This is a genomic window from Arthrobacter sp. AG367, assembly GCF_007828995.1.
Classification (GTDB): Bacteria; Actinomycetota; Actinomycetes; order Actinomycetales; family Micrococcaceae; genus Arthrobacter.
In genome coordinates, this window is the sequence record NZ_VIVE01000001.1 from 1,153,630 (window position 1) to 1,209,719 (window position 56,090).

The window sequence follows — 56,090 nt, forward strand, 5'->3', positions numbered from 1 at the left end:
CCAGGAGCAGGGCAAGACGCTGTCGCTTCAGATTGGCAGCCCGGTGGACTCCCTGGACGCCATCAAGGCACTCCCGCTGGCAGGTGCCAGGAATGGGGCAACAATCGGCTCCGTTGCCGATGTTTCCCTCAAGGATGACGAACGCACCTCCATCACCCGCACCAACGGCGCCGAAACCCTTGCCATCTCCGTGACCAAGAAACCCGAGGGCGACACGGTGGGCATCTCCCATGCGGTGCGGGACTCGCTGAAGGGCCTGGAGGCGGAACTGGGCTCCAACGCCAGGTTCACGCCGGTCTTCGACCAGGCACCCTTCATCGAAAAGTCCATCAAGGACCTCACCACGGAAGGCCTGCTGGGACTGGGCTTCGCCGTCGCCATCATCCTGCTCTTCCTGATGTCCGCCCGCTCCACGCTGGTCACAGCGGTGTCCATTCCGCTGTCCCTGCTGATCACGTTCATCGGCCTGTCGGCCACCGGCTACTCGCTGAACATCCTGACGCTCGGCGCGCTCACCATCGCGATCGGGCGCGTGGTGGACGACTCCATCGTTGTCATCGAAAACATCAAGCGGCACCTCAGCTACGGTGAGGAAAAGTCGACGGCGATCCTCACCGCCATCAGGGAGGTGGCCGGCGCCATCACCGCCTCCACCCTGACCACGGTGGCGGTGTTCCTGCCCATCGCCTTCGTCGGCGAACTGGCCGGCGAACTCTTCCGGCCATTCGCTTTGACCGTGACCATGGCACTGCTGGCGTCGCTGCTGGTGTCGCTGACCATCGTCCCCGTGCTCGCCTACTGGTTCCTAAAAAACCCCAAGGGCGCGGCGGGCAGGGCGCCCGCCGGCTCCCCCGAGGCCCGGCGGATCGCCGAGGAGGCGAAAGCGAAGGCCCACGAAGCCGAACAGCGAAGCCGCCTGCAGCGCGGCTACCTGCCCATCCTCCGGTCCACGCAGAAGCACCCCGTCATCACCCTGGTTGCCGCGGTCCTGGTGCTCGGTGCCACCGGTGCCATGACACCACTGCTTGCCACGAACCTCCTGGGAAACTCGGGACAGAACAGCCTGACCGTACGGCAGGTGCTGCCGGCCGGGACCAGCCTGGCCGACACCAGCGCCGCCGCCATCCGCCTCGAAGAGGTGCTGCGGGGCATTGACGGCATCAAGGACGTCCAGGTGACCTCCGGCAACGCCCAGGCCGGCTTCGCCGCGCTCACCTCGACCGGATCCTCCAACTCCACCTTCACCGTGGTGACGGACGAAAAGGCCAACCAGGAGCGCCTCCAGGAGACAGTTCGCTCAGAGCTTGCGAAGGTGCCCGACTCGGGCAAGGTATCGGTGGGCACCCAGCAGGGCGGCTTCGGCACGTCATCCACCGTGGACATCACGCTGAAGGCTGCCAGCAGCGCCGACCTGCAGGCCGCCAGCGACACCATGGTCGCGGCCATGACGGGCGTGCCCGGCACCAGCGAAGTTGCCAGCAACCTGGCCGCCAGCAACCCTGTGGTGCAGGTCAAGGTGGACAGGGCCAAAGCCGTCGCCGCCGGCCTGAACGAGCAGCAGGTGGCCGGGGTCTTGGCAACGACCATCAGCCCCATCCCTGCGGGCACGGTCCGGATCAATACCAACGATTTCCCCGTCCGCATCGGCCAGGGCACCAAGTTCACCAGCATCGACGCCGTCCGGAACATCCCGCTGCCCGCAGGCGGCCGGCCTGTAACGCTGGGAAGCATCGCGTCCGTGGAGCAGGTGGACGTCCCCGTCTCCATCACCGCCAGCAATGGCGAGCGGACCGCCAAGGTGTCCATCACGCCGTCGGGCTCCAACCTGGGCGCGGTGAACACGGAAGTCCAGAAGCGCCTGGCGGACGTCCAGCTGCCCGCCGGCGTCACCGCGGCGATCGGCGGCGCCACCACCCAGCAGGCAGAATCGTTCCGGCAGCTGGGCCTGGCCCTGCTGGCAGCCATCGCCATTGTCTACGTGATCATGGTGGCCACCTTCAAGTCGCTCGTCCAGCCGCTGATCCTGCTGGTCTCGGTTCCGTTCGCAGCGACCGGCGCGGTGGCCCTGCTGCTGCTCACCGGAGTGCCCCTGGGCCTGCCGTCGCTCATCGGCATGCTGATGCTGGTGGGCATCGTGGTTACCAACGCCATCGTGCTGATCGACCTGATCAACCAGTACCGGCAGCCGCGCGACGGCAGGCCCGGCATGAACGTGGCGGACGCCATCACCAACGGCGCACGCCAGCGCCTCCGCCCCATCCTGATGACGGCACTTGCCACGGTCTTCGCCCTGACGCCGATGGCCCTGGGCATCACGGGCGGCGGCGGGTTCATCTCGCAGCCGCTGGCCGTGGTGGTGATCGGCGGGCTGGTGTCCTCCACCGCACTGACCCTGATCCTGGTCCCGGTGCTGTACCGGCTGGTGGAGGGACGGCGCGAGAAAAAGGCACTCCTGCGCGACCTGCAGGCCCGCCCCGAAATGGGACCGGGTGCCGACCTCGACGCCGAATTCAGGGACTGGACCACCGGCCAGGTCCCCAAGGTCAGCGGCCGGCGAGCCGCTCCCGGCGCAGACTAAACGGCGGAATATTTCCGGCGTGGCTGCGTTGTATCCGGCGATAGATGCAAATGCATCTAAATTGGTTTACACTGGAGCCAAGCCCAGCAAGTCCAGGAACGGAAAGGCACGCCATGCAGATCGGTGTTTTCAGCGTCAGCGACATCACCACGGACCCCACCACGGGCCGCACCCCCACCGAGCACGAACGCATCAAGGCCTCGGTGGCCATCGCCAAAAAGGTCGAGGAAATCGGCATGGATGTCTACGCCCTGGGCGAGCACCACAACCGGCCCTTCTTCTCCTCCTCACCCACCACCACCCTCGCGTACATTGCAGCCCAGACGGAACGGATCATCCTCTCCACGGCCACCACGCTGATCACCACCAATGACCCGGTGAAGATCGCCGAGGACTTCGCCATGCTCCAGCACCTGTCCGACGGGCGCGTGGACCTGGTCCTGGGCCGCGGCAACACCGCCCCGGTGTACCCGTGGTTCGGCAAGAACATCCAGGACGGCGTGGAGCTGGCCATCGAGAACTACAGCCTCCTGCGCAAGCTGTGGGACGAGGACACCGTCAACTGGTCCGGCAAGTTCCGCACCCCGCTGCAGAACTTCACCTCCACGCCCCGGCCGCTCGACGGCGTGGCCCCCTTCGTGTGGCACGGCTCCATCCGTACCCCGCAGATCGCGGAGGTGGCCGCGTACTTCGGCGACGGCTTCTTCGCCAACAACATCTTATGGCCCAAGGAGCACTACCAGCAGCTGATCGGCCTCTACCGCGAGCGGTACGAGCACTACGGACACGGCAAGGCGGACCAGGCGATCGTCGGGCTCGGCGGCCAGTTCTTCATGCGGAAGAACTCCCAGGAGGCGGTAAACGAATTCCGCCCATACTTCGACAACGCCCCCGTGTACGGCCACGGACCGTCCCTGGAGGACTTCACCTCCCAGACCCCGCTGACCGTGGGCAGCCCGCAGGAAGTCATCGAGAAGACCCTGACCTTCCGCGAGCACTTCGGCGACTACCAGCGCCAGCTGTTCCTGATCGACCATGCCGGCCTGCCGCTGAAGACCGTCCTGGAGCAGCTGGACCTGTTCGGCGAGGAAGTCCTGCCCGTGCTCCGCAAGGAGTACGCGGCCCTCAAGCCAGCGCACGTTCCCGAGCCGCCCACCCACGCCGGCCGTGTCGCCGCCCTGCTGGCATCGCAGGACGCCGACAAAGCCACCGCGGAGGCGTGATGGCTGCGGGAGGAACGGAATCTCCGGTGCGGCTGGCAGCCGAAACCTGGGAGTCCCTGTTCCGCGCCCAGGTAGCGGTGATGCGCAAGCTGCAGTCCGGGCGGGCTTTCCGGAAGCTGGCGGTCAACGAATACGACGTCCTGTTCACGCTCTCCCGGTGCCCGTCCGGCTGGCTGCGGCTCAACGAGCTCAACGACAACGTGCTGTTGAGCCAGTCCAGCCTGAGCAGGCTGGTGGAGCGGCTCGAAAAGCGGGGGCTTGTGGCCAGAATGCCGGCCCCCGAGGACGGCCGCGGCATCCTGCTGAAGCTGACCGACGAGGGGCGGGAGCTGCAGAAGGAAATCGGCCGCGAGCACGTCCGGGACATTTCCGCGCTGGTGGGTCCCGCCCTGACGGCCGCGGAGCAGAAGGAACTGAAGCGGCTCACGGACAAGCTGCGAAGTTCGCTGGGTCCCCTTCCGCGGTAGCAGGCGGCTTCCCGGCGGCCGCACGGGCCGGCCGAACAGGACGGCCCGTGCCGGGTGGACAGCCAGGGTGGACAGTCAGCCGAGCGCCACCAGCCGGGAGGGATCCTCGCCGGGCAGGTCCCCGTCAACCACGGCCGTGACGCGCAGCTGGTTCAACACCAGGCTTCCACCCACCGTGGAAAGGAACGCCGTGTCTGATGAGTCGCGGCCGGCGGTAATGCGCAGCATCGACTCCCGCGGCGCGAGCCCCGTGGGGTCGATGACGTGCCAGGCCCCCTCCACGTAGGCTTCCGCCACGGCGTGGAAATCCATCGGGCTCAGGCCCGGTGCGTAGACGGCCGCCAGCCGGGCCGGGATGTCCTTGGAGCGGAGCAGCGCGATGGCCAGGTGCGCAAAGTCCCGGCACACGCCGCGCCTGCTGAGGAGGGTCTCCACGGCACCGTCCGTGCCGCGGGAGGAGCCGCTGATGTACCGCAGTTCACCGTTGACCCAGTCGCGGACGGCGCGCACCAGGTCCGCTCCCTGGACCCCTTCGAACTCGGCATAGGCCGTGGGCAGCAGCCGGTCCGACTCGGCATACCGGCTGGGGCGGACGTAGCGGATCCGCTCGGCCAGGGTGGCGTCTTCCGGAACGGCGCGGCCCGTCACCGTGGCGGAATAGTCCACGCTGACGTCGGTGGGTTGGGCAAACTCCATGTAGTGGAACCGGCCGCCGTGGTGGTCGGAAACTTCCGTGAGTGGAACCTCGGCCCCGCCGGCAGTGACGGAGAGGGACTCCGTGAAGGATGAGTAGCCGCTGTTCCGTGCTACGGCGATGGCCATGGCCACCTTGGTGTTGGCGATGGTCCTGAAGGCCAGGCGTGCGGAAACAGAGCGTTCCATGTCTCTCCGGGGGTGTTGGGGGGAAGGTAAGTCGCACACCCCGCACTTGTGAGTGCCGGCAGCGGGACTAGTTTTTGACCTTCAGCGACATTAGCATCCGCTGCACGTTGGCGAAGTCAGCGCTTTCGTTGACGTACTGGGCGGCCTGGCCAAGGGTGTCGAAGGCCTTCGCCGGTGCCACTTTCTCATCCGGCGCAAAGGCTTTGAGGGTCACCAGGTCGCCGAACGAGTAGTCCCCCTTGCCGGCCGGACCACGAACCACGTTGCGCAGCCCGCACGCCTGCCCGTCTGTTCCGCCCACCAGGTTGGTGATGCCGTAGGAACCGAAGTAGCGGTACCCCTGGATCACCCGGTAGACCATCCGCGGCGGGATGGTTCCCTCCCCGCCCGGGACGGAGAGCTCAAAAGGCACGCTGCTGATCACGGTGTACGGGTGCCGTGCGTTGTCGGGACAGTCAACGTTCGACGGCGGCAGTCCGGTCCGGAGCGCGGCGACGAAGGTTCCGTCGGGCTTCTTCACCTCAATCTTCAGCCCACCGGGAAGCACGCCTTCCTCGGGCGCCACCGACTGCGCGATCCAGTCCGCCGGCAGGTCGAAGCTCACCGTCCTGGCAGGATCCGAGTATGTCTTCCAGGAGGCGGCGGTGGCCGCCCCCTGCGGCTCGCCGGCAGTTGCGGAGGCAGGGGCCGGGACGGTGCCGCCGGCGTCCGGTGACGCCGACGCCGTTCCGGATGTTGGCCCGGGCGCTGCAGATCCGGAGATTGCTGCCCCGGAGGTTGCCGGCTGTGCCGTCCATCCCGGGCCGGCCGGTGATCCGGAGCAACCCGTCAGCAGGACCACGGCGGCCACCAGTGACATCCGGGGAAGAGCGCTCAATACTTCCTTGCCTGTCATGGAAGCCAGCCTAATAGCGGCACGGCTCCTCTCCGGGCCGGCACGGCGGTGTTTCCTGCGCTTGGGAACGGTGTTCCGTGGCCCCCTCTGCCGGGCGCCGGCCATCCGTTCCCCCGGGCACATACCCGGCGTGTCGCCGTCGGACGGCTGCCACGCTGCCCGGGGACTAGGCTGGGGGTTATGGCGGAAGAGCAGCACGGCGCAGCCGAAGACAACCCGGCGGACATCTCCGCCTTGGATATCGCCGACTGGCGGCTGAGGACCTTTGCGCTCTACGACACCGTCCGCCGGCTCTCGGTTGAAAGCCCGTCCGAGGCACACTCGTACTGGCGCCACCAGCGTGACATGATGTTCGCCACCCACCCGGCTTCTGCGCTGACCGCCGCGGGCAAGGCGCGCTTCTCCGGGCTGAAGACCGCCGACTACGATCCCATCTACCGGTTCCACGTGCCCTTGACCAAAGAGGGTGCCGGCCGCGAGATGAGCGTCGACACCGGGACCGACGGCGTGGTGCACTTTGTCCGGCTGGGCACCTTCGATTTGCCCGAAATGGGCCAGCTCGCGGTGTGGAAGCTCCACGGGTACGGCGGCGGGATCTTCGTTCCGTTCCGCGATGCCACGGCAGGCCAGCCCGGCGGCACCTACGGGGCGGGTCGCTACCTGATCGACACCATCAAGGGCGCCTTCCACGGCGTAGCCGGCACCGGCCCGGGCGCCATGTTCGTCCTGGATTTCAATTTCGCCTACAACCCCTCCTGCGCCTACAACGAGGCCTGGGCCTGCCCGCTGCCCGGGCCCTCCAACCGGCTGGCAGTGGAAATTCCCGTGGGCGAGCTGTACTGACGGATGGCGGTTCGTCCTGGGCGCCCTGTGCGCATCTCCTGCTTGCCCCCTGCCCGCGGCGCTGACCGTCCTGCCGGTGCCGCCGGATGAGGGAGGGACTGTCCGCACCAGCAGTACCGGAGACCAGCACCCGGCGCCTGCCTGCCACCAGGCATTACCGGGGAGTCCTGCGCTATCCGGTCATCCGGCAGTTGCTCCGCTTCTCCGGTGTCGGCGTCATCTGCACCGCTGCATCACTGTGCCTCTACGCGCTGCTGCGGCCATGGCTTGGCGCCCAGCTGGCCAACGCGGTGGCGCTGGTCCTCACGTCGCTCTTGAACACTGCCTTGAACCGCCGGCTGACGTTCAAGATTGCAGGCCAGCAGCGCCGCACCCGTGACCACCTCAACGGCCTGGTGGTGATCGCCGTGGCCCTGGTGATCACCGGCAGCAGCCTGGGTGTGCTGCACTGGTTCAATCCGGAGGCCACCGTGGCGGACGAACTGCTGGCCACCACGTTGTCCGGCTTCCTGGCCACGGCGGTGCGCTTCAGCATGCTGCGGCACTGGATTTTCCGCCGCGCGCGGCACCGCTGACCAGGCTGCGACGGTCAGCGGCCTTTGCCCGCGCCCAGGTTCTTGACACTGGCGACGGCGGCCCGCACCGCGTCCGCAGCCACGTCCAGTTCCTCCCGGGTTACCGATGCGTCGAAACTGAACCGGACCGCTGTCTGCGCCACTTCGGCGGAAATTCCCAGCGCGGTAAGCACGGGCGACGGCGCATCCGAGCCGGCAGCGCAGGCCGAACCGCTGGAGCAGACCACGCCGCTCCGTTCCAGCTCCAGCAGCACAGACTCGCCGCTGGTTCCGGGGAAGCAGAATGATGCTACGGACGGCAGCCGTTCGGAGGGGTGGCCGGTCAGGACAGCGTCCGGCACCGCGGCCAGCACGGCGGCGATGAAACGGTCCCGCAAGGCGGCCACCCTTGGCTGCTGGCAGGCCTGCCGGCCGTGGGCGAGCGTGAGGGCCGTGGCCAGCCCCACCGCCCCGGCCACGTTTTCCGTCCCCGAGCGGCGGCCCCTTTCCTGGCCGCCGCCGTGAATGACCGGTTCCAGCCGCGTACGGCTCCGGACGAAGAGCAGGCCGCAGCCTTTGGGCGCCCCCAGCTTGTGCCCGGAGATGCTCATGGCGTCCACGCCCAGGGCCTTGGTGTCCAGCGGCAGCCATCCGGCGGCCTGGACGGCATCCGTATGGAAGGGGATTCCGTGGTGGTGGGCGAGTTCTGCGAGCGCGGCGATGGGCTGGACGGTGCCCACCTCATTGTTGGCGTACATGATGCTGACCAGCGCGGTCTCCGGGCACAGCACCCCGGCCAGCGCATCAGGGGTGACCTGGCCGGTTGCGTCGACCGGCACCACGTCCACCACGAAGCCGTGGAAACGCTCCAGGTAGCGCGCGGATTCCTCCACGGCCGGATGTTCGACGGCGCTGATCACCACCCGGTTCCAATGCGGGTTTGCCGCCTGCCGGGCCAGGGCAATGCCCTTGACGGCCAGGTTGTCCGCTTCCGTTCCCCCGGAAGTGAACACGACCTCGCCCTGCCGGCAGCCAAGGACGCCGGCCACCGCTGCCCGCGCCCCCGCGAGCGCCGCAGCTGCCGCCTCACCAAGGGTGTGGTGGCTGGAGGGGTTCCCGAAGGAGCCGGTGAGGTAAGGCCACATGGCGTCCAGCACTTCGCGGCGGACGGGGGTGGTGGCGGCGGCGTCGAGGAAGATCACGGCGTGCTCACCGGGCGGTCAGTTCGACGTCGAGGCCCAGGTCCAGTGCGCCCACGGTGTGCGTCAGTGCCCCCACGGAGATGACGTCCACCCCTGTGGCGGCAATCGCCGCGACGGTGCCGGGGTTGACGTTGCCGCTTGCTTCCACGCGGGCGCGACCGGCCACGAGGGCCACGCCGGCCTTCAGCTCCTCAACCGTGAAGTTGTCCAGCATGATGGTGTCCACGCCGGCGGCCAGCACGGGCCCGATCTGCTCCATGCTGTCCACTTCCACTTCAAAGTGGGTGGTGTGCCCCAGCTGGGCCTTGGCGGCCAGCAGGAGCCCGGTGAGCTTTGCCGGGTCTCCCCCGGTCATCACGGCCAGGTGGTTGTCCTTGGCCAGCACCGCGTCGGACAGGCTGTACCGGTGGTTTGCGCCGCCGCCGCACCGTACGGCGAACCGTTCCAGGACGCGCAGGCCCGGTGTGGTCTTGCGCGTGTCGGTGATGCGCGCCCGGGTCCCCTCGGCGAGCCGGACGAACGCGGCGGTCTTGGTGGCGATGGCGGACATCCGCTGGACCAGGTTGAGCGCCACGCGTTCTGCCATCAGCACCGAACGGGCGCTGCCGGTGACCCTCGCAAGGTGCGTGCCGGCGTCGAACGCTTCCCCGTCCGCCACGAGCAGCTCCACCTGGGTGGCGGGATCCACCAGCTGCATCGCGTCGCGGAACACTGTTGCGCCGCTGAGGACCCCGGCCACCCGGGCATTGAGGACGGCCGTGGCGCGGGCCGAGGCGGGAATGAGCAGTTGCGAGGTGATGTCACCGGAGGGTGCATCCTCGGCGAAGGCCCGTTCCAGGATCTCCCTGACCGGTGCCGCGGGAAGGGTGAGGTCCAGTGCGGGGCGCAGGGTGGCTGCCTGGTCGATCACGGCGGGTTCAGTCATGGAGCAGGCTCGCTTTCGGGCGCGGGGGGTAAGTGGTTTCAGGGTCTGCGGGATCATCACTGCGGTAGTGCGCCCCGAGGGATTCGCGGCGGCCGAGGGCGCCGTCGACGAGCAACTGGGCGGCCAGCAGCAGGTTCCGGTCCTCAAGCACGGCAGGGCCGGCAGAGGGCGAGTCAGCATGGGGACGGACGACGGCGGCCCACCGGTCAAGAGTGGAAGCAGCCTCAGCCAACAATTCCCCGGACCGCAAAACCCCGGCATTGGCAGTCATCAGTCGACGAAGAGCGTCCCGGGAGAAGTGCTCAGGTGTATCAAAGGGTTCAGGACTCCGGTGCGTTCTCCACACGCTGGGGTTCGGCGGCGTGGCGGTGGATGGGTGGGGCAGCTTCGGAGGTCCCGAAAGCGCCGTTGTTGCGTGAGCGTCCGCACTGGCCGCCGAGCTTGCGAGGCGACCGCCGGTGCGAGGCGCGAGTGCAGGCGCCGAGGGACTTGCGGAGCTGCCCCCCAGGAAACATTCAACAGCGCGGCGGCCGAATACGAGTCCCTCGAGGAGGGAGTTGCTGGCCAGCCGGTTTGCCCCTTGGACGCCGGTGCACGCAACTTCACCGGCTGCGTAGAGCCCGGGGACGGTGGTGCGGGCGTGGAGGTCGGTGGTTACGCCGCCCATCCAGTAGTGGGCGGCGGGTGCGACGGGGACCAGTTCGCGGGTCCAGTCGATACCGGCGTCGAGGGTCTTGCGGGTGAGGGTGGGGAACCGCTGTTGGAGGAACCCGTTGCCCCTGGCCTGTTCGATGGCGCGGGCGTCGAGGTAGACGTGGCCGTTGGGGTCACCGAGTTTGGCGAGGTGGAGGGCGATGCTGCGTGAGACGACATCGCGGGGTGCCAGTTCGGCGTCTGGGTGGTAGGCCTTCATGAAGCGCCGGCCGTTGGAGTCGAGCAGGACGGCGCCTTCGCCGCGGACGGCTTCGGAGATCAGCAGGGGTCCGTCCAGGCGTCCGGGGTGGGCGGTGGCGGAGCTGACCAGGCAGGTGGGGTGGAACTGGAAGAATTCGAGGTCTGCCGTGGCTGCGCCGGCGCGGACGGCGAGCGCCAGGCCGTCGGCGGTGGCCACGGCGGGGTTGGTGGTTTGGGCGAACAACTGGCCGGCTCCTCCGGTGGCGAGCAGGACGGCGTCCACGTCCAGGCTGAGGTTGCGGCCGTCCTGGTGGTATTCGACCCCGCTCACATTCCCGTCGCGGGTGGTGAGGGCTGTGACGTGGGCTTCCGTGAGGAGCGTCAGCTTACCCGCGTCCCGCAGGGACAGGACCGCCTGGATCAGTGCACCGGCGACGCGCGCGCCCGTGGCGTCCCCTCCTGCGTGCAGGATGCGCGGGGCACTGTGTGCTGCCTCGAGCCCAAGGGCCGGGCCGCCGTCGTGCCTTGCGTCACCGTGGCCCGCTTCCGCTGGCCCCGCGTCAAACGCCACCCCGTAGCGCTGGAGGCCGGCGATGTCCTGCCGTGCCTGCGTGCACATCAGCCGGACGGCGTCCTCGTTGCAGTGCCCCGCCCCTGCCCGGAGCGTGTCCGCGATGTGCGCGGCAACGGTGTCCCCCGGCGCAGGTTCGGCGAGCACGGCGGAGATGCCGCCCTGCGCGTACCAGGTGTTGCTGTGCTCCAGTGCGCCTTTGGTCACCAGCACCACGTCGGCGCCGGCATCTGCGGCAAGCAGGGCGGCGTAAAGTCCCGCGATGCCGCTTCCGACGACGGCGAGCCGGCGGGCGGGTGCGTCGGGCCCGCGGCGCATCAGGGCCTCGCAGCGAGCATGCGCTCGAGCGCCGTCCTGGCGTTGGCCTGTACATCGTCAGCCACCGTGATGCGGTTGACGATGCGGCCGGCCACCAGTTCCTCCAGCACCCAGGCAAGGTAACCGGGGTGGATGCGGTACATCGTGGAGCAGGGGCAGATCACCGGGTCCAGGCAGAAGATGGTGCGCTGCGGGTATTCGGCGGCGAGCCGGTTCACCATGTTGATTTCGGTGCCGATGGCGAACGTGGTGGGCTCGGTGGCTGCGGCGATGGCTTTCTTGATGAAGTCGGTGGAGCCGGCGGAATCGGCGGCGTCCACCACTTCCATGGGGCATTCGGGGTGCACGATCACCTGCACGCCGGGGAAATCGGCGCGGGCCTTCTCGATCTGGGCCACGTTGAAGCGCTTGTGCACGGAGCAGAACCCGTGCCAGAGGATCACCCGGGAGTCGAGCAGTGCCTGTTCGTCGTTGCCGCCGAGGTCCTTGCGCGGGTTCCACATGGGCATCTGCCCAAGCGGTACGCCCAGGGCCTTGGCGGTGTTGCGGCCGAGGTGCTGGTCGGGGAAGAACAGCACCCGCTGGCCGCGCTGGAACGCCCACTCCAGGACGGTCCTGGCGTTGGAGGAGGTGCAGACGATGCCGCCGTGCTCGCCGCAGAAAGCCTTCAGGGCTGCGGAGGAATTCATGTAGGTGACGGGGATGACCGGAACCCGGCCGTCGGCGTCGGGCTCGGTGCCGAAGATCTCCGCCAGCTGCTCCCAGCATTCCTCCACGGAGTCCGCGTCCGCCATGTCGGCCATGGAGCAGCCGGCGGCGAGGTTGGGCAGGATGACCGCCTGCTCCGGGGTGGAGAGAATGTCCGCCGTTTCGGCCATGAAATGGACCCCGCAGAAGACGATCGCCTCGGCCTCCGGCCTGGTGAGTGCCGCGTTGGCGAGCTGGAAGGAGTCACCCACGAAGTCGGCGTACTGGATCACCTCGTCGCGCTGGTAGAAGTGGCCCAGGATGACGGCGCGTTCGCCCAGTTCGGCTTTGGCGGCTTTGATCCGTTCGCCGAGTTCGGCGTCGCTGGCCCGCTTGTATTCCTCGGGGAGCTGGCCTTGGCGCGGGGTGGTGGCGGGGGCGGGGTCGGCGCTGGATGCACCCGGGCCGTAGGCGGGGACACCCGCCAGCGCCTCGGCCAGGTCGTAGTCCCAGGGTCCGCTCGCCAGTGCCGGGCTGCAGGTGCTGCGTTCGGCTGCGCCTTTTTCGGCCTGTTCGCGCGTGATCAGCTGGATTGCCGTGTTGACGCTGCTCATGGTGTGCTCCTGTTGTCTGGGTCAAGGCCTGGCCGGCCGGTGTAGCGGTAGAGGCGTGGCGGACGGTGTTTCCCGCCTTGGAGGTATTCCCCGGTTTCTTCGATTTCCGGGGTGGATTTGAGTTGCCGGCGGAAGTTGGCGGGATCCAGTTCGCGGTCCAGGACAGCTTCGTAGACTTCGCGGACCTGGGCCAGGGTGAAGTACTCGCCCAGCAGGTGGTACGCCACTGAGCCGTAGGCCAGCTTGTTGCGCAGTCGCCCGAGGGCGTAGTCAACGATCGCGTTGTGGTCGAAGGCCAGCCCGCCCAGGCGGTCCGCGCGGAACCACCGCACGTTCTCGGATTCGTCGGCGAGCGCAGCCTCCGTGGGCTGGACCAGGGCCCAGTACACGATGGAGACCACGCGCTGCGTGGGTGAGCGGTGCAGGCCGCCGAAGGCGTACAGCTGCTCAAGGTAGCGGGGCGCCAGGCCTGTGGTTTCCCGCAGGTTCCTGGCCGCGGCGTCCTGGAGCGACTCCTCATGGCTGAGGGGGCCGCCCGGCAGTGCCCACAGCCCCTTGAAGGGCTCACGGATGCGCCGCACCAGGGGCAGCCACAGCGTGGGACGGCCCGACGTTTCACTGGGCCGCAGGGCGAAGATCACCGTGGAAATGGCCAGCGACGGCGGCGCGGCCTGCCGCTCAGACACGTTTGCCGAGCTGTAGTACACGTTCCACCGCCTCTCGTCGTGCCCATCTCCGGATGCGGCGGTTCTTCAGAGTTATGGTCAATCTGACCAAAACTAATTCTACGACCAGCGGCGCAGGAAAGGGAAATGTTTCTGCTGCCGCCTGGGGACGCCGGAACGGTCCAGGGTCCAGGGCGCGCCCGCCCTTCTCCCCTGGCGGTTCTTCCTGCCGTTTTTGGGCGGCTCCTCGAAGCCGGTAAATTCAAAAGGTCCCACAAGGACCCCCGGACCATCCGGACCGGACTGTCGAACCAGCCCCAGAAGGTGCACCATCCCAATGACGATGAAGTCTGGCCGGACCATGTCCGCCGCAGCCCCGCCCAAGACGCCGGCAAGCCACAGCATGAAGCCGCGCCAGCTCACCATGATGGGGCTGGGCAGTGCCATCGGCGCAGGCTTGTTCCTGGGATCGGGTGCCGGGGTCCAGGCCGCCGGACCGGCAGTCCTCATCTCCTACCTGGTGGCCGGCACGCTGATCATCCTGGTGATGTGGGCCTTGGGCGAAATGGCGGCCGCCAACCCGAACAGCGGCGCCTTTTCCGTTTACGCCGGGCGGGCCATGGGCCGTACGGCCGGGGCCACCATCGGATGGCTGTGGTGGCTGCAGCTGGTGGTGGTGATCGCAGCCGAGGCACTGGGCGCCGCCGGGCTGCTGTTCTCCGTCTGGCCCATGATCCCGGTCTGGGCGCTGGCGCTGCTGTTCATGGTGGTGTTTACCGGCATCAACCTGGCCGGTGTCCGGAACTTCGGTGAGTTCGAGTTCTGGTTCGCCATCCTCAAGGTGGCCGTCATCGTGCTGTTCCTTGCAGTGGGGGCCGCTTTGCTCCTGGGGCTGCTGCCCGGCGTCGACTCCCCGGGAGCCGGAAACCTTACCGGCAACTTTGCTCCCCAGGGTCTGGGCGGCGTTGCGGCGGCCCTGTTCGTGGTGATCTTCGCATTCGGCGGAACGGAAATCGTCTCGGTGGCCGCGGCCGAAACCGAGGACCCGGAACGCAGCGTGGGCAAGGCCATCCGGACCGTGGTGTGGCGCATCCTGGTGTTCTACATCGGCTCTGTCTTCGTCATCGCCGCCGTCCTCCCCGCCACGTCCAGCAGCCTGGCCTCGCCCTTCGCCGGGGTGCTGGATGCGGCCCGGATCCCCGGTGCGTCCACCGCAATCACCCTGGTGGCCGTCGTCGCACTTCTCTCGGCACTGAACGCCAACCTCTATGGCGCGTCCCGCATGGTGTACTCCCTGGCGCAGCGCGGTGAAGCGCCGCGCATCCTGACCCGCCTCAACGGCGCCGCCGTGCCCCTGGCCGCAGTGGCGGTGTCGGTGGCCTTCGGCTTCATCGCCACCGTCCTGGAGCTGTTGTTCCCGGACCGGATCCTGCCCGCCCTGTTCCAGCTGGTGGGATCGACATGCCTGGTGGTCTGGGGCAGCGCCCTGGTCTCCCAGTTGATCCTGCGCCGCCGGGCAGACCGGGACGGAATCCCGCTTCCGCTGCGGATGAAAGGCTTTCCCGGCCTGACCATCCTGGGCCTGGTCCTCCTTGGGGTGATTTTCGCCGTCGGCCTCAGCGCGGAGAGCAGCCGGGTGCAGCTTTTCAGCACCTTCGCCCTGGTTGCCGGCATCGCGCTGGCGTGTGCTGCCGGGGCCCGCCTCACCGGCAGGGACCAGCCTGCCAACAGGTAGAGTGGTGCGTACCTTTCCAAGGAAGACGCACCGACGCGCCGGGCCCGCCCAGGCGCCGTACCTGATTGGGGAACTGACACCATGAGCGGCAGGCACACCGGACAGCAGCACGCGCACACCGTTGAAGGCACCGACCCCCAGCTGTATGTGGCGGTCCATGAGCCCGCAAACGATGCCGGCCTGCGGCCGGTCCTGCTGCTGCACGGCTTCTCCTCCTCCTCCAAGCTCAATTGGGAGGACACCGGCTGGGTGTCGGCGCTGCTCGAGGCCGGCCGCCGGGTCATCACCGTGGACCTTCCCGGCCACGGCCGCAGCGGCGCGCCGGAGGACCGTGACTCCTACTCCCCCAGCAGGATCAGGGCGGACCTGCTCCAGGCGGCGTTCGACGCCGGCGTCCACCCCCTGCAGGACGGCGACCCTTCCAGCGGGCTGGACGTCGTGGGCTACTCCCTGGGATCCAGGCTCGCCTGGGAGTTCGCCGCAACCCAGCCCGAGCTGGTGCACCGGCTGGTGCTCGGCGGCCCCAACGACTCCGACCCCCTTGCTGCATTCGACCTCATCGCCGCCCAGGACTACCTTGCGGACGGGACACCGATCCAGGACGAATCGACCGCCCAGCTCCTGAAGATGGCATTGCTGCTGCCGAACAACAACATCTTCGCGCTGCTGTCCCTGGTGGAGGCCATCAAGGCCGAGCCCTACGACCCTGCCGAGGCAGTCCCCCATGTTCCCATGCTGCTGGTGGCGGGCGACAAGGACGAACGCGCCGCGATCCTGCCCAGGCTCGCCGAGCTGGCCCGCGGCGCCGGTTCCATGGTCGAACAGCTGGTCCTCCCGGGCCGGAACCACACCAACGCCATCACCAGCAGGGCCTTCAAGCAGGCCGCGATCTCGTTCCTGTCCGTCTAGGCAGGGCCCGGGTCTTGCTGGAAAGCCTGGCCCCGGGCTGAAACCGCCAGGGCATCCAGCAGTACGCTGGGGGCAGGCAGGCCGCAGTTGCCGGGAGGGACAGATGGGTACGCGTTTCGAAGACCGCACTGACGCCGGCCACCGCCTGGCCGCTGCGCTTGGGCAGTTCCGGGAACAGCCGGAGACCGTGGTCCTGGGTCTGGCGCGCGGCGGTATTCCTGTCGCCGCGGCTGCAGCGGCTGCCCTCGGCCTGCCCCTGGGCACCGTCCTGGTGCGGAAGCTGGGTATTCCGGGTCACGAGGAAACCGCCTTTGGGGCGCTGGCCTGGGCGCAAGGGCGCACGGTCCGGTTGATCAACAAGCCGTTGCTGGAACGCGTCCTTGACCACGGCGTGCAGCAGGAATGGCTGGATGACGTTGAGAAGCGCGAACGGGACGAACTGCTCCGCCGGGTGGAGCTGTATCCGGGAACCGGCATCGACGTGGCGGACAGGACCGTCCTCCTGGTGGATGACGGCCTGGCCACGGGCGCCACGATGCGTGCCGCCGTCGAAGCCATGCGGGAGGGCGGCGCGGCTGCCGTGGTGGCGGCAGCTCCCGTGGGATCGATCGACGCCGAAGCCTCGCTTGAGCGGGTGTGCGAAGCCGTGGTGTGCCTGCACCTGCCGGGAAGATTCCGGGCTGTTGGAAGCTATTACCGGTACTTTGGGCAGTTGAGCGACGACGACGCGGTCAGGCTGCTGGCGCACTAGGCCGCCCCGAAGCACAGCAGGCCCGGACCTTGCGGTCCGGGCCTGCTGTCCTGCCCACGTCGTCCGGGGGCGATGGGGATCAGTGGTGGTTGCTGACGCCCAGCGGGCGGCCCTTGGTTTCCTTGGCCAGCACCACGCCGACGGCCGAAATGACGCAGAGGACCATGATGTAGATGCCGATCGAACCGGTCCACTTGGTGGCCTGCAGCAGTGACTCGGCAATGGTGGCCGCGAAGGCGCCGCCCAGGATGGCGCCGAAGGCGTAGCCGATGGAGATGCCGGAGTACCTGACGTTGGCGGGGAACATCTCTGCATACATGGCCGACATGGGACCGTAGGACAGGCCCAGGCCGATGGTCAGGACGAACAGGGCGACGCCGTAGAGCAGGATGTTCTTGGTGTCGATGAGGGCGAACATGGGGATCATCCAGGCAAAGACGATGGCGTAGCCGGTGAGGAAGGTCTTCACGCGGCCGATCCGGTCCGACAGCCAGCCGCCCACCAGGGTGAAGATCAGCCAGCCAAAGGACGCCAGGGTGGTGGCCAGGAGGATCTGCGGGGTGGGCATCTTCAGGGTCTTGGTCGCGTAGGAGATGAAGAACGCGATCAGCAGGTACCCGGCGGCGTTGTTGCCGATGAAGATCAGGGTGGAGTATAGGACGGGCAGTTTGTGGTTCCGGATCAGCTCGCCCAGCGGCGCCTTGCTTTCCTTCTTCCGCAGGGCCATCTCCTGGAAGACGGGGCTCTCGGCGACTGCGCGGCGGATCAGGTAGCCCACCACGATCAGGACGATGGAGAGCAGGAACGGCACGCGCCAGCCCCATGCCGCGAAGTCTTCCTTGGACATGCCGGTGTTGAGGAAGTAGAGCAGGCCGGTGGCCAGGATCATGCCTACGGGTACGCCGATCTGCGGGTAGGCTCCGAACAGGCCGCGGCGGCTGATGGGTGCATGCTCAACAGCCATCAGGGCGGCGCCGCCCCATTCCCCGCCGGCCGAGAAGCCCTGGATGACGCGCAGCAGGATCAGCAGGATGGGAGCCCAGGCACCGATCTGCGCATACGTGGGGAGCATGCCGATCAGAGCCGTCGCGGCGCCCATCATGACCAGGGTGAAGACCAGCATCGCCTTACGCCCCAGGCGGTCGCCCAGGTGTCCGGCGACAACAGCGCCGAGCGGGCGGAACAGGAAGCTGATGCCGATGAGGGCAAACGAGAGGATCTGCGCCAGTCCCGGGTTGGACTCGTTCAGCGGTGCCAGGAACAGCGGCGACAGCAGCGTTGCGGTCAGCTGGGCAAAGATGAAGAAGTCGTACCACTCGATGGTGGTGCCGACGAGGGTGCCGGCGAGGACCTTGCGTTCCTCCCGCCGGCTGCTGGGACCGGCGGGGGTATCCACCTTGGAAGGTGTGGTCATTGAAACTCCATTGTTTATTGGGCAGCAGTGCCACCCGGACGCCTTCAGAATTACCGACAGAACGGTCAGTTAGTTAGTAGGGTACTACGGAATTGTGATGCGGGACACGGGGTGCGGATTTTTTTCAAAGGGATGTGCCCGACATTGAGTTCTATATTCGAACTGCGAGTTCGTATAGAGGACAATACCCGGTGCGCCCGGATGAGACAAGGGTCACGGCAGGCCGCGCGTTCGCCCCTAGGATGGATTTCATGACACCTCCAGCAGCCGCAGCCCGGACGGCGGAGCCGCAGGCTTCGCCGTCCCAGACCCTTTCGCGCGGCATCCGCGCCCTTGAGATCCTGGCAGCTGCCCCGGGCCCGCTGACCATCGCCGAACTGGCCGACGCCATGGGTGTCCACCGTTCGGTGGCCTACCGGATCCTGCGTACCCTGGAAGACCATTCCCTCCTGGTGCGTGACGATGCCGGACGGGTCCAGCCCGGCCCCGGCCTGGCAGTCCTGGCCCGGGGAGTATCGCGCAACCTGCAGAGCGCCGCCCTTCCCGAGCTCACCCAGTTGGCGAACTCGCTGGATATGACGGCGTTCGTGGCGGTGTGGGACCACCATGACTGCATCACGCTCGTCACGGTTGAGCCGCGGCATTCGGGCGCTACCGTGGCCCAGCACCCTGGTACGCGCCACCCCATCAACGCAGGCGCGCCGGGTATCGCCATCCAGTCGGCCCTTTCCGAAGCCGAGTGGGACCGCTTGGATACGGGTATCCCCTACCGTCCGGAGGCGTCGGAAGCGCGGAGGAGGGGTTACTCAGCCAGCCATGACGAGGTCATTGCCGGGGTTTCCTCGCTGGCAGCCCCTGTCCGGGTGCCCGGCGGGCGCCCGGCCGCCCTCGCCGTCGTCTACATCCGTTCCGCCCATGATCCGGAAACGGTGGGGGCGGCCATCGCCGCAAGCGCGGCCAGGATCGAGGGCCAACTGGCGTAGCGGCGGGAGGGTGGCAGGCTGGCATGGAGGCCCTGTCAGGCCCTCCGGCGGAGCACGACGGCGGCCCCGGCCCCAAGCAGCGCCAGCGCTGCGGCCGCGCAGACCGGGACAAGGAACGCGGCCGCCGGGCCGTGGAGTTGGGCCAGCTGTCCCCCAATCGAGGACCCGATGGCCGTTCCGGCGACAATACCGCTGGCCAGGGCGGTCATGACCGTGCCAAGCCGGCCGGCGGGAGCCACTTGTCCGCCCACGGCGAAGACCGTGACCATGACCGGACCCACCGGGAGTCCAAGGACCAGCAGGACCGCCGCCATCATGGGCAGCGATGCCGGCACCAGCAGCAGGACCGCCAGCCCCGCCATCAGGGCTGCGCACAGCACCCAGCGCAGTGCCAGGCCGGCGCGCCGCGGCCAGTAGGCAACCGAGAATGCCGCCACTGCAGAGCTTAGGCCCATCACGGCGTACAGCAGGCCCGCAATTTCCGTGCCTGCGAGCCCCGCAGAGAAGGCGCTGAGGGCGGCCTGGGTGGAACCGAAAAAGGTCCCCATGCAGACCATGGCCAGAACCGGCAAGGCAACGACCCAGGGCAGCTTCACGGGTTGTGCCCTGCCCGTGCCCTTCCTGCGGACGGGACGACCGGTGGCAGGTACGGCGCCATGGGTAGGGTGCACCGCGAAGGCAGGGACAAGGGTGATGGTCATGGCCGCTGCCAGCGCCAGGGGAAGCCAGGGCGCCACGAGGCTGGCCAGGATTCCCACCAGGGCCGGCCCCAGGACAAACGTCAGTTCATCGGCCGTGCTCTCGTAGGAGAGCGCGGTGTCCAGCTCACGGGCAGCGCCACCGGACGGCGCCGACGGACCTGCGGCATTGGCTGTCAGCGCCATCCACCTGACCCGGGCCAGGGGTCCCACCTGGGGGCAGGTGGCGCCGGCGGCGAAGGCGGCCACCAGGACGGCGGGCGGGAAATCCCCCGCCTCGGATGTGGTGTTGGCGATGAAGACCAGGGCCAGCACCGCCACGGTGTTGAGCAGAGCGGACAGGAGCAGGACGGGCCGTTGTCCCCGCCTGTCCGCCAGGGCTCCAAGCACCGGAGCTCCGAGCGCGGAGCCGATGCCCACCGCGCCGGCAGCGGCCCCGCCGGCGGCGAAGGAACCCGTGACCGAGGTGACCAGGGTCAGCGTGCCCATGGCCAGCATGGCCAGGGGAAGCCGCGCAAAAAGTCCCAAGGGAATGAAGCTTCTGCCGGCGAGCTGCGGCAGCCGGGAAAAACGCCCCCTCGCTGCCCGTTCCATGGAGTCCGGGCTGGAGGTTTCCTGCTCTGCGGCGGTGCGGGCAGGAGTGTCGGGGGTGGTTGAAGGAGTAGTTTGTGGTGTCAATTCCGGGCTCGTTCAATAGGTGCGCATCGTCCCTCCTCCCGATGCGCGCAACCCGGTAACGCGCTCCAGTATATCGGCCGGGTCAGGCGAGGGCGTCCACAGTCTCGGAGATCCGCAGCGTGGAGCCGTTCCGGCTCTTGATCACTTGCAGCTGGGTCCCGATGCGCTGTTTCATCTCGGCAACATGGCTGACCAGTCCCACCACCCTGCCGCCGTCGCGGAGCCCCTCAATGGCATCCATGACCTGTTCCAAGGACTGTTCGTCCAGGCTTCCGAAGCCCTCATCCACGAACAGGGTCTCGATTTCCACCCCTCCGGCCTCCTGCTGGACGACGTCCGCCAGCCCGAGTGCCAGCGAGAGCGACGCCATGAAGGACTCGCCCCCGGACAGGGTGGAGGTGTCCCGCCGGAAGCCCGTCCACTGGTCCACCACTTCAAGTCCCAGCCCTGATTTTGCGCCACGCGCTGCCTTGGCGTCGGTGTGCTGGAGCAGGTAGCGGCCATCACTCATGGCCACCAGGCGTTCGGACGCGGCGAGGGCCACCTGCTCCAGCCGCGCCGCCAGGACGTAGCTGTTCAGGCTCATCCGGTACGTGTTCTCACCCCGGCCGGCTGCGGCGTCAGCCAGCCCGGCAAGCATCTGTGCCCGCTCCGCCGGTTCCCGGGATGCGCGGACCAGCTCCTGGTAGTCGGCGGCGATCGTTTTCAGGGATTCCAGGCAACGCGAGGCGAGACCGGCGGCAAGATCGGCTTCCCGCGCGTCATTCTGGGCAGTGGCCGCCTCCAGGCGAAGCGCTGCCAGCCGCTCCTCGTCTGCCCGGAAGCCGTCCGCGGCTTCTGCCAGGGCCAGCACAATGTCCTCGGATTCGAACAACCCGGCAACGCGCGCGGCTTCGTCCTGGGCTGCACGGCCGGCGGCTTCCAGGGCTGCCGCTTCGGCGGCGCCAAGGAGCTGGCTGCGGACGTCGTCTGCCGTGGCGAAACCCGCACCCGGCAGGGCCAGTTCCAACTGCTCCTGCGCTTCGGCGGACTGCAGCCGCGCCGCGTCCAGCCGCGTCTGCGCCTCGACGGCCTTGTCCAGGACTGCTGCGGCGTCCTCGAGTGCCCGCAGCCGGCGGGTCAGGCTGGGGTGGGGGCCGCGCAGGGCGGCGAGCGCCTTGTCCAGTGCTGCAGCCTGTTCGGCCGCCTCGGCAAGGGACACGGCAGTCCGGGACAGCTCTGCCTCTGTTTCGGACAGCGCGGCACGCGCCTGCCCCAGGCCGGCATCCAGCGCTTCCAGCCGTTGCCGCCTGTCCTGCAGCTCCTCTGCGGCCTTCTCTGCGTCCGCGGCGGCAGCGAGGGCGGCCTCGGCACCGGCGCGTGCCTCTTCAACAGGGGTGGTCCCGCCCTGGCCGGCGAGGACTGCCACGGCCTGCTCCGCTTCTGCAAGGTCAGCGGCAACCAGGGCATGGGCTGCCTCTGCGGCCTCGTATAAGCGGTGGGCTTCCTCTTCATCCTGGGCCAAGCCCGGGCCGGTAGTGCCGCCATCCGCGGGGCGGGGATGCTGCCCGCTTCCGCAGACGGGACAGGGCTCGCCGGCAACCAGCTTGGCTGCCAGCTCGGATGCGGCGTTGGCGAGCCTGACCTCCCGCAGGTCCAGCCAATGGCGTTTTGCCTCCAGGAGGTCCTCCCGCGAATCGTCATGGCGGATCCTGGCCAGGTCCCTCCGCTGGGCAGCCCGCCCGTGCCGCCGGACGATGTCCAGCAGTTCCGCGGCCGCAGCGGCTTCCTTGCGGCGGAGTGCCGCCTCGATGGAGCGCGCTTCCAGCTGGTCCATACCGTCGGCCAGTACCGCCCGATCGTCCTGCAAATGGGCTGCGCGATTCCCCAGCGTCTCCACGGTGAGCCGGAGCTCTTCCTGCCGGCCGGCCAGGCTCCGGTGCCGCTTCCGCAGGTCCTGGAGCCTGTCCTCGTCCGGCAGCCGGGCCTCGACGACGGCCAGCAGCGAACGCAGCCGGCCCAGTTCGTCCGCTGCCCCGGGGACGCTGCCTCCGGCGGCGAATGGTTCCAAACCCTGTGTTTCGGAGCCCGGTGATTTGGAGCCCAGTGTTTTGGAGCCCAGGGTTTCCAGACCCAGCCGGGCCAGTTCGCCGTCGTCCGTGGCAGCCATCCGCAGCAACGTCAGGGCAGATTCTGCAGCGGCTTCCGCGTTGTGGACCTTGGCTGCCGCAGCGTCCACGGCCTGCAGCTGCCCCTGGAGGACCTCGGCCTGGCGGTGCCGGGCCAGACGGGAGGAGAGCTCATCGCGATGCGCGGCCCCGTCCTCCACGGACTTCCGCCGGGCGGTGGCCGCCTGGAGTTTCCGGTGCCGCTCATGCCGCGCGGCTTCGCTGTCCACCTCACTTCGGCGGTCCTGGCTGAGCGCCGCCGCGGCTGCGGCGTGCTCCGTGAGTTCCGCCAGCCGGCCGGCAACGGAAGCCTGCAGCCAGTCAAGGCGGCCGGGGACGTCGTCCGTCGGCGGAGCTCCGGCATCAGGAAGCTGGAGCGGAGCGGCCTCGGTTTCGGCACGCGAGGCAAGGAGGCCGAGTTGGCCGGACAGGGCGGCGACGTCCTCCCGGGCGGCGGCAGCCTGACGCGAGAGTTCCTGTTCCAGGGCCTCGAAGCGCTGGGTGCCGAAGAGCTTTTGCAGCAGGTCCAGGCGGTCGGCGGCCTTGGAGCGGAGGAAGGCAGCGAAATCACCCTGCGGCAGCATGACCACCCGGGTGAACTGCTCACGGTCCATGCCCAGCAGCGCCATGATCTCCGCGCCTGCTTCGTCGTTGCGGGCGGACTTTTCCACACACGCACCATCGATCCGTTCGCGGAGCAGCGTCTTTGCCTGCTGGACCGTGAAGCCATTCTTGCCCCGCGCGCTGGGCTTGTCCCACGCCGGCGAGCGGGTCACTTCGAAGCGGCGGCCCTGCGAGGAGAACTCGCAGGTCACGGAAGGTTCCTGACCAGGTTCCGCGTGGTCGCTGCGCAGCCGCTTGCCGTCCTGCCGGGCACCGGGGACAGATCCGTACAGGGCAAAGCAGATGGCATCCAGCACGCTGGTCTTGCCGGCACCGGTGGGCCCGTTCAGCAGGAACAGGCCATGGGCGCTGAGGCGGTCAAAGTCGATGTCCTCGGTTCCGGCGAAAGGGCCGAACCCGGAGATGCGCAGATGGTGGATCCTCACCGTGACGCCTCCAGCAGCCTGACGTTTTCCAGCGCGGCGGCGAGCGCGTTCTTCTCCGCCGGGTCTGCAGCCCGTCCCCGCACATGCTCCAGGAAACCGCAGCACAGGGCGAGGTCATCCGGTGCGCCCGCGAGCCTGCTGCTGTAGCTGGCCTGGGGGGCGGCAGCCCCGCCCTGCGGATCGAAGGACAGGACCAGGGTGTCCGGGAACCTGGCGCGGAGCCGTTCCATGGCACGGGCGGGACGCTGGGCATCCGTCAGGGTGATCTGGCAGTAGGCGGTCTCAGCCCAGGCGTGGCCCGGGTCCGCCAGGAGATCTTCCAGGGTTCCGCGCAGTACGGCGAGGGACCGCGGGGCCTCCCACAGGACCTCTGCCACGGATGTGACTCCCGCCGGACCGATGTCCACCAGCCAGGCACCCTTCCGGTGGGCGGCCTCGGAGAAGGAATAGGCCAGCGGCGACCCGGAATACCTGACGGAGCCGGACAGCTGTTGACGCCCGTGCAGGTGGCCCAGGGCGGTGTAGCTAAAGCCGTCGAAGAGGTCCAGCGGCACCGCGCCCACTCCGCCGATGCTGAGGTCCCGTTCGCTGTCCGAACTGATGCCGCCGCTGGCGAATGTGTGGGCCAGGATTACGGAGTGGACGGTGGCGGTAGCCGCACGCCGGGCGATGTCCTCCCGGATCAGGCCGGTGGCCGCCCGGGTTACCTCGAAATGGCTTGGCGTTTCAGCCCCCAGCTGTTCGGCGACAAGCCTGGGCTCAAGCCATGGGATGCCGTACAGCGCGAGGACGGCGTCCTTTCCGGCAGCATCCGCGCCCAGCGGCAGCAGGAGCGGGTGGGCGAGGTCCTCCACCCTGGTGCGCAGGTGCACTCCCCCGCGTTCCAGCAGGCGGGAGGCAAAACCCAGGCGGATGGCGGAGTCGTGGTTCCCGCTGGTAAGCACCACTTTTGCACCCGTGGCAGTCAGGCGGACCAATGCGTCATCAAGCAGGTGGACCACGTCCACGCCCGGCAGCGCCCGGTCATAGACGTCGCCGGCGATCAGGACAACGTCCACGCTGTCCCGCTGGACCGCTGCCACCAGCTGGTCAACGAAGGCGCGCTGGGCGTCCAGCATGCCGACGCCGTGGAAGGAACGGCCCAGATGCCAGTCCGAGGTGTGAAGTAACCGCATATCCCTAAGCTATCGGCAACCACTGACACTCAAGGAAAACGCCGCGGCCAGCGGCGGTCAGGACCGTTTTCCTTCGAAAAACTCCTGCGCCTCGTTGACGCCGCCTGCGTCCTGCCGGGCGGCCGCTGCGGGCACAGCCCTGTCCGTGCCGGCACTTTCCATGGCGTCGTCGTCGGCCTCCCCGGCGTCGTCGTCGGCCTCCCCGGCGTCGTCGTCGGCCTCGGCGGCGCCCTCGTCGTCATGGAGGTCCGCGCCGTCCTCAACGGATGCAGCGGACTCAGCCACTCCGGTAATGCGGAACGCCAGCCCCGCGATGGCAGCGCCGGCCAGCGGCGCGACCAGGAAGACCCACAGCTGCTCCACGGCCCAGCCGGAACTGAAGACGGCGGAGGCGACGGCGCGGGCGGGGTTGTACGGCAGGTTCCCCACCGACTGGCCCACCTGCAGCAGGGCCGCAAAGGACAGGCCGACGGCAACCGGCGCCGCGCTGCGGCTGCCGGTGGAGCGGCCGGCGGCAAGGAAGACAGCCACGATGATCGCGGCCCCCAGCAGTTCCAGGAGCACGACGGCGGCGAGCGGGGCCTGAATGATGGAATGCTCGCCGAAGCCCGCGGTCACGGTGTCGAAGGCAGTACGGCTGTCAGGGATGCTGGGAAGGGTGCGGAGGATGCCGAACAGGGCAAGGGCGCCCACCAGGGCTCCCACCACCTGGGCGGCGGCGTATGCGGCGGCGGCGCCGGCACGGATCCGTCCCGCCAGGAGGTGACCCAGGGTAACGGCGGGATTGAAATGGCCGCCGGAGATGTGTCCGAAGGCGAGCATTGCCGCCGTGATGGCCAGGCCGGCGGCAAGGGCCGCCGGCACCGGGCTGGACTGCGGAATGCTGAACAGCGGCACGCCCAGCCCGGCCACGGCCAGGAAGAGGCTGCCGAAGGCCTCGGCCACCAGGCGGGGCATCAGAGCGCTGGGCGCGGTGGCCGGGCCGGGCTGCAGTGCGTCGCGGGCGGGGACAGGGGTGCTCATGATGGGACCTTCGCTTCTTGGGGCCTGGGCTTTGCGTTGCAAGCGGCAGCTGCTGCCGGTTCCGGGGCTTCCACCAGCTTGCAGGGCGGCGCCGGGCAACCCGTGCAGTATTCCAGCCCAGGCTGTGCGTTTGCTGGACACCAGCCGTGCGCAATGGCCGGCGGGACGGATGGGACCAGGCGGCGGGACCGGTTTTCGGACGGTAAATTTACTTCATGAGCATCGACCGCGGAACCCCTGTGCCCACCCTCAAGTCCCGGATCCATGGTGCGCTGCTGGGCGGGGCGCTGGGGGATGCACTGGGGTATGCGGTGGAGGCTGATTCCATCGGCGCCATCCGCCGGCGCTTCGGAGCCCGGGGCCTGACCGGGTTTGACGCTCTGTCCGGTTCCTGGCCTTTTTCCGACGACACGCAGCTGACCCTGTATACCGTGGACGGGCTGGTGGAGGCGTTGGAGTGGGCCAACGACGGGGTGGGTGCGGATGTGAACGCCTGCCTCTGGCTGGCGTACCTGCGCTGGCTGGCCAACCAGGGCGAAGACGCCGGGGCTTCAGCGCCCGCACCCCAGCCCCGCTGGATCGACGGCAACGAGGTGCTGCGGCAGCGCCGGCATCCGGAGCAGGACTGCATCACCGGGCTGGCCTCCGGCGAGATGGGCACGTCGGTCCGCCCCGTCAACCCCGAGGCCAAAGGCGCCGGCACGGTGATGCGTTCGGCGCCGTTCGGGCTTATTCCACATATTGCGCCCGACGCCGTCTACAAGCTCAGTTCCGATGCCGCCTCCCTCACGCACGGGCACCCTTCCGCCCGCCAGAGCGCCGGAATCTTCAGTCTCCTGATCCATAAGCTCGTGTCCGGCGAGGCGCTGCGGGACGCCGCTGCCGCGGTGGCGGCGCACGCGGCCACCCTCCCGGACGTGGCGCCGGAGCTCCCGGAGAGGCTTGAGGCCGCCCTTCGTCTCGCCGACAAGGCAATCGTTGCCCCGGAGGAACTGGTCCACGTGCTTGGCGGGGGCCGGATGGCGGAGGAGGCACTCGCCGTCGCACTGTACGCAGTCCTGGCCACGTTGCCCGCTGACGACGCGGACGCCGGGCCGGGCCGGCATTTCCGGGACGCTGTTGTTCTGGCCGTGAACCATGACGGCCCCAGCAGTACCACGGGCTCGCTGGCAGGGAACATCCTGGGCGCCTTCTATGGGGAAGACTGCCTGCCGGCGCAGTGGCTCGGGGCCCTGGAAGCGCCCGGGGTGGTCCGCGGCATGGCCAATCAGTTGGTGAAGGTCACAACCGGCGAAGGCTGATGTTGTTGCAGGCCTCGCAGACGTCTTCGGGGACCAGCCCGCGGCGCTGCAGGAACCCGAAGATGGCGCACCCCAGGCAGAACCCGGCGAAGGCCTCCAGGGAGGCTGCCACCACCAGGATCCCCAGGAGGGTCCAGGCTGCGGCTGCTGCACCTGCGGCGAACAGGAGCAGCGCCGCGGTGGATACGGCAGCACCTATCCCCTGGGCAAAGCGCTTGGGCGGCCCCGGCACAAGTCTTACCTTTCCCAGCCGCGGAGTGATGACCTTGACTGAGAGCAGCGCCAGGGGTGAAATCCGCGGGCCGAAGAGCAGACGCAGCCAGAACCCGATGGAGATGGCCAGCAGCCCCCACCCGGAGCCCGCCAAGGCGGTGACGACGGCGAGCAGCACCACGAGCGCTGCCGTGACACGGGCGGCGTACTCGTTGACGGGATTGGGAAAAGCGAACAGGGACGCCATATGGCAAGGCTAGGAGCCTGTGGCAGGGCTGCCAAGCTGTGTTGCGCCGCATGAAGCGGGCGCGCCTTTGAGTGCCGGCCGCGTCAGGCGCTGACGGCAGTCGCGCGGGCGCCGTCCCAGGTTTCCCCGGGGTCGGCGTGCAGGGCGTCCCCGTTGCCCACCATCTGGAGGAACTCACCCTCGGACAGCACTTCGATGGCTTGTCCCCTCTCATGGAGCTCCAGGACGCGGCGCGCCTTGCCGGTGAGCCTGCCGGAGCGCAGGTCTGAGGCAACGAAGCCATCCCCCACCACCAGCACGGTGGTACGGCCGGTGACCCGGCTTTCCGTCCGGGCACCGCACCTGGCCGAGCGCAGCTTCGCTTCCGGACGGGCAATGGAGAGCTGCCCGGTGAATACCACCGTCTGCGCGTACAACGGATGGCCTGGCTCGGCGTCCAGGTTGGGTTCCGGGTTCAGCCCTTCCTCGGGCCAGCCGGACTGGAACCGGCGCACCAGTGCGGCACCGTTGCCGGACGCAGCAGCCATGGCCGCCACGCTTGGCTTCGACAGGTCGCCCGAGGCGGGATCGAAGGCCTGCTGGTGCGGCATGGCCAGCCCCAGGGAGAGGAAGAGTTCGGCGATGCTGTTGGCACCGTTGCGCGCGGCGATGTCGACGAGGATCCCGGCGCAGGCGCGGGCGTCCTCGGCGGCGTCGTGGTGGTTGACCAGCGGTACGCCCGCTTCCTCGGCGGCGAAGGGAAGCGAGTTGGAGACGAGCGAGTAGCAGCGCCGGGACAGCATGACGGTGCAGACGTAGTCGTAGGCGGGACCGGGCAGGCCCGATACCTCCAGCGCCGAGCGGATCACGCCCAGGTCAAAGGCGGCATTGTGGGCTGCAAGCACGTCGTCGCCGATGAACGCGCCAATCTCCGGGAACAACTCCCCAAAACGGGGCCTTCCGGCAACATCCGCAGCCGTGATGCCGTGGATCCGGACGTTGTGATGGTCAAAGTGGTCATAACCGGCCGGGGGGCGCATCAGCCAGGAGGCCTCTGCGACGATTTCCCCGCCCCTTACCTTCGTCAGTCCCACAGAGCACGGGGAGCCGCGGAAGCCGTTGGCCGTTTCGAAGTCGATCGCCGTAAAGTCCAAACCCACGGCCCCTACCTTACCGCCGCAGGCCTCCCAGACCGGTCAAGTACCCTTGAGAGGTGAACTTTCCTGTGATGAATGACCTCGCTGTGTCCATGCTGGTGGGTGCGGGACCGGTCCAGCCAAGAATGGCTTCCTTCCTGCCCGATTGGCTGAACCCCCAGGTCTTCCTGGCCGATCCCGCGCTCGCCCCCTGGGTGGTCCTGCTGGTGTGCGGCATCGTCTTCGCCGAAACCGGGCTGCTGGTGGGGTTCTTCCTCCCCGGAGACTCCATGCTGTTCACCGCCGGCCTGCTGGTGGCCACGGACACCATCAAGTTCAACATCTGGCTTTTGGCCCTCCTGATCGTGGTCTCGGCCATCATCGGCAACCAGACCGGCTACCTCATCGGTTCAAAGGCCGGTCCCGCCATCTTCAACAAGCCAAACTCCAAGCTCTTCAAGCGCGAGAATGTCGAAAATGCGCACGCCTTCTTTGAAAAGCACGGCGGCAAAGCACTGATCCTGGCCCGCTTCGTCCCCATCATCCGGACCTTTGTTCCTGTGATCGTCGGCGTGGCGCAAATGAGCAGGAGGAAATTCTTCCTCTACAACGTCATCGGAGCGGCACTGTGGGGCGGCGGTGTGACGCTGCTCGGTTACCTGCTGGGCGACAAAGTTCCGTGGGTCCGGGACAACCTGGACATCATCTTCATCGCCATTGTGCTGGTCTCGGTGATTCCCATCGGCATCGAGGTCCTGCGCGGCCTGTCCGCCAAGCGCCAGGCACAGGCCTACGGCACGGACGCGGTGGACGAGTTCATCGAGGAACACGAACCGGACGAGGAGCGGAAGACTCCCCGCAACAGCCACCGCGGCCGGCCGGAGTAGCAGCCTTCCCCGGCCAGACTGTAAAAGCCGGCCAGGCTGCAAAAGAAGGTGCGCATCCCGCCGGGATGCGCACCTTCTTTTGTTGGCTGGCCGTTTTGAAGTTGGCTGGCCTGTGGGCAGGAAGGTTCCCTAGCGGGCCGCCTCCAGGGCCGCCACAATGGACGGCAGGAGGGCCCGGAAGGCCTTGCCGCGGTGGCTGATGGCGTTCTTTTCCTCGGCGGACAGTTCGGCACAGCTGCGGTCCTCGCCCGCCGGCTGCAGGACGGGGTCGTAGCCGAACCCGCCGCTACCCCGGGGTTCGCGCAGCAGGATCCCCTCAAGCTGCCCGTACTCCACCACTTCGCGCCCGGGTCCGCCTCCGTCAGCGGGCACGGCCAGCGCGGCGGCGCACACGAATGCGGCGCCACGGTGTTCGTCCGGGACGTCGGAGAGCTGGTTCAGCAGCAGTTCCAGGTTGGCGGCGTCGTCGCCGTGGCGTCCTGCCCAGCGGGCGGAGAAGATGCCCGGAGCCCCGCCCATGACGTCCACGGCCAGCCCGGAGTCGTCGGCGATGGCCACCAGGCCGGTGGCGCCGGCGACGGCGCGGGCCTTCAGCAGCGAGTTTTCGGCGAACGTCACGCCGGTTTCGGCAACGTCCGGCGCACCCGCCGCCGCCGCGTCCACCACCTGGGTGTCGACGTCGAGCCCTGGCACCTGCCCGCGCAGCAGCTCACGGAGTTCGCGGAGCTTGCCCTTGTTGTGCGTGGCGAGCACCAGCCGGGGAGCCGGGCTGCTCACAGGGATTCCGCCAGGGTCTCGCGCTGGATGGCAGCGAGTTGGGCGGTTCCCAGCAGGGCCAGGTCAAGGAGCTGGTCCAGTTCCGCCCGGTCGAAGGGAGCGCCCTCGGCCGTGCCCTGCACCTCCACGAACTTGCCGGAGCCGGTCACCACCACGTTCATGTCGGTTTCAGCGCGGACATCCTCGACATAGGGCAGGTCCAGCATGGGAACCCCGTCGATGATGCCCACGGACACCGCCGCGATGGTGTCGATGATGGGCTGGGCGTTCCTGCCGATGAGCTGATTGTCGCGGGCGAACCGGATGGAGTCCGCCAGTGCCACGTAGGCACCGGTGATGGCCGCCGTGCGGGTGCCGCCGTCGGCCTGCAGGACGTCGCAGTCCAGCACGATCGTGTTCTCGCCCAGGGCCTTGGTGTCGATGATGGAGCGCAGCGAGCGCCCGATCAGGCGCGAGATCTCGTGGGTGCGGCCGCCGATCTTTCCTTTGACGGATTCGCGGTCGGACCTGGTGTTGGTGGCGCGCGGGAGCATGGCGTATTCCGCCGTGACCCAGCCGCGGCCCTCGCCCTTAAGCCAGCGCGGGACGCCTGGGGTCAGCGACGCCGTGCACAGGACCCTGGTGTTGCCGAACTCGATCAGTGCCGATCCCTCAGCCTGGTTGGACCATCCGCGGGTGATGCTGATGGGCCGGAGCTGGTCCGGGGCACGGCCGTCGGCGCGCACAATGGGCACTGCAGTTGCTTCAGATGTCATGCCCCTAGCTTATCGAGTGCCGGTGCATGGCTTGTCGGGGCGCCGGCGCGGCTAGATGGTGTAGTGCACGCCCGCTACGGCAACGGCCACGTCCCCGGGGAACACCGGGCGCGCTTCGGCCATGACAGTGGTCTGGGACGTCCATACCGGGATGTGGGTCAGCAGGAGCCGCCGGGCACCGGCCGCCGCTGCAGCCTCCCCCGCCCGCTTGCCGGTCAAGTGGACATCCTTGATGCCGGCGTCACGGCCCTCTTCGAAGGCTGCCTCGCACAGGAACAGGTCCGCGTCCTTGGCGGCTTCCTCAAGCCCCGCGCAGGAGTCCGTGTCGCCGGAATAGGTCAGGACCCGGGACACCGACGTGCCGTCCTTGCCGGGCTCCACCACCTCCACCCGGAGGGCGTAGGCCTCCTCAATGGGGTGGTTGACCGCGAAGGGCGTCACGGTGAAGGGGCCCACGGTGACGGATTCGCGTTCGGTCCAGTTGGTGAAGTCGAACTCCTCATGCATGCCGGGGTCCAGGTCAAGCCCATAGGCCGTGGCCATCCTGTCCGCCGTGGCGGCGGGGCCCCACACGGGAATGCGGCCGCGCCCCCACCCGCCGGGCTTCCAGCGGATGGCAACGTGCAGCCCGCACAGGTCCATGCAGTGGTCCGGGTGCAGGTGGGTGAGGAAGATCGCGTCGATGTCCTCCAGGTCCGTGTAGCGCTGGATGGCCCCCAGCGCGCCGCTGCCAAGGTCCATCACCACCTTCCACGACCGCTCACCGTCGGTGGCGGTCAGGAGGTAGCACGACGCCGGCGAGCCGGGCCCGGGGAACGAGCCCGTGCATCCCACGATGGTCAGCTTCACAGGGCGGGTCCTCCGGAGCGGCGAGCGTCGGCCAGTCCGCCGCCCACGAAGTTGGAGATCCTGGGGCGTTCGCGCGCGCCCTGCGCGGCGGCGATCATCTCAGGGGTGATCCGCGCCAGGCTGCCCGTAGGATACTGGGCGGCCACATGGTCCACGTGGCGGACGGACAGCACCTCGGGGCCCAGGAACCGCCGGGCCAGCGCCTCGAACTGCCCGGCGTCGCCGGTGGCCACAAAGTGGTGCTCGGGCGGGGTGGGGGACGTGCGCTGCAGGTTGTGCGTGGCAAGGGCGCGGTACACGTCCTTGGCGGTTTCCTCGGCGCTGGAGACCAGGGTGACATCCGCGCCCATGACGTAGGAAATCACGCCCGTCAGCAGCGGGTAGTGGGTGCAGCCCAGGACCACGGTGTCCACCCCGGCCGCCTTCAACGGGGCAAGGTACTCTTCCGCGACGGCGAGCAGGGCCGGGCCGGTGGTGATCCCGGCCTCCACGTAGCTGACGAACTCCGGGCAGGCGACAGAGGTGATGTCCAGGTCGGGCGCCGCGGCGAAGGTGTCCTCATACGCGCGCGAGCCCACGGTGGCCGACGTGCCGATCACGCCCACCCTTCCGCTGCGGGTGGCGGCAACGGCGCGCCGCACCGCGGGCTGGATGACTTCGATGACCGGGATGCCGTACTTGGCGGTGTACCGCTCCCGGGCGTCCCGGAGGACAGCGGCCGACGCCGAGTTGCAGGCGATGGTCAGCAGCTTGACGCCGGAGTCCACGAGTTCGTCCATCACGCCCAGGGCGTTGGCCCGCACCTCCGCGATGGGGAGCGGCCCGTACGGCCCGTGCGCGGTGTCCCCCACGTAGAGGATCGACTCGTTGGGAAGCTGGTCAATGATGGAGCGGGCCACGGTGAGGCCGCCGACACCGGAATCGAAGACGCCGATGGGACGGGTTTCCGGGGCGACGGCGGGGAACCCGCTGTCGGCGTCCGTGGGCTGTGTTTCCGCCGGTGGTTCCATGCTCGGGGCTGTAGTCATGATTATTCGAGGATAGGTGTTCCCGGAAGCGTCAGCCATCATCTTGTGTCCCGCGACTCATGTCTGCTGCGTCACAGCGGACGGCCTCCCCCTGGCCGCCGTGGCTCACCGGCGGGATTCCATGGACTGCAGCAGGGCCTGGACCAGGGACTCCTGGAGCCAGGTGGTGAAGTTGTAGACCAGAGCCAGATAGCTTTCCACGTCCTCGGCCTGGGACCAGTCCTGCATGCGGTGCACATGCTCGGCGTCGGCCTCGTCCCGGATGTCCAGCCGTTCGGCCAGGACCAGGCGCACATCGTTCAGCGCCATGGACCAGTGCTGCGCCCCCTCGGGGGTCAGCACGATCTCGTCCTTGTCCAGGTCCAAAGCCGCGGCGCGCAGGGCCCCGATCTTTGTCTCCCGCAGTGAACGCTCGGTGAGCTGGCGGAACTCAAGGGACGCGTCGCCGTCGTCCTTGACAACGTTGGGCAACAGCCGCTTGACGGCCCGGTCCGTGGGTTCTGCCACCTCCATGTCCAGGCCGATCAGTGCCGCCAGCGGGTCCTGCCCGGTGCGGTCCTCGGGCTGGAGCATGGAAATGACGTCGTCGATCAGGCTGCGCAGCAGCTCCCGTTCAGCCGGTTCCAGGTAGCCGGTGATGCCCTTGAGCCCGTATTTGAATGCCTTAGCCACGTTTTCCCTTACCCTGGCCCGGACCGCCGGACTTGCCTGATTTGCCGCCCGGACCGCCGCTGGCCTTTTCCACCGTGGCCCAGAGTCCGAAGCCGTGCATGGCCACGGCGTGGCGCTCCACCTGTTCCTTGCTGCCAGAGGCGACGATGGACCGGCCCTTCCGGTGGACTTCCATCATGAGCTTGTTGGCTTTGGTTTCCGAGTAGCCAAAGTAGCTTTGGAACACGTAGCTGACGTAGCTCATGAGATTGACGGGATCGTTCCAGATCACCAGGTTCCAGGGAATGTCCGGCGCGGTCAGGGAGTCGGTGGACTCTGCTGTGCCGGTCCGGATGCCCTCCTGTGTATCAGGGCCGGGCGCAACGCTTATGGTCATCTGTCCATTCTATGGGGAGGGTGGGCCCACGCCGGCGAGGGCCCCGCGGCGAAGCGAAGCGAGACGCGGGAGCCGGTGGGTGGGCCCACACCGGCGAGGGCCCCGCGGCGAAGCGAAGCGAGACGCGGGAGCCGGTGGGGACTAGAGTGACTTTCGTGAGCACCTCAGCCGGCTGGGACCATCCCCGCACGTCCTTTTACACCGACCATTATGAGCTGACCATGCTGCAGGCGTCGCTGCATTCAGGGGCTGCGCACCGCAGGTCGGTGTTCGAGGCGTTCGCGCGGCGGCTGCCCGACGGCCGGCGCTACGGCATTGTCGCCGGGACCGGACGCCTGCTGGAGGGCATTGCGCAGTTCCGTTTCGGCGACGCTGAACTGGAGTTCCTGGAGCGTACCCGCGTGGTGAACCGGGAGACGCTGGAGTACCTGGCCAACTATAAATTTTCGGGCGACATCTGGGGCTACGCCGAGGGCGACGCATACTTCCCCAACTCCCCCATCCTGATCGTCGAGGCCTCCTTCGCCGAAGCCTGCATTCTGGAGACCTACCTGCTGTCCGTCCTGAACCACGACACCGCCATCGCTTCAGCGGCTTCCCGGATGGTCAGCGCCGCCGGTGGCAGGCCCTGCATCGAGATGGGATCGCGGCGCACCCACGAGGAGGCCGCCACAGCGTCAGCCCGGGCGGCCATCATTGCCGGCTTTGACAGTACTTCCAACCTTGAGGCCGGCATCCGCTACGGCGTGAAGACCGTGGGCACCGCCGCGCACTCGTTCACGCTGTTGCACGACACTGAACGGGAGGCCTTCGAGGCCCAGATTGCCTCGCTGGGCGAGGGGACGTCCCTGCTGGTGGATACGTACGACGTCGAAAAGGCCGTCCGCACGGCCGTTGACCTGGCAGGGCCCCGCCTGGGCGCCGTCCGCCTGGACTCCGGCGACCTGGTGGCCCAGGCGCAGTGGGTCCGGCGGCTGCTGGACGACCTCGGCAACGACCACACCAAGATCGTGGTGACGTCCGACCTGGACGAGTACGCCATCGCTGCCCTGCAGTCGGCGCCCGTGGACTCCTACGGCGTGGGAACGTCGCTGGTGACCGGCTCCGGCGCGCCCACCGCCAGCATGGTCTACAAACTGGTCAGCCGCACCGACGACGACGGCAACTTCGTGTCCGTGGCCAAGGCGGCCAAGAACAAGGCAAGCGTGGGCGGGCGCAAGTACGCGCTGCGCAAGCTGGACGAACGTGGCACCGCCACCGCAGAGGTGGTGGGCGTGGGCCACCGGCCGGAGGACGACGGCAACGACCGTCCGCTGCTGCAGCAGTTCATGAAGAACGGCGAGGTAATCCCGGGCTGGACCGGACACGAGGGCGTGCTGCGGGCCCGGCAGCGCCACGCCGACTCCATGGCCGAGCTGCCGTCCGTGGTCAACCGCCTGCAGCGCGGCGAGGCCGCCATCCCCACTCTCTACGAGGAAAACTAAGGAGCACCAATGTCCCGCGCTTTGATCATCGTGGACGTGCAGAACGATTTCTGCGAGGGCGGATCGCTCCCCGTTCCCGGCGGCGCGGCCGTGGCAGGCGCCATCAGCGAGTACCTGGACGCCCACAACAGCGAATACGACTATGTGGTTGCCACCCAGGACTGGCACGTGGACCCCGGCAGCCACTTCTCGGACACACCCGACTTCAAGGAGAGCTGGCCGCCGCACTGCGTGGCGGGCACCCGCGGAGCGGACCTTCATCCGGACCTGGACACCGAGTACATCGATGCCTACTTCCGGAAGGGGCAGTTCGCCGCCGCCTACTCAGGTTTCGAGGGGCTGCTGGCCCCGGAGGATGCCGTTCCCACCGGGGAACGGAACGCCGGCGGCCTGCCCGCCGCCAGGGAGGCCCTCGAGCCCGATGAGGACGCCATCGGCCTCGATGACTGGCTGCAGAGCCACGACGTGGAGGACGTGGTGGTGGTTGGCATTGCCACCGACTACTGCGTGAAGGCCACCGCGCTTGACGCCGTCCAGGCCGGCTACGGTGTCACGGTGCTGCGGTCGCTGACCGCCGGCATCGCCGAGGACCTGGAAGACGCCGTTGCGGAAATGGAACTCGGCGGGGCGGACATCGCCTGATTCCTGGGAGTGCCGCTACTTGCGGCCCACGAACCAGTCCTGGAGCTTGCGCAGCCGCGACTTCAGCTGCTCCTCGTTGGCCTGCGCCACGGGAGGGCCGCCGCAAACCGTGCGGAGTTTAGTGTGCACCACGCCGTGGGGCGTCCCGGTCCGGGCAGCCCAGGCGGCCACGTTCTTGGCCAGTTCGTTGCGCAGGTCCATCAGCATCCGGTGGTCGGGAACGGCCGGGGCCTGGCTTTCGGCGGCGGCCGGTGCCTTCCGGTTCTTCCGGTTCAGCTGCTCGTGCTGGCGCTGGCGCAGCAGCGTACCCACCTGCTCGGCGTCCAGCAGGCCGGGGATCCCCAGGAAGTCCAGTTCGTCGTCGGACCCTACCTCGCCGCCGGTGCCGAACTCGCCGCCGTCGAACAGGACCCGGTCAAAGGAGGCCTGGGAGTCCAGTGCCTCGAACTTGCCCTTGGTGAGGCTGTCGGAGGCCTTTTCTTCCCGGTTGGCCTCCTCCATCAGTGAGTCTTCGGGGTTGAAAAGCCCGTCGCCGTCCTCTTTTTCGGGGCGGTCCAGGGCGTGGTCGCGCTCCATCTCCATGGAATTGGCCAGTGCCATCAGCTGGGGAACGGACGGCAGGAAGACCGACGCCGTTTCGCCCCTCTTGCGGGCACGCACGAAGCGCCCCACGGCCTGGGCGAAGAACAGCGGCGTGGACGTCGAGGTGGCGTATACGCCGACCGACAGCCGGGGCACGTCAACGCCTTCGGAGACCATGCGCACGGCCACCATCCAGCGCTTTTCGCCGGCGGAGAATTCCTCGATCTTGCTGGAGGCCTTGGCGTCGTCGGACAGGATGACGGTGGGCGACTCGCCGGTGATCTTCTTCAGCTGGCCGGCGTAGGCCCGGGCGTCCTCGTGGTCGGTGGCGATGACCAGGCCGCCGGCGTCCGGGACGGTGCGCCGGACTTCGCTGAGCCTTTTGTCCGCGCCGGCCAGGACCGCTGGGATCCACTCCCCCGCGGGATTGAGCGCGGTCCGCCAGGCGTGGCTGGTGATGTCCTTGGTCACCGCTGCCTCGCCGAGGGACGCCGCCATTTCCTCGCCCGCGCTGGTGCGCCAGCGCATCTGGCCGGAGTAGGCCATGAACATCACGGGCCGGACCACGTGGTCCCGGAGCGCGTTGCCGTAGCCGTAGGTGTAGTCGGCCTTGGAGCGCCGGATCCCGTCCCGGTCCTCGGCGTACTCCACGAACGGGATGGGCGAGGTGTCGGAGCGGAACGGCGTACCGGTCAGCGACAGGCGGCGCACGGCGGGATCGAATGCCTCGCGCAGGCCGTCGCCCCAGGACAGGGCTTCGCCGCCGTGGTGGATCTCGTCCAGGATCACCAGGGTCCGGGCAGCTTCAGTCTTGGCCCGGTGCAGCAGCGGTTTGCTGGCCACCTGGGCATAGGTGACGGCGACGCCGATGAAGCCGCGGCCGTGCTGGCCGTCGGAGTTCTTGAAGTTGGGGTCGATGGCGATCCCCACCTTGGCGGCAGCATCCGCCCACTGGCGCTTCAGGTGGTCCGTGGGCGCAACGATGGTCACCCGGTTAACGGCGCCGGAATCGATGAGCGTGGAGGCGATGCGCAGCGCGAAGGTGGTTTTACCGGCGCCCGGGGTTGCCACCGCAAGGAAGTCGCGGGGACTGTTCTTCAGGTAAAGGTCAAGGGCTTCCTGCTGCCAGGCACGGAGTTTCGGGGCGGTTCCCCAGGCTGCGCGTTCCGGATACGCCGGAGGCAGGGTGGGACCGCCAAAGAGCGTCTCCGTCACTACTTGTTGCTGCCCGAGTCCCCTCCGGGACCCTTGCCGCCGTCATTGCCCGGCCGGAGGCCCTCGTAGACCTCCTTGCACATGGGGCAGACCGGGAACTTCTGCGGATCCCGTCCCGGCGTCCAGACCTTGCCGCACAGGGCGATGACGGGCTCCCCGGTCAGCGCGGACTCCATGATCTTTTCCTTCCGCACATAGTGCGAAAAGCGCTCCCGGTCCCCGGGTTCCACTTCCTGGCGCAGTTCCTCGCGCTCAATGGTGGCCGTGGACGATCCAGCCCCGGAAAGCTCGCGCATCGGGTCGTTGTCGAGAGGGTCCGTCATGCTAGTCATGGCATCCATCTTAGCCGCTCCCCCGGCCCGGCGTTCGACGGCGGCACGCCCGCGCGGAGGCCCCGCACCGGCCGCCGTCGTACTTTTTCATCGCCGGCGGCAACGCGCGTAAGGCGGCTAGAGTCCCTGCCACGAAGGCTTGTTTTCATAGGTGTGGCGGTAGAAATCTGCCAGTTTGAGGCCGGAAGCGGCGGCCTCGTCCAGCAGGACGGTGGCGTGTGGATGGAACTGCAGGACGGATGCGGGGCAAATGGCAGCCACAGGTCCCTCCACGAAGTCGCGGACGGCCCGGGCCTTTTGCGCCCCCGTGGCCACCAGGATCACATGTTTGGCCTCCATGATGGTGCCCAGTCCCTGGGTGATGACATGGTGCGGTACCTCCGCAAGGTTGTTGAAGAACCTGGCGTTGTCGCGGCGGGTCTGTTCGATCAGGCTCTTGATCCTGGTCCGGGAGGCAAAGGAGGAGCCCGGTTCGTTAAAACCGATATGTCCGTCGGTGCCCACGCCCAGCAGCTGCAGGTCCACGCCGCCCGCCGCGGTGATGGCTTGCTCGTAAGCGTCGCAGGCGGCGGGGATGTCGGATGCAGTTCCATCGGGGCCGTGGACGTTCCCGGGCGCAATGTTCACGCGGCTGGTGAATTCCCGCCGGACCACCTCGCGGTAGGACTCGGGGTGGCCCGCGGGCAGGCCCACGTATTCATCCAGGGCAAAGCCGGAGGCGCGGCTGAAGTCCAGGCCCTGTCCATGCCGGGCCGCCAGTTCGTCATAGACAGGCAAGGGAGAGGACCCCGTGGCCAGGCCAAGGACTGCGCCGGGCTTGCGCCTGATCAGTTTCTCTATGGCGTCCGCCGCGAGTTTGGCGATCTGCCGGCTGCCGCCAAGGATCACGATTTCCATGTTGTTCCTTTCCGGGAACTGTCAGCGGTTGACGGTAACCTGCGCCAGGAGCTCCGGCCCCCGCGCCTCGAGCCACTTGCCGCCCAGCCGCATACCGGCCAGGAAAAGGACCATGCCCAAAACGGTCCCCACGGCGAGGGTGAGCCAACCGAACAGGACGTTGCCGGTGACAGCCTGTGCCACCAGCAGCGCTGCCTCGGGCAGGACCAGGACCATCAGGACCAGCATTCCAACGAACTGAACGGCAAGGGTTTGGCCCACGTTGCCCGGTGGCTTCTTGAACGGACTGTCGCCCGGAAGCGGCACGGTCACCGTGTAGCGGGCCGACACCACCGAGGACAGCCCCAGGCCGGTGAAGAGGATCCCCAGGCTGAACCCCAGCTGGCCGGGCAGCGCGGCCCAGTTGCGGGTGAATGCCGCGTAGCCCACCGAGAACACCAGCACCACGGGCAGGGCGAAGGTCAGGCAGGCCAGGGCCCGGCCCAGCCGGTCAGCCACCCCGCGGACCCCGGTGGCCAGGTGCAGCGCAAACGCCGTGTTGTCGTACGAGACGTCCGCGGAGATGGACCAGGCCAGGATGAAGGCCGACACCGGGGCAAGGAAGGCAAGGCTGCCATAGCTGCCGGTCTGGGCCCCCTGGACACCCAGCACCACCGGAAGCAGCGGGATCACCACCAACGATCCCGAATACCGCGGGTCCCGGATCCAGTAGGTGAGCGACCTGGCCATCACCGCGCCCGCCGGGGTGGCCGGCAGCACGCCGAACAGGCCCAGCCGGCCGCCCTTGCGCTTCCCGGCACCGGCGTACGGCGGGGTGACCAGCGCCCGCTCGAGCAGGAGCTTCCAGCACCAGGCCAGGGCGCCGAGGACCGCCACCGAAACCAGCAGTTTCACCGCCGCCTGCCCGGGCCGGCCTGATGCGATGTCGCCACCGAGGGACCACGGTGCCCCGAGCGGCGTCCAGGACAACGTCCCGGCGAACCCGGGCAGGAATCCGGTGGAAGCGGAGATGCCACGGCCAACCCCTGCCACGATGGGGCCCAGCAGGACAAGCGGCACCATGAAGGCGATGGCGCTGATGTCCTTGAAGCGCCGCGAGGCAGCCAGGCTTGCCGTGGCGGTGGTGACCACCTTGGCCAGCACCACGCAGGTCATGACACCCAGGCATGCGCCAAGGAGGGCGGCAAGCGCGGGGAGCACGCCGCGGGACCAGGTCACCACCGTGGACAGGGCCACGAGCGTGGTGGCCAACCCCGGGATGCCGATCAGTCCGCCAAGGGCGAGGCCGGTGAGCATCTGCTTCATGGGAATGGCAAAGGTGGTGAAGCGCGCCGGATCGAGCGTCATGTCCGTGGCGGATGCCACCACCGGAATGATGCCCCAGCCAAGCACGGCGGCGGAGCCGCCAAGGACGATTGTGGTGTGCGCGGCGGCGGGGCCGGCGTTGCGCAGGAGGACAAGGGCGATGATCAGTGTTGCCACAACCCCCAGCGCGTAGAGCCCCGCAATGGCCATGCCCACCAGCTGCCAGGGGCTGCGGCGCAGTCCGTTGCGCAGCAGCGTGAGCTTGAGCCTCAGAAGGTGCGCAACCATTCCAGCCCTTCCGTGTGGCTGTGGCCTCCGACCAACTGCACGAAACGGTCCTCCAGCGAGGCGCCGGCCCGCACCTCGTCCACGGTTCCTGCGGCCAGCAGCCTGCCCCGGGCCACCACGGCGACGTGGTCGCACATGCGCTGGACCAGGTCCATCACATGGCTGGAGACGATGACCGTTCCACCGGAGGCGACGTACCGGTCCAGGATGGACCGGATGTTCGCCGCCGACACCGGGTCAACGGCTTCGAAGGGCTCGTCCAGGACCAGCAGCCTCGGGGCGTGGATCAAGGCCGAGGCCAGGGCGATCTTCTTTGTCATGCCGGCGGAATAGTCCACCACCAGCGTCCCGGCGTCCTGGGCCAGGTCCATTGCCGCCAGCAGCTCCCCTACCCGGGCGGCCACCACGGCTTTGTCCATGCCGCGCAGCAGCCCGGCGTACGTGATCAGCTGCTCCCCGGTGAGCCGGTCGAAGAGCCGGACGCCGTCGGGCAGGATCCCCATCAGCCGCTTGGCTTCCAGCGGGTGCCGCCACACATCCACCCCGTGCACCACCGCCGTGCCGAAATCGGGACGCAGGAGGCCGGTGGCCATGGACAGCGTGGTGGTCTTGCCCGCACCGTTGGGCCCCACGATCCCGAAAAACGAACCCGCCGGGACCTCCAGGCTGATGCCGTCCACCGCGATCTTCCCGCCGAACCTTTTGGCCAGCCCGCGGATGGACAGGGCCGCCACGGGCCCCGTATTCGGCGCCGGGGACGGTATCGGAGCAGTCATGCTGCCAGCCTAGTCCGCGGACCGGGGCTTCGGGGGTGCGAAACTAGCCCCATGGGTATTGCGTTGGGCCTGCTGGTGATCGTTGCTGTGGTGTGCGCCGGCAGCGCCGTGGGCCGCAGGTTCAATATCCCGGTTCCGCTGCTGCTGGTCCTGGCCGGGGTGGCGGGATCGTTCCTGCCATTCATTCCGCCCGTCGAGCTGAACCCCGAACTGGTGTTGGTCGGCCTGCTGCCGCCGCTGCTGTACGCGGCCGCGTTCCGCACGTCGCTGTTCGACTTCAAGAGCAACCGCCGCTCCATCGGATTGCTGTCCGTTGGCTACGTCATCTTCGGCACCGTGGGAGTCGGGTTGGTGGTGTGGTGGCTGTTCCCGGAAATCCCGCTGGCCGCAGCCATTGCGCTTGGCGCGGTGGTGGCGCCGCCTGACGCGGTGGCGGCTACGGCCATTGCACGGAAGGTGGGGATGCCCCGCCGGATCGTGAACATCCTGGAAGGCGAGTCACTGGTCAACGACGCCACGGCACTGGTGTGCCTGCGTGCTGCGGTGGCGGCCATCGCGGGCTCCGTCTCCGCCCTGGATGTGGCGGGTGGATTTGTGGTGGCGGCCGGCGGCGGCCTGGCGGTGGGACTGGCCGCAGCGTACCTCCTCACCGAAGTCAGGAAGCGGATCAGCAACGTTGCCATCAACACCTCAACATCTCTGATGGCACCCTTCGTTGCGTTCCTCCCCGCCGAGGCGATCCACGCGTCCGGGGTGCTCGCCGTCGTCGTAACCGGCCTGGTGATGGGCACCAAGGCGCCGTCCATGCCCAACGGCGCCGCGCGGCAAAGCGCCCGGAGCAACTGGGACACCGTCCAGTTCCTGCTGGAGAACGCCGTGTTCCTCCTGATCGGCCTGCAGGTGCGGAGCATCATCGACAGCGTCCAGGACGATTCGCTGGGTGCCGGCCGGGTGTGGCTTGGCTGTGCCGTGATCCTGCTGGCGGTGCTGGTGCTGCGGCCCGTCTGGGTTTTTCCGGCCACGTACCTGCCCCGGCTGATCCCTTCCGTGCAGCGGAAAGACCCCGCGCCGCCCTGGCAGTTCCCGGCCATTGTGTCCTGGGCAGGCATGCGCGGCGTGGTTACCCTTGCCGCCGTCCTGACGCTGCCGGACGACCTGGAGCACCGCAACGTACTGGTCCTGGCGGCCATGGTGGTGGTGGCAGGCACCCTGGTGCTGCAGGGATTCACGCTGCCGGCCCTGGTCCGGGTCCTGGGGCTGCCGGGACCGGACAGGCGCGAGGACGCGCTGAACCAGGCCGCGCTGATGCAGCTGGCCACCGCGGCGGGAATGGAGCGGCTGGAGCAGCTGCGGCGCGAGAACGACCCGCCCGAGGTCATGGATATGCTCCGGCGCCGGACCCAGGAGCGGGGACTCGCGGCCTGGGAGCGCCTGGGCAGGCCGGCCGCGGAGTCGGCCACCCCCAGCCAGCGTTACGCCCAATTGCGGATGGCCATGCTGGAGGCTGAGCGGGACAAGGTGCTGGAGCTTCGGCGTGGCGGGGACTTCGCGCATGAAGTCCTCAGTGAGGTCCTGGAACGGCTGGATGTGGAGGAGTCCATGCTTGATGCCTCCCTCAACGAACCCGACGCCGCCACAGAGGGCGGCGGCGAAGGACTTGCCCAGCCGGGCGGCGTGTGCGACCACCTGACCGCCGCCATGCCGTCGCCGGTTCCGGCGAACCCCACCTGTGCCGGGTGCGAACGGGAAGGGACCACACCGGTACACCTGCGAATGTGCCTGGCCTGCGGAAACATTGGCTGCTGCGATTCCTCGGCGGGACGGCACGCCAGCCGCCATTTCAAGGAAGCCGGCCACCCGGTCATGCGCAGCATTGAACCCGGTGAGGACTGGCGCTGGTGCTACGTGGATGACCTGCTCGGCTGAAGCAGGCCGGGTACTTAGTTCGGGGGCACTTTCCGGATCCTGATCGGACCCCTGGCCGTACCCGGATCAACGACGGAACCGCCTTGGGTGATGTGGACCTGCCCTGCGTCCACCAGGCGGCGTGCGGCGGCCCGGGCGGGTTCCATGAGCCGGCGCCAGTCATCTCCGCCCACGGCCCTGGCAGCATCAGAGGGGCAGATGGTGGCCGTGTCCGCACGGGATGCCAACAGTTCCAGGATCTTCGCTTCCAGCTGCCGGTCAACCTTGGTTTGCGGCCCCGTTCCGCCAGGATGCGCCATGCCGGACGCCACGGTCAGAAGGCACGCCGCGGGATGGCCCGCTCGTACTGGGGCGGCCAGGCAATGTCGTAACCCAGTTCGAAGGCGGCCCGCAGCCACCAGTGGGGGTCGCGCAGCGCCGCGCGCGCAATGAAGACGCCGTCGGCCTGGCCGGTGGCAACGGCGTGCTCCGCCTGCCCGGGCGTGGTCACCAGCCCCACCGTGCCGGTGGCGACTCCTGCCTCCTCGCGGATGGCTGCGGAGAATCCGGTTTGATAGCCCAGGCCCGGCTTGATCTGCTGGTGCGCCACGGCCCCGCCGCTGGAGACATCCACCAGGTCCACGCCGCGGGCGGCCGCCTCGCGGGCCAGCCGCACCGACGCCGCCTGGTCCACGCCGCCCGGCGCCCAGTCTGTGGCAGAGATCCGGAGCAGCAGGGGCATGGAATCGGGAATGACAGCGCGGACGGCGTCCACCACGGCCAGCATGAGCCGGTTCCGACCGGTTTCGTCCCCGCCCCAGTCGTCGTCACGCTGGTTGATCAGCGGGCTCTGGAACTGGTGCAGGAGGTAGCCGTGCGCCCCGTGGATCTCCATCGTGTCAAAGCCGGCGTCCACCGCACGCACGGCGGCAGCGGCAAAATCGGCAATGACGCCGTGGATCTGTTCCACGGTCATGGCGGCAGGCGCCGCATAGCCCTCGAATGCGGTGGTGGACGGGCCCACGGTGTCCCAGCCGCCGTCGGACGCCGGAACGCTCCCGTGCTTGCCCGAAAACGGCCAGTACGTTGACGCCTTGCGGCCGGCGTGGGCCAGCTGCACGCCGATCCTGGTGCCGGCGGTACCGTGCCGGTGGACAAAGGAGATAATCCGCTGCCAGGCCGCCGCCTGGTCGTCGTTGTAGAGGCCTGCGTCGCGGGGACTGATCCGGCCGGCGGCGTTTACTGCCGCGGCCTCCGTGAGGATCATCGCGGCGCCGCCCGTGGCAAACCCGCCAAGGTGCACCAGGTGCCAGTCGTTCGGAACGCCCGGGGCGTCGTCGGGATCGCAGCTGTACTGGCACATGGGCGATACCCAGCCACGGTGCTGCAGCTCCATGGACCGAAGCGTCAGCGGCTGGAACAGGGCCGGCACTAGAACAGCACCCGGGCAAGCGCCTGCCGCGACTTTGCTACCCGCTCATCACCTGCGCCCACGATGTCGAACAGCTCCAGCAGCCGTACCCGTGCGGTCTCCCGCTCCGGGCCGAAGTTCCTGCCGATGAACGCCACCAGCCGGTTCAGTGCATCCTCGACGTGGCCGCCGGCCACGTCGAGGTCCGCCACGCCGAGCTGTGCCGCCAGGTTGTCCGGCTCATCCGCGGCCTGCGCACGCAGCGCCTCGCCGTCCTGGGCCGACAACGACTGCAGCCGGTCCATCAGTTCCACCTGCGCCAGGCCGGCCTTGGCCTCATGGTCGGCCGGCATCTCCTTGAGCGCCTGGCGGTAGGCCGCAGCTGCGGCGGCGTAGTCGCCGGCCTCAATGGCGTCAAAGGCGGCCTGGTGCAGCGGCGGCAGCGGCGCGGGCTCCTGTTCCCCGCCCGCTTCCCCGCCAAGGCTTCCGGTGACCCCGTTCGCTGCAGCCACCTTGAGGAGTTCGTCGAAGAGGCTGCGCACCTGCTCTTCTTCCGCGCTGCCCTGGAAGAGCGGCACCGGCTGCCCCTTCAAGACGGCGACGGCGGTGGGAACGGCCTGCACCTGGAAGGCCTGGGCCAGCTGCGGGAAGGCCTCGATATCTGCTGCGCCAAGGACCAGGCGTCCACCGTACGAGGCAACCACGCGCTCAAGGGTCTCGAGCATCCTGCCGGATTCGGGCGAGTACGGCGCCCACAGGGCGAACACCACGGGGACCTGGGCGGACAGTTCCACTAGCTGCTGGAAGTTTGCCTCGGTGACGTTGACCTTGAGTTCGGGGCCGCCGGCGGGTGCCTCCGGCTGGGCGCCCCGGGGCGCTGTTGCAGGGCCGGACGGGGCGGAGGGGCCGGACGGGGCGGCGGGGCCGGACGGGGCGGCGGGGCGCTTCAGCGAGGAAAGGTCGACGGCGCCGCGCAGGTTAACCGGGTTGGCAGCGGCAGGAGGGACTGGGCGGGAAGCTGGCGAACTCATGTTTCCCACTCTAGCCACTCCGGCCGCTGCCGGTGGTAATACAGCCAGGCCCTACTTGAAGGTGGCTCCGACCAGGCCGCGGGTTGCGGCGACGAGCTTCATCGGGTCCGTGGATCCTGCCGGCGGCACATAGACCGCCATGGATTCCGCGAAGCTCAGCACCATGCCGGTGGTGGTTTCCTTGCCGCCGGCCAGGGCTGCCGCATCGTCGCCGATGCTCAGCTTGTCACCGGCCGCCTTGGGGGTGCCCTCGAAGCCAAAGTTGATCCGGCCCAGGACCAGGGCCCCGCCGTCCGAGGTGCGGAACACCACGGTGCTTTCGGGGACCACCTTGTGCGTGAAGGAGAAGTTGCCGTTTTCGCCTGCCTTCGCCACCTCAGCCTGGTAGGACAGGGTGTCGGCGATATACGGCGAGGACTGGCCCTCGACCAGCTTGTCCTTGAACGGCGAGTCCGCCGATGTGAGCCTGTCGGCCAGGCCGGACATTGCTTCCTCGCCGCTGTAGAGCAGCCCGCTCTTGTCCGCTGCGGAAAGCGTCTCGGTACCGCCGCGGTTGATGTTCGGGAAGGTGGTGCCCGGCTGCAGCGGCGTGGTTTCCATGAGCTTGTAGTTCTCGCGCGGCGACTGCTGGACCAGGGTCAGGATCTGCGGAACGACGTTGCCTTCGCCCTGGGTCACGGCCAGCACCGAGCGGGGCCAGTCACGATCGCTGGTGACGACGGTGGTCAGCAGCTTGGTGGAACGTACGGGCATGCGCGGCTCGTAAGTGCCCACCTGGGAGCGGATCTTGTAGTTCTGGGTACGGACTTCCAGTTCCGGTCCACCCACGCGGTCCGCCAGCTTGGCCGCATCCTTGGCGGCGTCGCCGGCGTCGGTGGCGCTGGAGACCTGCTCCAGGATCCGGCGGAACTGGGCGTCCAGCAGGACCGGCGATCCCGCGGCTTGCTTCGCCGTGGATGAGGCGCTGCCGGAAGGCAGCGGGCTTGGACTGGCGGCCTGGGCGGCAGTGGCGGATCCGGCCAGCAGGGCGGCAACCACGCCGGCCGCCACCATGGTGGCCTTGGAAGAGGAGGACGACGACGGGGCCTGGCCCTGCGTTTCGGCGTTCCGTGCACGGGCGCGGCGGGCGTAGCCGCTGTCACCGCCCTCGCCGTCCTTCCGGCGGGCTGAAAGCAGTCCCAGGACAATTCCGCCCACGATCAGCAGGCTGCCCAGGACCATCAGCGGGACCGCCCAGGGGGTGGACGTGTCGTTGGGGAAGGTCATGGAGACAGAAGCCGGGGCGGCCTTGGTGCCGTCGGAAGCGAGGAGCAGGCTCCAGTCACCGTCGGCGGGCGGGGTCCAGGTGTATTCAAGCTCGCCGCTGGCATTCTCATTGGAAACCCAGAGGTCGGAACCGGCCGGGTTGGGGGCGGTCCCTTCGCCGTCGGCGTGCTCAACCACGAGTGACTTTTCGTCTTCGGTGACGCCGGTGATGGTGTTGTGGGCCGTCTGGCCCACCCAGGCGCTCACGTCATCGGGCCGTCCCGTGGCCAGCATGAAGTTGCCGTCGCCCTGGACGGTGATCTTGACGGTTCCGTCATGCAGGGTGCGCAGCTTCTGGTCGATGACCGTCAACGGCGCGGCGGCGGCATCCGCCGGCACGGACGCTGTGAACGTCTCGGATGGAGCCCAGATGGTTCTCTGGCCGATGCCGGCCAAAAGTGTCAGGAGGCCGAGCAGCACAAGTGCGGCTGCAGTCTTTAAACGCAAGGGAAACACCTATCATCAGCGGGGGTTTGCCTTCAATAGTAACCTTTTTGTTACCAGGAGCCCCTTTTTGCCCGTTCCGGCCCCTCTTCCGAAGACCTCCGGGCGGTGGCTTCGGCTCCCGGTGACAAGCCTGCTGATAGTGTTTGCGATGATCATCACATTGGCCCGCGCACGCGGAGCCACGCACGGAACAGGCCCCCAAAACCAGTGACTGACAAGACGGACCCATCCTCGGCGGCAACCGGAAATCCCGGGGATTCCAGGGGCCCTGTCCCTGCGACGGTGCCTCCCCTGGGAATGGCAGCGGCAGCCCACCGCAGGGGCAAGGCAGCGGCTGCACTCGGCCAGGTGGTCCGCAGGCTCCGCCAGCCCTTGCCCGGAGCACAGCCCAGGCTTCGGTTCGAAATGCCCCCGGAATACACCGGGCAGGTTCCCCAGACGGACCACGGCGGTGACGAGGAACCCCAGTTCGGCCACCCCGGGCCGCGCATGTCCCCCCAGCATCCCCTGTACATGGGCTTCATGGGGACAGTGGGCGTGGGACTGGCGCTGCTGGTCTACTGGATCGGTTCCCACACCACGCAGCTGCTGCTGTGGATCGTGGCGGCGCTGTTCATCGCCCTGGGACTTGAACCCGTGGTGGGCTGGCTCGAAAACAGGAAGATCCCCCGGCCCGCCGGCATCCTTGTCTCCGTGGCTGTCCTCATGGGCGCCGTCGTCGGGTTTTTCGCCACTCTTATCCCCACCATTGTTGAACAGGTGTCGGAGATCGTGCGGCAGGCGCCGGACTGGGTGCGCAGCTTCATGGACTCGGACTTCTTCCGCAGCCTCGATGACCAGTTCGGCGTGCGGGACCGCATCACCGAGGAACTGGACAAGTTCGTCAATGACCCGGCGGCCATGGGCGGCATTTTCGGCGGCGTGGTGGGATTCGGATCCACCGTGGCCAACGGGCTCTTCGGCACCCTCATTGTCCTGGTGCTGAGCCTGTACTTCCTGGCAGCGCTGCCGGCGATGAAGAAGTGGGGCTACAGGCTGGCCCCCCGCTCCCGCCGCAAACGGGTGGCCGCCCTCTCCGAGGAGATCACCCGGTCAGTGGGAAACTACGTCATCGGCCAGGCATGCGTGGCCCTCCTCAACGCCACTTTCGCCTTCGTGGTGATGTCCATCGTGGGCATCCCCTTTGCCCTGCTGCTGGCGTTCGTGGTGGTCCTGCTCGCTTTCATCCCGCTGGTGGGCGGCATGATCGCAGGCATTGTGGTGATCCTTGTATCCCTCACCCAGGGCTGGCAGGCGGCCGCCATCTACGCCATCTGCTATTTCGCGTACCTGCAGTTCGAGGCCTACTTCATCTCGCCGCGCATCATGCAGAAGGCAGTTGCCGTGCCCGGTGCCGTGGCGGTGATCTCCGTGATTGCCGGCGGAAGCCTGCTGGGCGTGCTCGGTGCGCTGATCGCCATCCCCACTGCCGCAGCGGTCCTGCTGCTGCTCCGGGAAATCTATATCGTCCGGCAGGACCAGCACTGACCCGCTGTCCCCCGCACGTCGTTCCCTGCGGGGCCGCTTAGGCGCCGGCCGTCGCCGCCGGCCCTTCCCATTCCTGCGGCAGCGGTGCTGCGGCGGCATCTGGACTGACAAGCGCCACGATGTCGTTCAGGACCCGTGCGGCGTACTTCTCCCCCACCCACAGATGCTTGGCCCCGGCCACGCCCACCACGCGGGCCTGCGGCACCAGGCTGAACCTTGCGGTTGCCTCGGCAGGCTGGAGGAAGTCGTCGTGCTCCGGCACCAGGACGGTGAGGGGCTTGCCGGATTCGGCCCACAGCTGCAGGTGCTTGTCCGTGGCGCGGTGCAGCGGAGGCGACAGCAGCACCGCCCCCTCGATCTGTGGGGCCACCGGCTCCACGGCGCCGTACATCAGCGCCAGTTCGGTCCCGAACGACCAGCCCACCAGCCAGCGGTTGGGCAGGCCCCGCTCAACGGCGAAGCGCACGGCTGCCTCGACGTCGTGCCGCTCCCCTATCCCTTCCTCGAACGCGCCGCTGCTGGCACCCCGGGGGGAGGCCGTACCCCGGGTATTGAAGCGCAGCACCGCGATGCCCGCCAGCGCCGGCAGCCGGTAGGAGGCCTTGCGGTACACATGGGAATCCATGAAGCCACCGTGCGTCGGCAGCGGGTGGAGCGTGATCAGCGTTGCCTTGACGGGGCCGGATTCCGGCAGTGCCAGCTCGCCCACCAGCGTGTGGCCGTCCTCCGTCTGCAGCTCGATGTTCTCGCGACGGGCGGGCAGGACGGTGGAGGCACGGATGGGGACAGGGCCCCCGGCCTGGGTGAAGTGGTACGACGCCGGATCAAAAGTCATGACTGCCAGCTTAGCGACAGCGGGCGGCGTCAGCGGTACCGGTAGCTGCGCGTCATCCAGCAGTTGGTGTGCCAGTGCCGCCGCTCGGCCAGCCCGGCGGCGGCACCAAAGAGGTGGTCGTCCTTCCAGACCACCAGGTGTGCGACGCCGGGCAGCACGGCGGTGGAGCATTCCGGGCAGATGTAGGTCTTCTCAGCATTCCTGGCGGTCATGGTCCGTACCATCCACTCGCCGTCCGGGGCGCTCTCGCGGCGGGCGATACCGGCCCGTGCCCGTTCCAGGTCCAGTTCGGGAATGTCCCCGCTCCTCTTTCCTCCTGCGCCCCTGCCGGAAGCGGAACCCTTGCCGGAAACAGGACGGCGGGGACGGTTGGAACGCGGCATGTATCCATTCTGCCCCAGGCCGCCCACTCCCCTGTCCCGCTCCTTGCCGCCGCTTCCGATGCACCCGGCGCCCCGCCGTCGGACATGGCCTGCGGAGCCCACGCGATAGTCTGTACGGCGTGCGACTTGTCATAGCCCATTGCTCCGTTGATTACGTTGGCCGGCTCAAAGCCCATCTCCCCCTCGCCACCCGGCTCCTGCTGGTCAAGGCGGACGGCTCCGTGCTGGTCCATTCCGACGGCGGTTCCTACAAGCCGCTGAACTGGATGAGCCCGCCTGCCACGCTGCGGGTTTCTTCCCCCGACGAAGTGGACCTCGAACTTGGCGTGGTGGAGCAGTGGACGGTGCAGTCGGCCAAGACCGATGACCGGCTCATCATCAATATCCACGAGAAGATCAGCGAGTCCTCCCACGACCTGGGCGTGGATCCCGGACTGATCAAGGACGGGGTGGAGGCTGACCTGCAGCGGCTGCTCGCCGAGCAGATCGAGACGCTTGGACGGGGCTACTCCCTCATCAGGCGCGAGTACTTCACCGCCATTGGGCCCGTGGACATCCTGGCGCGCGACGCGGACGGCGCCACCGTGGCGATTGAGCTCAAGCGCCGGGGCGACATTGACGGCGTGGAGCAACTGACCCGGTACCTGGAGCTGCTCAACCGCGACCCTTTGCTGGCACCGGTCCGGGGAATCTTTGCTGCCCAGCAGATCAAGCCGCAGGCCAAGGTGCTGGCAAACGACCGCGGGATCGACTGCATAACGCTGGACTACGACGCCATGCGCGGAGTGGACGACAGCGAATCCCGCCTCTTCTAGTTTTTGCCTTTGTTGCTTTAGGCACTTAATTGTCCGGCATTCGGTGCAGGCTTCAGCGACATCTGTTTTTTACCTAAATTTTGTCCTTTTTGTCCTCCGGCCCGTTGACCTGCGGGAACGGGCATGAAATTCTTATCTCAGTCTTTGTGTAGGTGTTTTTCATGCTCGCAAGACATGTTGCGAGCGCGAAGCTCCTGCAGCGCCGGATCTCCCATCGGGGAAAGGCAATCAGGATTCTTCTCGCGGAGTGACCAAGGTCGGCACGAGGTGTGCCGGTCTTAAAAAGTTCCACAATGAGGAGAAATAAATGGCACAGGGAACCGTCAAGTGGTTCAACGCTGAAAAGGGCTTCGGCTTCATCACCCCGGATGACTCCGATGGCGATGTCTTCGTTCACTACTCCGAAATCCAGACCGGCGGCTTCAAAACCCTCGACGAGAACCAGCGCGTTCAGTTCGAAATCGGCCAGGGTGCCAAGGGTCCCCAGGCTACCGGCGTAACGCTGGTCTAGTACCGCCCGGCCGCTTCCCGCGGCTGTCAGCGAATCAAATGGTCCCCGGCAGGATTGCCGGGGACCATTTTTTATGCCGGCGTTGCTGCCGCCTCAGGTCACCAGCTTGCGCACCAGCCGGGCGCCCTGCGCCAGGGAAAGACCGGGGAGGTAGGCGCGGGTCAGCGCCCTGCCGATGGCGGGCAGGTGCAACGGATCCTGGTAGTACAGGTAAAGCGCCCGGTACTCCGGCTTGAACCGGGACTTGAAGGCCGCCAGGGAGCGGAAGCCGTAGACCGGCTCAAGCGCGTGGCCCACCAGGTCCAGGATCCTGACCAGGTTCTGCGCGCCCTCATCGGGGGCGCCCTCCTGTTGCCCTGCGTCCTCGCCCCCGCCGGGCCCCCCGGCGCCTGTTCCCTCAGCACCCGTTCCCCCAGCGCCCGTTCCCTCCGCGCCTGTTCCTGTTCCCCGCTCCGGCTGGGCATCGGGACGGCTGGCCAGCGGCGAACCCGACAGGGAGATCACGTCCACGGAATCCCGCAACTCCAGTACGGCGGAGGCAATCAGGAATTCCATCACCCCCGGAAATCCTTCACTGCCGCGGCGCATGACATCCAGGGTCCTGCTTACCAGCCGCCCGCCGTCGTACACGGGCAACCAGCTGGTCACGCCGTGGACCACGCCGTGGCCGTCCACGGCCAGGCAGCACAGGACCTCCTCGTCGTCGAGCTCGTCCACTCCCCCCAGCGTGAAGCCCATTTCCGGAACGGACTTGCCGGCCGCCCATTCCTCGGACACTTCGTTCAGCCTTAGCCGGAGCGTTGCGGGCAGCGAATGGTAGGAGCCCCAGACGGCATGGACGCCCAGCTTCGCGGCGCGGTTCAGGGCGGTCCTGACGTTCTGCCATTCCTTGCCTTTGAACTCAAGCTCGTTCAGCGCCAGCCGGGTCTCCTGGGCCACGGCCACGCGGGAGAAGCCGCGTTCCCTCAGTACCGGCCACATGGTGTCGTCGCAGGAATACAGCGCCGGTATCAGGGCCTGGCTGCGGCAGTAGTCCAGGAAGCCTTCGGTGACCCGCTGCTCGGCCTTGCGGTCACCGAATGCACCGCCCAGGGTCAGGGCCACGGTCCCATGCTGCTGGAAGGCCATGCCGCCTGCGCCGTCCGGGCTGAACCAGTACGTGTTGGGCTCCCACAGTGCCATCCAGGACAAGGGTCCGCCACCCTGGTGGAGCAGCTCCCGGGCGCGGCTGCGGTCCTGCCGTCCGAAGTGGAGGCCGTGGTGCCGGCCCACCAGCACCCACAACACCGCCGCCAGGCCCACGAGCCAGAACACCGGTCCCGAGTAGGCGAACAGCAGTGCTTCGGCACTGTCGCGTTCCGGGAAGACCCGGCGGAAATTCTGCGGAATGGGCACCGGGACGTACTGCCGGGCCAACTCGGCGAAAAGGCCCAGCAAGCCGCCGTCACGGGACAGTCCGCCGGACCAGAACCAGGCCACGGTATATGAGCTGGCCAGCACCAGCCAGGTTCCGCAGACCACCGCAGCGAGCGTCCGCCGGGCGCCCGGACGCGTCTGCACGCGGAACTGCCGCCGGTTCAGCCACAGGACCACTGCCAGCAGCAGCGGAACCACCACGAGCGGCAGCACATGTGCGAAGGCCGAGGACAGCGGCGTTGCATGCGTGCCCTGCAGGCGTGAGGGAACAAGGGCGAACAGTGCCAGGTAGACCGCGGCGAGGGCGGTGACAGCCAACTGGATGGCCAGCGCGATGTTCAGGGCCAGCCGGCGACCCCGGCGCATGCCGTCCGCGCAGATCAGCAGCAGGAGGACCGGCACCACGGCCAGCGCCAGGCCGAACGGGCCGGCAAACCCTGCCCTGCCCGTTTCCAGGCAAGTGGCGTCAACGGTGGCGCCGCAGTTGAAGATCAGTTGGTTCAGCGTGGGCATCGGGCTCAGGACGACGTCCCGGAGCAAAGCCAGCGGGCCGGTTGGCGCACGCGTGATTCCGGTCAGGATGGGACCCACCGCGAACACGGCAACGGTCAGGGCCAGGAGGTTCCTGGTTTCCCGGCCCGTCGACCGGTGACGGTGAAGCCGCCCCTGGTCCCCCTGGATCCACCAGCCTGCAAGGAGGCCAAGAAGGGCGCCGATGAGGCCAATGACGGTTTCGGCGTGCCCCACGTACAGGACCAGCAGCAGGGAAATGGACAGCACCACGGTGCGGAGCCGGCGCTGCCACAGCAGCGTGATCCGGGCACTGGCCGCAAGCCCGGCAATAAGCACCGGGGCATACGGACCGATGAGCCTGTCATCCACCATCCGGTCCAGCCAGCCGTCGCCCACATACACGGCCAGCTGGGTTACCAGGAGGAACACCGTGACGGCCGCGAATTGCCCGCCAAAGAACAGTCCGACGGCGGCCCGCCGGCCAAGCTTGCGCTCCGCCAGGCCCAGCAGCAGCACGATCATCAGCGACGCGGCGAGGTAGGCGAGCGGGTTGGTGGCGAAGAAGGCGCTGGTGAACAGCGTCCACCACTGCCCGCTGCGCAGCCCGGGGCCGCTGACCGAGGCCAGGCCAAGGAGCTGCTCCGGCGGGCCGTCAAGGAAGCTTCCGGTCAGGGCAGCGGCCGCAAGGAAGGCAACCAGCACGCCCAGGGTGAAGGGCATGGATTTCAGCGTGAGCAGCGCCTGCTGGACTGCCGGACGTCCGACGGCGGCCCACATCAGGGCGGCCGTGCGTTCCGGTTTCCTGGTGCTCACCACTGCAGCCCCCACTGGGTGCCAAGGAACTGCAGCGCATCCGCGAACCGCTTGGAGGACGTATCCCAGGAGTGGCCCGTGTGCTCCACCTCGTGTGCCTGCACGGTGAAGCCGGCGGCCTCTGCCGCAGCCGCCAGCGTGTGGAGGTTCCCCACGAACTCGGGATCGTTCTGGCCTGCAGTAAGGTACATGCCGCTGGACTCAAACCGTTGGTGTTTCATGATCTCCAGTGGAGTCTGCTTGGTGAATTCATCTGGGTTTCCGGGAAATGCTGCGTCTATGGTCTTCTGCCGCTCCTTGGCAATGGCAGGTTCGGCCTCGCTGGAGAAGGCGAGCACGTCGGCGTAGACGTCGGGATGCCGGGTTCCCATCTGCACGGCACACGTGCCGCCGAAGGAGAAGCCACCCACAGCCCAGTGGCTGTGGTTGGTATCCACCGCCAGGGTGGAACTGATCCACTGAGGTACATCCTGCGAGAGATAGGTGTCCGCGTTGGCAATGCGGCTGTCCATGCACATGGTGTTGGCGGACTGCGACCCGTTGGGATCCGGAATGACCACCACCGGGGACACTCCGCCGTGTGCCGCGGCAAAGGAATCCATGTGACCGCGGATTGCGCCGCCGGTGAGCCAGTCCGCCGGCCCGCCCGGCTGTCCGGCCACCAGAACCAGTACCGGCAATGCGGGCCGGTTCGCCGCAAAGTAGGTCGGCGGAAGGTAGATGTAGGCCTCACGCGTGTTCATCCCGGACTGCGTTCCAGGGATCGCGGACTTCCGCAGGACGCCCCCGTCCGGCAGCTCCCCTTCCGGCTTCCACCCCAGGAGGGGTACGCCGTCGGACGCGCCCGGACGGCGCATAAGGTCCTGTTCAAGGGCCGGTATCCGGGCCAGGGCCGTACCCAGCAGATCGCTCACGGTCCTGTTGAGGCCAAAGTACGCGTTGACTTGGATCGCCGAGAGCAGCACCACCAGCAGTGCGGCGAGGATCCCTCCCCCGCGTCCGCCCCAGCTGCTCCGGGGCAGCCGGAGCAGGCCCAGGAGAAGAGCCGCAACACCGGGCACAATCCACAGCAGGACGGGGTCCGGCAGGTCCTCGGGGAAGGTGGAGAAGATGTTGATGAGCGCCCAGTGCACCGTACCCACCAGCGCAAAGGCGGCTGCCGCGGCGGTGACGATGCGGACCGCCCACGCCCGGGCGCGGTGCCCCGGCGTCATGGAGGCGCGCCAGGGTGGCACCAGGAGATAGGCGGCGCCGCCCATTCCCAATACCAGGACGGTCCCATACAGTGGACCGTCCGTGAGCCGGATGTCTGAAAGCCAATCCACGTCGGCTAGCGCCAGGTCCCCACGCCTATCACCGGACCTGCCTCAAGCCAGGATGAAAGACCCGTATATGCGTCGAACTTCATGGCAAGGTGCAGGTCCTGCCCCTCATACCGGAGCTCAACGATCACAACGTCCGGTTGGACCTTGACGGCTTCCGCCTCCGTGGGTTTCCGGCGGCCCAGCAGCTCCAGCGAACTGCGCTTGAATGTGTATTTGGGACGCACGCTCAAGG

Annotated in this window: 51 protein-coding genes (2 of these 51 only partly in view); 17 read left to right on the forward strand and 34 right to left on the reverse strand. The window is 68.1% G+C overall.

From position 1 onward, the window contains the following. From FB478_RS05380 to FB478_RS05390, 3 genes are all read left to right on the forward strand, one after another. On the forward strand, window positions 1-2,578 hold the 3' portion of the coding sequence (locus tag FB478_RS05380; protein ID WP_144599850.1) for an efflux RND transporter permease subunit. Its footprint begins 653 nt before the window's first position; 2,578 of the gene's 3,231 nt are visible here — the last part of the coding sequence; its start codon lies off the left edge, out of view; it ends in the stop codon at window positions 2,576-2,578. Window positions 2,579-2,691: 113 nt separating this feature from the next. Next, complete coding sequence (locus FB478_RS05385; RefSeq protein WP_144599851.1) at window positions 2,692-3,801, forward strand: LLM class flavin-dependent oxidoreductase; 1,110 nt, start codon at window positions 2,692-2,694, stop codon at window positions 3,799-3,801. After that, window positions 3,801-4,268: a MarR family winged helix-turn-helix transcriptional regulator gene (locus FB478_RS05390; protein ID WP_018768351.1), complete on the forward strand. Its 468-nt coding sequence runs from the start codon at window positions 3,801-3,803 to the stop codon at window positions 4,266-4,268. The genes FB478_RS05385 and FB478_RS05390 overlap by 1 nt, the downstream gene beginning before the upstream one ends. Window positions 4,269-4,343: 75 nt before the next feature. Here FB478_RS05390 and FB478_RS05395 read toward each other — a convergent pair whose 3' ends face one another. Together FB478_RS05395 and FB478_RS05400 are read right to left on the reverse strand one after the other, a co-directional pair. Beyond that, the gene (locus FB478_RS05395) at window positions 4,344-5,150 is read right to left on the reverse strand and encodes a transglutaminase family protein (protein ID WP_134163864.1); all 807 of its coding nucleotides are present in this window, start codon (window positions 5,148-5,150) and stop codon (window positions 4,344-4,346) included. A gap of 67 nt (window positions 5,151-5,217) precedes the next feature. Continuing rightward, a complete protein-coding gene (locus tag FB478_RS05400) occupies window positions 5,218-6,045 on the reverse strand; it encodes a hypothetical protein (RefSeq protein WP_261377348.1) in 828 nt (275 codons plus the stop codon). 180 nt (window positions 6,046-6,225) lie between these two features. Between FB478_RS05400 and FB478_RS05405 the strand changes: the two genes are divergently transcribed. Together FB478_RS05405 and FB478_RS05410 are read left to right on the forward strand one after the other, a co-directional pair. Then, window positions 6,226-6,888: a DUF1684 domain-containing protein gene (locus FB478_RS05405; protein ID WP_018768354.1), complete on the forward strand. Its 663-nt coding sequence runs from the start codon at window positions 6,226-6,228 to the stop codon at window positions 6,886-6,888. 86 nt (window positions 6,889-6,974) lie between these two features. Further along, on the forward strand, window positions 6,975-7,463 hold the full coding sequence (locus tag FB478_RS05410) for a GtrA family protein (RefSeq protein ID WP_144599852.1): 489 nt from the start codon (window positions 6,975-6,977) through the stop codon (window positions 7,461-7,463). Between the two features lie 14 nt (window positions 7,464-7,477). Here the strand turns inward: FB478_RS05410 and FB478_RS05415 are convergent, their stop codons facing one another. From FB478_RS05415 to FB478_RS05435, 5 genes are read right to left on the reverse strand one after another with little or no spacing between them, the layout of a single operon-like run. Then, window positions 7,478-8,644, reverse strand: a complete 1,167-nt coding sequence (locus tag FB478_RS05415; protein ID WP_144599853.1) for a cysteine desulfurase family protein — start codon at window positions 8,642-8,644, stop codon at window positions 7,478-7,480. Between the two features lie 7 nt (window positions 8,645-8,651). After that, window positions 8,652-9,569, reverse strand: a complete 918-nt coding sequence (nadC, locus tag FB478_RS05420) for a carboxylating nicotinate-nucleotide diphosphorylase (RefSeq protein WP_144599854.1) — start codon at window positions 9,567-9,569, stop codon at window positions 8,652-8,654. Beyond that, on the reverse strand, window positions 9,562-11,352 hold the full coding sequence (locus tag FB478_RS05425; RefSeq protein ID WP_144599855.1) for an L-aspartate oxidase: 1,791 nt from the start codon (window positions 11,350-11,352) through the stop codon (window positions 9,562-9,564). The genes nadC and FB478_RS05425 overlap by 8 nt, the downstream gene beginning before the upstream one ends. After that, window positions 11,352-12,653, reverse strand: coding sequence for a quinolinate synthase NadA (gene nadA, locus FB478_RS05430; RefSeq protein ID WP_144599856.1), 1,302 nt, complete (start codon window positions 12,651-12,653; stop codon window positions 11,352-11,354). The genes FB478_RS05425 and nadA overlap by 1 nt, the downstream gene beginning before the upstream one ends. Beyond that, a complete protein-coding gene (locus FB478_RS05435) occupies window positions 12,650-13,360 on the reverse strand; it encodes an NrtR DNA-binding winged helix domain-containing protein (RefSeq protein WP_018768360.1) in 711 nt (236 codons plus the stop codon). The genes nadA and FB478_RS05435 overlap by 4 nt, the downstream gene beginning before the upstream one ends. 301 nt (window positions 13,361-13,661) lie before the next feature. Here FB478_RS05435 and FB478_RS05440 point away from each other — a divergent pair, with 301 nt between their 5' ends. The 3 genes from FB478_RS05440 to FB478_RS05450 all read left to right on the forward strand — a co-directional run bounded on the left by FB478_RS05440 (window position 13,662) and on the right by FB478_RS05450 (window position 16,713). Continuing rightward, on the forward strand, window positions 13,662-15,053 hold the full coding sequence (locus FB478_RS05440; protein WP_395858339.1) for an amino acid permease: 1,392 nt from the start codon (window positions 13,662-13,664) through the stop codon (window positions 15,051-15,053). Between the two features lie 81 nt (window positions 15,054-15,134). Beyond that, window positions 15,135-15,962: an alpha/beta fold hydrolase gene (locus FB478_RS05445; protein ID WP_018768363.1), complete on the forward strand. Its 828-nt coding sequence runs from the start codon at window positions 15,135-15,137 to the stop codon at window positions 15,960-15,962. Between the two features lie 103 nt (window positions 15,963-16,065). Next, a complete protein-coding gene (locus tag FB478_RS05450; RefSeq protein WP_134163861.1) occupies window positions 16,066-16,713 on the forward strand; it encodes a phosphoribosyltransferase in 648 nt (215 codons plus the stop codon). A 79-nt stretch (window positions 16,714-16,792) separates the two neighbouring features. On the opposite strand, the gene FB478_RS05455 is transcribed toward FB478_RS05450, so the two are convergent. Next, window positions 16,793-18,127: an MFS transporter gene (locus tag FB478_RS05455; RefSeq protein ID WP_018768365.1), complete on the reverse strand. Its 1,335-nt coding sequence runs from the start codon at window positions 18,125-18,127 to the stop codon at window positions 16,793-16,795. 251 nt (window positions 18,128-18,378) lie between these two features. Between FB478_RS05455 and FB478_RS05460 the strand changes: the two genes are divergently transcribed. Next, the gene (locus tag FB478_RS05460) at window positions 18,379-19,110 is read left to right on the forward strand and encodes an IclR family transcriptional regulator (RefSeq protein ID WP_018768366.1); all 732 of its coding nucleotides are present in this window, start codon (window positions 18,379-18,381) and stop codon (window positions 19,108-19,110) included. Between the two features lie 35 nt (window positions 19,111-19,145). Here FB478_RS05460 and FB478_RS05465 read toward each other — a convergent pair whose 3' ends face one another. The 4 genes from FB478_RS05465 to FB478_RS05480 form a co-directional block, all read right to left on the reverse strand. Further along, window positions 19,146-20,402, reverse strand: a complete 1,257-nt coding sequence (locus FB478_RS05465; protein WP_144600052.1) for an MFS transporter — start codon at window positions 20,400-20,402, stop codon at window positions 19,146-19,148. A gap of 166 nt (window positions 20,403-20,568) precedes the next feature. Next, window positions 20,569-23,682, reverse strand: a complete 3,114-nt coding sequence (locus tag FB478_RS05470; RefSeq protein WP_144599857.1) for an AAA family ATPase — start codon at window positions 23,680-23,682, stop codon at window positions 20,569-20,571. After that, window positions 23,679-24,857: an exonuclease SbcCD subunit D gene (locus FB478_RS05475; protein WP_056387959.1), complete on the reverse strand. Its 1,179-nt coding sequence runs from the start codon at window positions 24,855-24,857 to the stop codon at window positions 23,679-23,681. The genes FB478_RS05470 and FB478_RS05475 overlap by 4 nt, the downstream gene beginning before the upstream one ends. 57 nt (window positions 24,858-24,914) lie before the next feature. Next, window positions 24,915-25,880 carry an aquaporin gene (locus FB478_RS05480; RefSeq protein WP_144599858.1) on the reverse strand — a complete coding sequence of 322 codons (966 nt, stop codon included), beginning with the start codon at window positions 25,878-25,880 and terminating at the stop codon, window positions 24,915-24,917. Between the two features lie 215 nt (window positions 25,881-26,095). On the opposite strand from FB478_RS05480, the gene FB478_RS05485 reads away from it, so the two are divergent. Continuing rightward, on the forward strand, window positions 26,096-27,181 hold the full coding sequence (locus tag FB478_RS05485; protein ID WP_056387963.1) for an ADP-ribosylglycohydrolase family protein: 1,086 nt from the start codon (window positions 26,096-26,098) through the stop codon (window positions 27,179-27,181). On the opposite strand, the gene FB478_RS05490 is transcribed toward FB478_RS05485, so the two are convergent. Both FB478_RS05490 and FB478_RS05495 read right to left on the reverse strand, forming a co-directional pair. Further along, window positions 27,162-27,641: a DUF4395 domain-containing protein gene (locus FB478_RS05490; RefSeq protein ID WP_056387964.1), complete on the reverse strand. Its 480-nt coding sequence runs from the start codon at window positions 27,639-27,641 to the stop codon at window positions 27,162-27,164. The genes FB478_RS05485 and FB478_RS05490 overlap by 20 nt on opposite strands. An 83-nt stretch (window positions 27,642-27,724) precedes the next feature. After that, window positions 27,725-28,780, reverse strand: a complete 1,056-nt coding sequence (locus tag FB478_RS05495; protein ID WP_056387966.1) for an exonuclease domain-containing protein — start codon at window positions 28,778-28,780, stop codon at window positions 27,725-27,727. Between the two features lie 68 nt (window positions 28,781-28,848). Between FB478_RS05495 and FB478_RS05500 the strand changes: the two genes are divergently transcribed. Then, window positions 28,849-29,643, forward strand: coding sequence for a DedA family protein (locus FB478_RS05500; RefSeq protein ID WP_043424767.1), 795 nt, complete (start codon window positions 28,849-28,851; stop codon window positions 29,641-29,643). Window positions 29,644-29,772: 129 nt separating this feature from the next. On the opposite strand, the gene rdgB is transcribed toward FB478_RS05500, so the two are convergent. From rdgB to clpS, 6 genes are all read right to left on the reverse strand, one after another. Then, window positions 29,773-30,420, reverse strand: coding sequence for an RdgB/HAM1 family non-canonical purine NTP pyrophosphatase (gene rdgB / locus FB478_RS05505; protein WP_018768375.1), 648 nt, complete (start codon window positions 30,418-30,420; stop codon window positions 29,773-29,775). Next, window positions 30,417-31,175 carry a ribonuclease PH gene (gene rph / locus FB478_RS05510; protein ID WP_026265632.1) on the reverse strand — a complete coding sequence of 253 codons (759 nt, stop codon included), beginning with the start codon at window positions 31,173-31,175 and terminating at the stop codon, window positions 30,417-30,419. The genes rdgB and rph overlap by 4 nt, the downstream gene beginning before the upstream one ends. 51 nt (window positions 31,176-31,226) lie before the next feature. Continuing rightward, window positions 31,227-32,024, reverse strand: a complete 798-nt coding sequence (locus FB478_RS05515) for an MBL fold metallo-hydrolase (RefSeq protein ID WP_018768377.1) — start codon at window positions 32,022-32,024, stop codon at window positions 31,227-31,229. After that, window positions 32,021-33,034 carry a glutamate racemase gene (gene murI, locus FB478_RS05520; protein WP_018768378.1) on the reverse strand — a complete coding sequence of 338 codons (1,014 nt, stop codon included), beginning with the start codon at window positions 33,032-33,034 and terminating at the stop codon, window positions 32,021-32,023. Before murI ends, FB478_RS05515 begins: the two co-directional genes overlap by 4 nt. A gap of 123 nt (window positions 33,035-33,157) precedes the next feature. Then, the gene (locus FB478_RS05525) at window positions 33,158-33,724 is read right to left on the reverse strand and encodes a DUF2017 domain-containing protein (RefSeq protein ID WP_144599859.1); all 567 of its coding nucleotides are present in this window, start codon (window positions 33,722-33,724) and stop codon (window positions 33,158-33,160) included. After that, complete coding sequence (gene clpS, locus FB478_RS05530) at window positions 33,717-34,100, reverse strand: ATP-dependent Clp protease adapter ClpS (RefSeq protein ID WP_018768380.1); 384 nt, start codon at window positions 34,098-34,100, stop codon at window positions 33,717-33,719. Before clpS ends, FB478_RS05525 begins: the two co-directional genes overlap by 8 nt. A 155-nt stretch (window positions 34,101-34,255) precedes the next feature. On the opposite strand from clpS, the gene FB478_RS05535 reads away from it, so the two are divergent. Both FB478_RS05535 and FB478_RS05540 read left to right on the forward strand, forming a co-directional pair. After that, window positions 34,256-35,584: a nicotinate phosphoribosyltransferase gene (locus FB478_RS05535; RefSeq protein WP_056387970.1), complete on the forward strand. Its 1,329-nt coding sequence runs from the start codon at window positions 34,256-34,258 to the stop codon at window positions 35,582-35,584. Window positions 35,585-35,593: 9 nt separating this feature from the next. Beyond that, window positions 35,594-36,226 (forward strand): isochorismatase family protein, encoded by a 633-nt coding sequence (locus FB478_RS05540; protein ID WP_018768382.1) that lies wholly within the window; start codon window positions 35,594-35,596, stop codon window positions 36,224-36,226. Window positions 36,227-36,241: 15 nt separating this feature from the next. Here the strand turns inward: FB478_RS05540 and FB478_RS05545 are convergent, their stop codons facing one another. The 5 genes from FB478_RS05545 to FB478_RS05565 all read right to left on the reverse strand — a co-directional run bounded on the left by FB478_RS05545 (window position 36,242) and on the right by FB478_RS05565 (window position 41,621). After that, a complete protein-coding gene (locus tag FB478_RS05545; protein ID WP_018768383.1) occupies window positions 36,242-38,023 on the reverse strand; it encodes a DEAD/DEAH box helicase in 1,782 nt (593 codons plus the stop codon). Beyond that, window positions 38,023-38,364: a DUF3039 domain-containing protein gene (locus tag FB478_RS05550; protein ID WP_026265633.1), complete on the reverse strand. Its 342-nt coding sequence runs from the start codon at window positions 38,362-38,364 to the stop codon at window positions 38,023-38,025. Before FB478_RS05550 ends, FB478_RS05545 begins: the two co-directional genes overlap by 1 nt. Before the next feature lie 108 nt (window positions 38,365-38,472). Continuing rightward, window positions 38,473-39,252, reverse strand: coding sequence for a glucosamine-6-phosphate deaminase (nagB, locus tag FB478_RS05555; protein WP_056387972.1), 780 nt, complete (start codon window positions 39,250-39,252; stop codon window positions 38,473-38,475). A gap of 21 nt (window positions 39,253-39,273) precedes the next feature. Next, window positions 39,274-40,845: a transporter gene (locus FB478_RS05560; protein WP_134163853.1), complete on the reverse strand. Its 1,572-nt coding sequence runs from the start codon at window positions 40,843-40,845 to the stop codon at window positions 39,274-39,276. Beyond that, a complete protein-coding gene (locus FB478_RS05565) occupies window positions 40,827-41,621 on the reverse strand; it encodes an ABC transporter ATP-binding protein (protein WP_026265634.1) in 795 nt (264 codons plus the stop codon). The genes FB478_RS05560 and FB478_RS05565 overlap by 19 nt, the downstream gene beginning before the upstream one ends. 51 nt (window positions 41,622-41,672) lie before the next feature. Between FB478_RS05565 and FB478_RS05570 the strand changes: the two genes are divergently transcribed. Then, on the forward strand, window positions 41,673-43,547 hold the full coding sequence (locus FB478_RS05570) for a Na+/H+ antiporter (RefSeq protein WP_026265635.1): 1,875 nt from the start codon (window positions 41,673-41,675) through the stop codon (window positions 43,545-43,547). A gap of 14 nt (window positions 43,548-43,561) precedes the next feature. On the opposite strand, the gene FB478_RS05575 is transcribed toward FB478_RS05570, so the two are convergent. The 4 genes from FB478_RS05575 to FB478_RS05590 are packed head-to-tail and all read right to left on the reverse strand — an operon-like array spanning window position 43,562 to window position 47,693. Beyond that, window positions 43,562-43,846, reverse strand: coding sequence for a DUF3253 domain-containing protein (locus tag FB478_RS05575; protein ID WP_018768389.1), 285 nt, complete (start codon window positions 43,844-43,846; stop codon window positions 43,562-43,564). A gap of 14 nt (window positions 43,847-43,860) precedes the next feature. Further along, window positions 43,861-44,958: an NADH:flavin oxidoreductase/NADH oxidase gene (locus FB478_RS05580; RefSeq protein ID WP_134163852.1), complete on the reverse strand. Its 1,098-nt coding sequence runs from the start codon at window positions 44,956-44,958 to the stop codon at window positions 43,861-43,863. Continuing rightward, window positions 44,958-45,968 (reverse strand): tetratricopeptide repeat protein, encoded by a 1,011-nt coding sequence (locus FB478_RS05585; protein ID WP_144599860.1) that lies wholly within the window; start codon window positions 45,966-45,968, stop codon window positions 44,958-44,960. The genes FB478_RS05580 and FB478_RS05585 overlap by 1 nt, the downstream gene beginning before the upstream one ends. Before the next feature lie 51 nt (window positions 45,969-46,019). Continuing rightward, a complete protein-coding gene (locus tag FB478_RS05590) occupies window positions 46,020-47,693 on the reverse strand; it encodes a hypothetical protein (RefSeq protein WP_144600053.1) in 1,674 nt (557 codons plus the stop codon). A 234-nt stretch (window positions 47,694-47,927) separates the two neighbouring features. Here FB478_RS05590 and FB478_RS05595 point away from each other — a divergent pair, with 234 nt between their 5' ends. Then, entirely contained in the window at window positions 47,928-49,247 is a 1,320-nt protein-coding gene (locus FB478_RS05595) for an AI-2E family transporter (RefSeq protein WP_144599861.1), read from the forward strand. 37 nt (window positions 49,248-49,284) lie between these two features. Here the strand turns inward: FB478_RS05595 and FB478_RS05600 are convergent, their stop codons facing one another. After that, window positions 49,285-50,082 (reverse strand): alpha/beta hydrolase, encoded by a 798-nt coding sequence (locus FB478_RS05600; RefSeq protein ID WP_018768394.1) that lies wholly within the window; start codon window positions 50,080-50,082, stop codon window positions 49,285-49,287. A 29-nt stretch (window positions 50,083-50,111) separates the two neighbouring features. Continuing rightward, window positions 50,112-50,465: a hypothetical protein gene (locus FB478_RS05605; protein WP_026265638.1), complete on the reverse strand. Its 354-nt coding sequence runs from the start codon at window positions 50,463-50,465 to the stop codon at window positions 50,112-50,114. Window positions 50,466-50,584: 119 nt separating this feature from the next. Here FB478_RS05605 and nucS point away from each other — a divergent pair, with 119 nt between their 5' ends. Further along, window positions 50,585-51,280 (forward strand): endonuclease NucS, encoded by a 696-nt coding sequence (gene nucS, locus FB478_RS05610; protein ID WP_134163850.1) that lies wholly within the window; start codon window positions 50,585-50,587, stop codon window positions 51,278-51,280. 307 nt (window positions 51,281-51,587) lie between these two features. Beyond that, window positions 51,588-51,791: a cold-shock protein gene (locus FB478_RS05615; protein ID WP_011692441.1), complete on the forward strand. Its 204-nt coding sequence runs from the start codon at window positions 51,588-51,590 to the stop codon at window positions 51,789-51,791. A gap of 93 nt (window positions 51,792-51,884) precedes the next feature. On the opposite strand, the gene FB478_RS05620 is transcribed toward FB478_RS05615, so the two are convergent. The 3 genes in view from FB478_RS05620 to FB478_RS05630 are tightly spaced (at most 32 nt apart) and all read right to left on the reverse strand, a layout consistent with a single transcriptional unit that may run on beyond the window. Continuing rightward, window positions 51,885-54,497, reverse strand: a complete 2,613-nt coding sequence (locus tag FB478_RS05620; RefSeq protein ID WP_144600054.1) for a DUF2156 domain-containing protein — start codon at window positions 54,495-54,497, stop codon at window positions 51,885-51,887. 32 nt (window positions 54,498-54,529) lie between these two features. Continuing rightward, the gene (locus FB478_RS05625; protein WP_144599862.1) at window positions 54,530-55,858 is read right to left on the reverse strand and encodes an esterase family protein; all 1,329 of its coding nucleotides are present in this window, start codon (window positions 55,856-55,858) and stop codon (window positions 54,530-54,532) included. 5 nt (window positions 55,859-55,863) lie between these two features. Further along, window positions 55,864-56,090, reverse strand: partial view of a DUF2550 domain-containing protein gene (locus FB478_RS05630; protein ID WP_018768399.1) — the 3' portion only. It continues 205 nt past the right edge of the window; only the last 227 of its 432 coding nucleotides appear in the window; its start codon lies beyond the right edge, outside the window; it ends in the stop codon at window positions 55,864-55,866.

What these genes read in the sequence shown, in the direction of transcription:
- nadC (WP_144599854.1), bottom strand. Translation starts at nt 9,569, where the DNA reads ATGACTGAACCCGCCGTGATCGACCAGGCAGCCACCCTGCGCCCCGCA.
- FB478_RS05480 (WP_144599858.1), bottom strand. Translation starts at nt 25,880, where the DNA reads ATGAGCACCCCTGTCCCCGCCCGCGACGCACTGCAGCCCGGCCCGGCC.
- FB478_RS05425 (WP_144599855.1), bottom strand. Translation starts at nt 11,352, where the DNA reads ATGCGCCGCGGGCCCGACGCACCCGCCCGCCGGCTCGCCGTCGTCGGA.
- FB478_RS05615 (WP_011692441.1), top strand. Translation starts at nt 51,588, where the DNA reads ATGGCACAGGGAACCGTCAAGTGGTTCAACGCTGAAAAGGGCTTCGGC.
- FB478_RS05395 (WP_134163864.1), bottom strand. Translation starts at nt 5,150, where the DNA reads ATGGAACGCTCTGTTTCCGCACGCCTGGCCTTCAGGACCATCGCCAAC.
- FB478_RS05455 (WP_018768365.1), bottom strand. Translation starts at nt 18,127, where the DNA reads ATGACCACACCTTCCAAGGTGGATACCCCCGCCGGTCCCAGCAGCCGG.
- FB478_RS05605 (WP_026265638.1), bottom strand. Translation starts at nt 50,465, where the DNA reads ATGCCGCGTTCCAACCGTCCCCGCCGTCCTGTTTCCGGCAAGGGTTCC.
- FB478_RS05460 (WP_018768366.1), top strand. Translation starts at nt 18,379, where the DNA reads ATGACACCTCCAGCAGCCGCAGCCCGGACGGCGGAGCCGCAGGCTTCG.
- FB478_RS05450 (WP_134163861.1), top strand. Translation starts at nt 16,066, where the DNA reads ATGGGTACGCGTTTCGAAGACCGCACTGACGCCGGCCACCGCCTGGCC.
- FB478_RS05485 (WP_056387963.1), top strand. Translation starts at nt 26,096, where the DNA reads ATGAGCATCGACCGCGGAACCCCTGTGCCCACCCTCAAGTCCCGGATC.
- FB478_RS05560 (WP_134163853.1), bottom strand. Translation starts at nt 40,845, where the DNA reads ATGGTTGCGCACCTTCTGAGGCTCAAGCTCACGCTGCTGCGCAACGGA.
- FB478_RS05440 (WP_395858339.1), top strand. Translation starts at nt 13,662, where the DNA reads ATGAAGTCTGGCCGGACCATGTCCGCCGCAGCCCCGCCCAAGACGCCG.
- FB478_RS05385 (WP_144599851.1), top strand. Translation starts at nt 2,692, where the DNA reads ATGCAGATCGGTGTTTTCAGCGTCAGCGACATCACCACGGACCCCACC.
- FB478_RS05575 (WP_018768389.1), bottom strand. Translation starts at nt 43,846, where the DNA reads ATGGCGCATCCTGGCGGAACGGGGCCGCAAACCAAGGTTGACCGGCAG.
- FB478_RS05500 (WP_043424767.1), top strand. Translation starts at nt 28,849, where the DNA reads ATGAATGACCTCGCTGTGTCCATGCTGGTGGGTGCGGGACCGGTCCAG.
- nagB (WP_056387972.1), bottom strand. Translation starts at nt 39,252, where the DNA reads ATGGAAATCGTGATCCTTGGCGGCAGCCGGCAGATCGCCAAACTCGCG.
- FB478_RS05600 (WP_018768394.1), bottom strand. Translation starts at nt 50,082, where the DNA reads ATGACTTTTGATCCGGCGTCGTACCACTTCACCCAGGCCGGGGGCCCT.
- FB478_RS05570 (WP_026265635.1), top strand. Translation starts at nt 41,673, where the DNA reads ATGGGTATTGCGTTGGGCCTGCTGGTGATCGTTGCTGTGGTGTGCGCC.
- FB478_RS05540 (WP_018768382.1), top strand. Translation starts at nt 35,594, where the DNA reads ATGTCCCGCGCTTTGATCATCGTGGACGTGCAGAACGATTTCTGCGAG.
- FB478_RS05410 (WP_144599852.1), top strand. Translation starts at nt 6,975, where the DNA reads ATGAGGGAGGGACTGTCCGCACCAGCAGTACCGGAGACCAGCACCCGG.
- clpS (WP_018768380.1), bottom strand. Translation starts at nt 34,100, where the DNA reads ATGACCATAAGCGTTGCGCCCGGCCCTGATACACAGGAGGGCATCCGG.
- FB478_RS05490 (WP_056387964.1), bottom strand. Translation starts at nt 27,641, where the DNA reads ATGGCGTCCCTGTTCGCTTTTCCCAATCCCGTCAACGAGTACGCCGCC.
- FB478_RS05620 (WP_144600054.1), bottom strand. Translation starts at nt 54,497, where the DNA reads ATGTGGGCCGCCGTCGGACGTCCGGCAGTCCAGCAGGCGCTGCTCACG.
- FB478_RS05465 (WP_144600052.1), bottom strand. Translation starts at nt 20,402, where the DNA reads ATGGAACGGGCAGCGAGGGGGCGTTTTTCCCGGCTGCCGCAGCTCGCC.
- FB478_RS05565 (WP_026265634.1), bottom strand. Translation starts at nt 41,621, where the DNA reads ATGACTGCTCCGATACCGTCCCCGGCGCCGAATACGGGGCCCGTGGCG.
- FB478_RS05585 (WP_144599860.1), bottom strand. Translation starts at nt 45,968, where the DNA reads ATGAGTTCGCCAGCTTCCCGCCCAGTCCCTCCTGCCGCTGCCAACCCG.
- nadA (WP_144599856.1), bottom strand. Translation starts at nt 12,653, where the DNA reads ATGAGCAGCGTCAACACGGCAATCCAGCTGATCACGCGCGAACAGGCC.
- FB478_RS05475 (WP_056387959.1), bottom strand. Translation starts at nt 24,857, where the DNA reads ATGCGGTTACTTCACACCTCGGACTGGCATCTGGGCCGTTCCTTCCAC.
- FB478_RS05445 (WP_018768363.1), top strand. Translation starts at nt 15,135, where the DNA reads ATGAGCGGCAGGCACACCGGACAGCAGCACGCGCACACCGTTGAAGGC.
- rph (WP_026265632.1), bottom strand. Translation starts at nt 31,175, where the DNA reads ATGACATCTGAAGCAACTGCAGTGCCCATTGTGCGCGCCGACGGCCGT.
- FB478_RS05390 (WP_018768351.1), top strand. Translation starts at nt 3,801, where the DNA reads ATGGCTGCGGGAGGAACGGAATCTCCGGTGCGGCTGGCAGCCGAAACC.
- FB478_RS05550 (WP_026265633.1), bottom strand. Translation starts at nt 38,364, where the DNA reads ATGGATGCCATGACTAGCATGACGGACCCTCTCGACAACGACCCGATG.
- FB478_RS05400 (WP_261377348.1), bottom strand. Translation starts at nt 6,045, where the DNA reads ATGACAGGCAAGGAAGTATTGAGCGCTCTTCCCCGGATGTCACTGGTG.
- murI (WP_018768378.1), bottom strand. Translation starts at nt 33,034, where the DNA reads ATGGAACCACCGGCGGAAACACAGCCCACGGACGCCGACAGCGGGTTC.
- FB478_RS05405 (WP_018768354.1), top strand. Translation starts at nt 6,226, where the DNA reads ATGGCGGAAGAGCAGCACGGCGCAGCCGAAGACAACCCGGCGGACATC.